The organism is Streptomyces sp. NPDC058157, assembly GCF_042884105.1.
In the GTDB taxonomy this organism is placed as follows: domain Bacteria; phylum Actinomycetota; class Actinomycetes; order Streptomycetales; family Streptomycetaceae; genus Streptomyces.
The window spans coordinates 1-53,813 of the sequence record NZ_JBHVUQ010000022.1; the positions used below are offsets into that span (position 1 = coordinate 1).

Annotated in this window: 54 protein-coding genes, 6 tRNA genes and 1 pseudogene (1 of these 61 running past the window's edge); 23 read left to right on the forward strand and 38 right to left on the reverse strand. The window is 73.3% G+C overall.

Annotated elements, in window-relative coordinates; translation table 11 throughout:
• On the forward strand, positions 1-741 hold a 741-nt coding region (locus tag ACFVXK_RS08135; RefSeq protein WP_389610694.1), incomplete at its 5' end, for an SCO7613 C-terminal domain-containing membrane protein.
• Between the two features lie 61 nt (positions 742-802).
• Here ACFVXK_RS08135 and ACFVXK_RS08140 read toward each other — a convergent pair.
• Both ACFVXK_RS08140 and ACFVXK_RS08145 read right to left on the reverse strand, forming a co-directional pair.
• Positions 803-874 (reverse strand) — tRNA-Val (locus ACFVXK_RS08140).
• A 57-nt stretch (positions 875-931) separates the two neighbouring features.
• The gene (locus ACFVXK_RS08145) at positions 932-1,369 is read right to left on the reverse strand and encodes a TIGR02611 family protein (protein WP_389610695.1); all 438 of its coding nucleotides are present in this window, start codon (positions 1,367-1,369) and stop codon (positions 932-934) included.
• Positions 1,370-1,546: 177 nt separating this feature from the next.
• Between ACFVXK_RS08145 and ACFVXK_RS08150 the strand changes: the two genes are divergently transcribed.
• Together ACFVXK_RS08150 and ACFVXK_RS08155 are read left to right on the forward strand one after the other, a co-directional pair.
• Positions 1,547-1,960 (forward strand): SsgA family sporulation/cell division regulator, encoded by a 414-nt coding sequence (locus ACFVXK_RS08150; protein ID WP_030011909.1) that lies wholly within the window; start codon positions 1,547-1,549, stop codon positions 1,958-1,960.
• Between the two features lie 214 nt (positions 1,961-2,174).
• Positions 2,175-2,789, forward strand: coding sequence for a CGNR zinc finger domain-containing protein (locus tag ACFVXK_RS08155; RefSeq protein WP_389610696.1), 615 nt, complete (start codon positions 2,175-2,177; stop codon positions 2,787-2,789).
• Here the strand turns inward: ACFVXK_RS08155 and ACFVXK_RS08160 are convergent.
• On the reverse strand, positions 2,745-2,945 hold the full coding sequence (locus ACFVXK_RS08160) for a hypothetical protein (protein ID WP_389610697.1): 201 nt from the start codon (positions 2,943-2,945) through the stop codon (positions 2,745-2,747). The two genes, ACFVXK_RS08155 and ACFVXK_RS08160, sit on opposite strands and share 45 nt — an antisense overlap.
• 151 nt (positions 2,946-3,096) lie before the next feature.
• Positions 3,097-3,507, reverse strand: coding sequence for a hypothetical protein (locus tag ACFVXK_RS08165; RefSeq protein WP_389610698.1), 411 nt, complete (start codon positions 3,505-3,507; stop codon positions 3,097-3,099).
• 164 nt (positions 3,508-3,671) lie between these two features.
• Here ACFVXK_RS08165 and ACFVXK_RS08170 point away from each other — a divergent pair, with 164 nt between their 5' ends.
• Positions 3,672-4,169: a DsbA family protein gene (locus ACFVXK_RS08170; RefSeq protein WP_389610699.1), complete on the forward strand. Its 498-nt coding sequence runs from the start codon at positions 3,672-3,674 to the stop codon at positions 4,167-4,169.
• Position 4,170: 1 nt separating this feature from the next.
• On the opposite strand, the gene ACFVXK_RS08175 is transcribed toward ACFVXK_RS08170, so the two are convergent.
• The 3 genes from ACFVXK_RS08175 to ACFVXK_RS08185 are packed head-to-tail and all read right to left on the reverse strand — an operon-like array spanning position 4,171 to position 6,969.
• Entirely contained in the window at positions 4,171-5,004 is an 834-nt protein-coding gene (locus ACFVXK_RS08175) for a GNAT family N-acetyltransferase (RefSeq protein ID WP_389610700.1), read from the reverse strand.
• 49 nt (positions 5,005-5,053) lie between these two features.
• Positions 5,054-5,875, reverse strand: coding sequence for an aminotransferase class IV (locus tag ACFVXK_RS08180; protein WP_389610701.1), 822 nt, complete (start codon positions 5,873-5,875; stop codon positions 5,054-5,056).
• Entirely contained in the window at positions 5,872-6,969 is a 1,098-nt protein-coding gene (locus ACFVXK_RS08185) for a chorismate-binding protein (RefSeq protein WP_389610702.1), read from the reverse strand. Before ACFVXK_RS08185 ends, ACFVXK_RS08180 begins: the two co-directional genes overlap by 4 nt.
• Positions 6,970-7,161: 192 nt before the next feature.
• On the opposite strand from ACFVXK_RS08185, the gene ACFVXK_RS08190 reads away from it, so the two are divergent.
• The 5 genes from ACFVXK_RS08190 (at position 7,162) to ACFVXK_RS08210 (ending at position 7,646) form a co-directional block, all read left to right on the forward strand.
• Positions 7,162-7,234: transfer RNA gene (locus ACFVXK_RS08190), tRNA-Gly, on the forward strand.
• A 38-nt stretch (positions 7,235-7,272) separates the two neighbouring features.
• Positions 7,273-7,346: transfer RNA gene (locus tag ACFVXK_RS08195), tRNA-Cys, on the forward strand.
• 1 nt (position 7,347) lies between these two features.
• Positions 7,348-7,419: transfer RNA gene (locus ACFVXK_RS08200), tRNA-Val, on the forward strand.
• 34 nt (positions 7,420-7,453) lie between these two features.
• Positions 7,454-7,525 (forward strand) — tRNA-Val (locus ACFVXK_RS08205).
• A gap of 49 nt (positions 7,526-7,574) precedes the next feature.
• Positions 7,575-7,646 (forward strand) — tRNA-Val (locus ACFVXK_RS08210).
• Positions 7,647-7,852: 206 nt separating this feature from the next.
• Here the strand turns inward: ACFVXK_RS08210 and ACFVXK_RS08215 are convergent.
• Entirely contained in the window at positions 7,853-8,062 is a 210-nt protein-coding gene (locus tag ACFVXK_RS08215) for a hypothetical protein (protein ID WP_389610745.1), read from the reverse strand.
• A gap of 527 nt (positions 8,063-8,589) precedes the next feature.
• On the opposite strand from ACFVXK_RS08215, the gene ACFVXK_RS08220 reads away from it, so the two are divergent.
• Complete coding sequence (locus tag ACFVXK_RS08220) at positions 8,590-9,822, forward strand: protein kinase (protein WP_389610746.1); 1,233 nt, start codon at positions 8,590-8,592, stop codon at positions 9,820-9,822.
• A gap of 41 nt (positions 9,823-9,863) precedes the next feature.
• Here ACFVXK_RS08220 and ACFVXK_RS08225 read toward each other — a convergent pair whose 3' ends face one another.
• From ACFVXK_RS08225 to ACFVXK_RS08255, 7 genes are all read right to left on the reverse strand, one after another.
• Positions 9,864-10,334 (reverse strand): hypothetical protein, encoded by a 471-nt coding sequence (locus ACFVXK_RS08225; RefSeq protein WP_389610703.1) that lies wholly within the window; start codon positions 10,332-10,334, stop codon positions 9,864-9,866.
• Between the two features lie 190 nt (positions 10,335-10,524).
• Positions 10,525-11,346, reverse strand: a complete 822-nt coding sequence (locus tag ACFVXK_RS08230) for a TrmH family RNA methyltransferase (protein WP_389610704.1) — start codon at positions 11,344-11,346, stop codon at positions 10,525-10,527.
• A gap of 42 nt (positions 11,347-11,388) precedes the next feature.
• The gene (cobA, locus tag ACFVXK_RS08235) at positions 11,389-12,633 is read right to left on the reverse strand and encodes a uroporphyrinogen-III C-methyltransferase (RefSeq protein ID WP_389610705.1); all 1,245 of its coding nucleotides are present in this window, start codon (positions 12,631-12,633) and stop codon (positions 11,389-11,391) included.
• Positions 12,634-13,479: 846 nt separating this feature from the next.
• Complete coding sequence (locus tag ACFVXK_RS08240; RefSeq protein WP_389610747.1) at positions 13,480-13,791, reverse strand: hypothetical protein; 312 nt, start codon at positions 13,789-13,791, stop codon at positions 13,480-13,482.
• Positions 13,788-14,249: a hypothetical protein gene (locus ACFVXK_RS08245; RefSeq protein WP_389610706.1), complete on the reverse strand. Its 462-nt coding sequence runs from the start codon at positions 14,247-14,249 to the stop codon at positions 13,788-13,790. Before ACFVXK_RS08245 ends, ACFVXK_RS08240 begins: the two co-directional genes overlap by 4 nt.
• A gap of 26 nt (positions 14,250-14,275) precedes the next feature.
• Positions 14,276-14,482, reverse strand: coding sequence for a hypothetical protein (locus tag ACFVXK_RS08250; RefSeq protein WP_389610707.1), 207 nt, complete (start codon positions 14,480-14,482; stop codon positions 14,276-14,278).
• On the reverse strand, positions 14,475-14,648 hold the full coding sequence (locus ACFVXK_RS08255; RefSeq protein ID WP_389610708.1) for a hypothetical protein: 174 nt from the start codon (positions 14,646-14,648) through the stop codon (positions 14,475-14,477). The genes ACFVXK_RS08250 and ACFVXK_RS08255 overlap by 8 nt, the downstream gene beginning before the upstream one ends.
• A 399-nt stretch (positions 14,649-15,047) precedes the next feature.
• Between ACFVXK_RS08255 and ACFVXK_RS08260 the strand changes: the two are divergent.
• Together ACFVXK_RS08260 and ACFVXK_RS08265 are read left to right on the forward strand one after the other, a co-directional pair.
• Positions 15,048-15,566 (forward strand): annotated as a pseudogene (locus ACFVXK_RS08260) (DUF6879 family protein).
• Positions 15,567-15,592: 26 nt separating this feature from the next.
• On the forward strand, positions 15,593-16,450 hold the full coding sequence (locus tag ACFVXK_RS08265; RefSeq protein ID WP_389610709.1) for a helix-turn-helix domain-containing protein: 858 nt from the start codon (positions 15,593-15,595) through the stop codon (positions 16,448-16,450).
• Between the two features lie 699 nt (positions 16,451-17,149).
• Here the strand turns inward: ACFVXK_RS08265 and cobT are convergent.
• The 6 genes from cobT to ACFVXK_RS08295 all read right to left on the reverse strand — a co-directional run bounded on the left by cobT (position 17,150) and on the right by ACFVXK_RS08295 (position 25,981).
• A complete protein-coding gene (gene cobT, locus ACFVXK_RS08270) occupies positions 17,150-20,818 on the reverse strand; it encodes a nicotinate-nucleotide--dimethylbenzimidazole phosphoribosyltransferase (RefSeq protein ID WP_389610710.1) in 3,669 nt (1,222 codons plus the stop codon).
• Positions 20,819-21,062: 244 nt separating this feature from the next.
• Positions 21,063-22,277, reverse strand: a complete 1,215-nt coding sequence (gene cbiE / locus ACFVXK_RS08275) for a precorrin-6y C5,15-methyltransferase (decarboxylating) subunit CbiE (RefSeq protein ID WP_389610711.1) — start codon at positions 22,275-22,277, stop codon at positions 21,063-21,065.
• A 60-nt stretch (positions 22,278-22,337) separates the two neighbouring features.
• Positions 22,338-23,078, reverse strand: coding sequence for a GNAT family N-acetyltransferase (locus ACFVXK_RS08280; RefSeq protein ID WP_389610712.1), 741 nt, complete (start codon positions 23,076-23,078; stop codon positions 22,338-22,340).
• Between the two features lie 190 nt (positions 23,079-23,268).
• Positions 23,269-24,132: a MetQ/NlpA family ABC transporter substrate-binding protein gene (locus ACFVXK_RS08285; RefSeq protein ID WP_389610713.1), complete on the reverse strand. Its 864-nt coding sequence runs from the start codon at positions 24,130-24,132 to the stop codon at positions 23,269-23,271.
• Between the two features lie 116 nt (positions 24,133-24,248).
• The gene (locus ACFVXK_RS08290; protein ID WP_079425143.1) at positions 24,249-24,917 is read right to left on the reverse strand and encodes a methionine ABC transporter permease; all 669 of its coding nucleotides are present in this window, start codon (positions 24,915-24,917) and stop codon (positions 24,249-24,251) included.
• Positions 24,914-25,981, reverse strand: coding sequence for a methionine ABC transporter ATP-binding protein (locus ACFVXK_RS08295; protein WP_389610714.1), 1,068 nt, complete (start codon positions 25,979-25,981; stop codon positions 24,914-24,916). Before ACFVXK_RS08295 ends, ACFVXK_RS08290 begins: the two co-directional genes overlap by 4 nt.
• A gap of 573 nt (positions 25,982-26,554) precedes the next feature.
• Here ACFVXK_RS08295 and ACFVXK_RS08300 point away from each other — a divergent pair.
• Both ACFVXK_RS08300 and ACFVXK_RS08305 read left to right on the forward strand, forming a co-directional pair.
• On the forward strand, positions 26,555-26,923 hold the full coding sequence (locus ACFVXK_RS08300) for a hypothetical protein (RefSeq protein ID WP_389610715.1): 369 nt from the start codon (positions 26,555-26,557) through the stop codon (positions 26,921-26,923).
• Positions 26,916-27,332, forward strand: coding sequence for a hypothetical protein (locus ACFVXK_RS08305; RefSeq protein ID WP_389610716.1), 417 nt, complete (start codon positions 26,916-26,918; stop codon positions 27,330-27,332). Before ACFVXK_RS08300 ends, ACFVXK_RS08305 begins: the two co-directional genes overlap by 8 nt.
• A 34-nt stretch (positions 27,333-27,366) precedes the next feature.
• Here the strand turns inward: ACFVXK_RS08305 and ACFVXK_RS08310 are convergent, their stop codons facing one another.
• The 3 genes from ACFVXK_RS08310 to ACFVXK_RS08320 all read right to left on the reverse strand — a co-directional run bounded on the left by ACFVXK_RS08310 (position 27,367) and on the right by ACFVXK_RS08320 (position 29,665).
• Positions 27,367-27,873 carry a GNAT family N-acetyltransferase gene (locus ACFVXK_RS08310; protein WP_079425151.1) on the reverse strand — a complete coding sequence of 169 codons (507 nt, stop codon included), beginning with the start codon at positions 27,871-27,873 and terminating at the stop codon, positions 27,367-27,369.
• A gap of 36 nt (positions 27,874-27,909) precedes the next feature.
• The gene (locus tag ACFVXK_RS08315) at positions 27,910-28,431 is read right to left on the reverse strand and encodes an RNA polymerase sigma factor (RefSeq protein WP_389610717.1); all 522 of its coding nucleotides are present in this window, start codon (positions 28,429-28,431) and stop codon (positions 27,910-27,912) included.
• A 73-nt stretch (positions 28,432-28,504) separates the two neighbouring features.
• Positions 28,505-29,665 carry a glycerophosphodiester phosphodiesterase gene (locus ACFVXK_RS08320; RefSeq protein WP_389610718.1) on the reverse strand — a complete coding sequence of 387 codons (1,161 nt, stop codon included), beginning with the start codon at positions 29,663-29,665 and terminating at the stop codon, positions 28,505-28,507.
• Positions 29,666-29,953: 288 nt separating this feature from the next.
• On the opposite strand from ACFVXK_RS08320, the gene ACFVXK_RS08325 reads away from it, so the two are divergent.
• The gene (locus ACFVXK_RS08325) at positions 29,954-30,583 is read left to right on the forward strand and encodes a lysophospholipid acyltransferase family protein (RefSeq protein ID WP_389610719.1); all 630 of its coding nucleotides are present in this window, start codon (positions 29,954-29,956) and stop codon (positions 30,581-30,583) included.
• A gap of 7 nt (positions 30,584-30,590) precedes the next feature.
• Here the strand turns inward: ACFVXK_RS08325 and ACFVXK_RS08330 are convergent, their stop codons facing one another.
• From ACFVXK_RS08330 to ACFVXK_RS08340, 3 genes are all read right to left on the reverse strand, one after another.
• Positions 30,591-32,087, reverse strand: coding sequence for a membrane-associated oxidoreductase (locus ACFVXK_RS08330; protein ID WP_389610720.1), 1,497 nt, complete (start codon positions 32,085-32,087; stop codon positions 30,591-30,593).
• 69 nt (positions 32,088-32,156) lie between these two features.
• On the reverse strand, positions 32,157-33,701 hold the full coding sequence (locus tag ACFVXK_RS08335) for an MFS transporter (RefSeq protein ID WP_389610721.1): 1,545 nt from the start codon (positions 33,699-33,701) through the stop codon (positions 32,157-32,159).
• Positions 33,701-34,249: a TetR/AcrR family transcriptional regulator gene (locus tag ACFVXK_RS08340; RefSeq protein WP_389610722.1), complete on the reverse strand. Its 549-nt coding sequence runs from the start codon at positions 34,247-34,249 to the stop codon at positions 33,701-33,703. The genes ACFVXK_RS08335 and ACFVXK_RS08340 overlap by 1 nt, the downstream gene beginning before the upstream one ends.
• A gap of 90 nt (positions 34,250-34,339) precedes the next feature.
• On the opposite strand from ACFVXK_RS08340, the gene ACFVXK_RS08345 reads away from it, so the two are divergent.
• Positions 34,340-34,846, forward strand: coding sequence for an HAD domain-containing protein (locus tag ACFVXK_RS08345; protein WP_389610723.1), 507 nt, complete (start codon positions 34,340-34,342; stop codon positions 34,844-34,846).
• 200 nt (positions 34,847-35,046) lie between these two features.
• Positions 35,047-35,466: a hypothetical protein gene (locus tag ACFVXK_RS08350; protein ID WP_389610724.1), complete on the forward strand. Its 420-nt coding sequence runs from the start codon at positions 35,047-35,049 to the stop codon at positions 35,464-35,466.
• Positions 35,467-35,541: 75 nt separating this feature from the next.
• Here ACFVXK_RS08350 and argH read toward each other — a convergent pair whose 3' ends face one another.
• Entirely contained in the window at positions 35,542-36,969 is a 1,428-nt protein-coding gene (gene argH / locus ACFVXK_RS08355) for an argininosuccinate lyase (protein ID WP_389610725.1), read from the reverse strand.
• A 260-nt stretch (positions 36,970-37,229) separates the two neighbouring features.
• Here argH and ACFVXK_RS08360 point away from each other — a divergent pair, with 260 nt between their 5' ends.
• Positions 37,230-38,771 carry a hypothetical protein gene (locus ACFVXK_RS08360; RefSeq protein WP_389610726.1) on the forward strand — a complete coding sequence of 514 codons (1,542 nt, stop codon included), beginning with the start codon at positions 37,230-37,232 and terminating at the stop codon, positions 38,769-38,771.
• 251 nt (positions 38,772-39,022) lie between these two features.
• A complete protein-coding gene (locus tag ACFVXK_RS08365) occupies positions 39,023-39,709 on the forward strand; it encodes a L,D-transpeptidase (RefSeq protein WP_389610748.1) in 687 nt (228 codons plus the stop codon).
• A 9-nt stretch (positions 39,710-39,718) separates the two neighbouring features.
• On the opposite strand, the gene ACFVXK_RS08370 is transcribed toward ACFVXK_RS08365, so the two are convergent.
• The 7 genes from ACFVXK_RS08370 to ACFVXK_RS08400 form a co-directional block, all read right to left on the reverse strand.
• Complete coding sequence (locus tag ACFVXK_RS08370) at positions 39,719-40,258, reverse strand: arginine repressor (RefSeq protein WP_079425174.1); 540 nt, start codon at positions 40,256-40,258, stop codon at positions 39,719-39,721.
• A 7-nt stretch (positions 40,259-40,265) separates the two neighbouring features.
• Complete coding sequence (locus ACFVXK_RS08375) at positions 40,266-41,456, reverse strand: acetylornithine transaminase (protein ID WP_389610727.1); 1,191 nt, start codon at positions 41,454-41,456, stop codon at positions 40,266-40,268.
• The gene (gene argB, locus ACFVXK_RS08380; RefSeq protein WP_389610728.1) at positions 41,453-42,376 is read right to left on the reverse strand and encodes an acetylglutamate kinase; all 924 of its coding nucleotides are present in this window, start codon (positions 42,374-42,376) and stop codon (positions 41,453-41,455) included. The genes ACFVXK_RS08375 and argB overlap by 4 nt, the downstream gene beginning before the upstream one ends.
• Positions 42,373-43,530, reverse strand: a complete 1,158-nt coding sequence (gene argJ / locus ACFVXK_RS08385; protein ID WP_389610729.1) for a bifunctional glutamate N-acetyltransferase/amino-acid acetyltransferase ArgJ — start codon at positions 43,528-43,530, stop codon at positions 42,373-42,375. The genes argB and argJ overlap by 4 nt, the downstream gene beginning before the upstream one ends.
• The gene (gene argC, locus ACFVXK_RS08390; protein ID WP_389610730.1) at positions 43,527-44,555 is read right to left on the reverse strand and encodes an N-acetyl-gamma-glutamyl-phosphate reductase; all 1,029 of its coding nucleotides are present in this window, start codon (positions 44,553-44,555) and stop codon (positions 43,527-43,529) included. The genes argJ and argC overlap by 4 nt, the downstream gene beginning before the upstream one ends.
• A 119-nt stretch (positions 44,556-44,674) precedes the next feature.
• Entirely contained in the window at positions 44,675-45,439 is a 765-nt protein-coding gene (locus ACFVXK_RS08395) for an N-acetyltransferase (protein WP_389610731.1), read from the reverse strand.
• 62 nt (positions 45,440-45,501) lie between these two features.
• Positions 45,502-46,941, reverse strand: coding sequence for a PLP-dependent aminotransferase family protein (locus ACFVXK_RS08400; RefSeq protein WP_389610732.1), 1,440 nt, complete (start codon positions 46,939-46,941; stop codon positions 45,502-45,504).
• Here ACFVXK_RS08400 and ACFVXK_RS08405 point away from each other — a divergent pair.
• Together ACFVXK_RS08405 and ACFVXK_RS08410 are read left to right on the forward strand one after the other, a co-directional pair.
• The gene (locus tag ACFVXK_RS08405) at positions 46,940-47,869 is read left to right on the forward strand and encodes a DMT family transporter (protein WP_389610733.1); all 930 of its coding nucleotides are present in this window, start codon (positions 46,940-46,942) and stop codon (positions 47,867-47,869) included. The genes ACFVXK_RS08400 and ACFVXK_RS08405 overlap by 2 nt on opposite strands.
• 59 nt (positions 47,870-47,928) lie before the next feature.
• Positions 47,929-48,144, forward strand: coding sequence for a DUF1918 domain-containing protein (locus ACFVXK_RS08410; protein WP_389610734.1), 216 nt, complete (start codon positions 47,929-47,931; stop codon positions 48,142-48,144).
• 48 nt (positions 48,145-48,192) lie between these two features.
• Here the strand turns inward: ACFVXK_RS08410 and ACFVXK_RS08415 are convergent, their stop codons facing one another.
• Positions 48,193-49,452, reverse strand: coding sequence for a glycoside hydrolase family 10 protein (locus ACFVXK_RS08415; protein WP_389610735.1), 1,260 nt, complete (start codon positions 49,450-49,452; stop codon positions 48,193-48,195).
• Positions 49,453-49,607: 155 nt separating this feature from the next.
• Between ACFVXK_RS08415 and ACFVXK_RS08420 the strand changes: the two genes are divergently transcribed.
• Together ACFVXK_RS08420 and ACFVXK_RS08425 are read left to right on the forward strand one after the other, a co-directional pair.
• Entirely contained in the window at positions 49,608-50,510 is a 903-nt protein-coding gene (locus tag ACFVXK_RS08420; protein WP_389610736.1) for a 3-hydroxybutyryl-CoA dehydrogenase, read from the forward strand.
• A gap of 74 nt (positions 50,511-50,584) precedes the next feature.
• Positions 50,585-51,907, forward strand: coding sequence for an acyltransferase family protein (locus ACFVXK_RS08425; RefSeq protein ID WP_389610737.1), 1,323 nt, complete (start codon positions 50,585-50,587; stop codon positions 51,905-51,907).
• Here ACFVXK_RS08425 and ACFVXK_RS08430 read toward each other — a convergent pair.
• The gene (locus tag ACFVXK_RS08430) at positions 51,904-52,434 is read right to left on the reverse strand and encodes an NUDIX hydrolase (RefSeq protein ID WP_389610738.1); all 531 of its coding nucleotides are present in this window, start codon (positions 52,432-52,434) and stop codon (positions 51,904-51,906) included. The genes ACFVXK_RS08425 and ACFVXK_RS08430 overlap by 4 nt on opposite strands.
• A 52-nt stretch (positions 52,435-52,486) precedes the next feature.
• Positions 52,487-53,813, reverse strand: the 3' portion of a protein-coding gene (locus ACFVXK_RS08435) for a transcriptional regulator (RefSeq protein ID WP_389610739.1). 11 nt of this gene lie beyond the right edge of the window; 1,327 of the gene's 1,338 nt are visible here — the last part of the coding sequence; its start codon lies off the right edge, out of view; it ends in the stop codon at positions 52,487-52,489.

The following is a 53,813-nucleotide window of genomic DNA, read 5'->3' on the forward strand; positions in this document are numbered from 1 at the left end:
GCGCCGCGCGGCCCGGGGGGTCCTCGGCTGGGGGTCGCGCTGACGGCCGTTCCGGCGGCGGTGGCCGCGCTCGGGCCGGCGCTGGGTCCGGTGCGCGTCCCGGCGGAGGCCGCGGCGGCGGGGGCGGGGGTGCTCGGGGCGGTCCTGGCGGCCGGGGACCCGCCGGTGCTGGCGCTGGTGCTCGCGCTGGGCGGGACGCTCTGCGCGGCGGGGGCCCTGCGGGCCGACCGGCGGTGGCTGGGCCGGGCGGCGGGGGCGCTGGGCGTGGCGGCCGTCTGGGTGCGGCTGGCGGCGTCGGGGGTGGCGGTGCCCGAGGCGTACGCGCTGCCGGCGTCGGCGGCGGCCCTGGCGGTGGGGCTGCTGCGGCGCCGCCGGGACCCGGGGGCCTCGTCCTGGGCGGCGTACGGGCCGGGGCTGGGGGCGGCGCTGCTGCCGAGCCTGGTGTCCCTCTGGGGGGACCCGTACTGGCCGCGCCCGCTGCTGCTGGGGCTGGGGGCGCTCGCGGTGACGCTGGCGGGTGCGCACCGGCGGCTGCAGGCGCCGTTGCTGCTGGGCGGGATCGCCCTGGCGGGGGTGGCGGTGCACGAGCTGGCCCCGTACGTGGTGCAGGTGGCGGGTCTGCTGCCGCGCTGGGTGCCGCCGGCGCTCGCGGGGTTGCTGCTGCTGGCGGTGGGTGCGACGTACGAGCGGCGGCTGCGGGAGGCCCGCAGGCTCCGCGAGGCCTTCGGCCGGCTGCGCTGAGGGGCCGGGAACGGCAGAGGCCCCGGAGATTCTCGCGAATCTCCGGGGCCTCTGCTCCGGGTGGGCGATACTGGGATCGAACCAGTGACCCCTTCGGTGTGAACGAAGTGCTCTCCCGCTGAGCTAATCGCCCGGGCACACCGCAAACATTACCGCATGTCAGCGGTGCTCCATGACCACGTCCGGACGATCACTGGTCCTTGAGGTTCCACGGCAGTGTGAGGCCGTACTTCCACAGGTAGAAGCCGACCAGCGCGCCCGCGATGACCAGCCCCACGCCGGTGAGGATGATGTTGCGGCGCCGGACCTTCGGGTCGAGGGCCTTCTGCGCGGCCTCGGTGACCTTCCGCTTGGTCCAGCGCAGGACGAGGTGGGCCCACGCGAACTCGGTGGCCCAGATCGCCAGGCCGGCGAAGATCGCGACCCAGCCCGGTCCCGGCAGGACGAGCATCGCGATGCCGGCGCCGATGACGACCAGGCCGACGACGAAGACGCCGACCTGCCAGCTCAGGTGCAGGCTGCGGTTCGCCTTGACGAAGGCGGGCGCCTTCGAGACGTGCGGCGCTTCCTCGGCGGCCGTCTCGCCCGTAGCGGATTCGTTGATTCCGCGGTCACTCCCCGTATCCATGGCGCCGAATCTACCGGAGCCGGAAGCACACGTGAATGCCGCTTTGGATCCGCCGTCCGAGGGACCCAGAGGTCCGCAAAACGGTCAGAGGGGTTTACAACGGCACCGTAGGTGGCATGTCGATTTCGCCGACGTGCGAATCCCCGAGCGCACACTGAGCGAAAGGCCCTGGCGCTTATGAACACCACGGTCAGCTGCGAGCTGCACCTGCGCCTCGTTGTGTCGAGCGAGTCCTCACTGCCTGTTCCGGCGGGCCTGCGGTATGACACGGCCGATCCCTACGCCGTGCACGCCACCTTCCACACCGGCGCCGAGGAGACGGTCGAGTGGGTGTTCGCCCGCGACCTCCTCGCCGAGGGCCTCCACCGGCCTACCGGTACCGGCGACGTCCGCGTCTGGCCGTCCCGCAGCCACGGTCAGGGCGTCGTCTGCATCGCCCTGAGCTCACCGGAGGGAGAAGCGCTGCTGGAAGCACCCGCCCGAGCCCTCGAGTCGTTCCTGAAGCGCACGGATGCCGCGGTCCCGCCCGGGACCGAGCACCGGCACTTCGACCTCGACAAAGAGCTCTCCCACATCCTGGCCGAAAGCTGAGCCAGGCCCCCAGCCGCCCGGCACCGTCCGACTCGGGGCGACGGTGCCGCACGGACAACCCCATACGGCAGTGACGGCGCTGCCCCCGCGGGAGCCACCCGCGGGGCGGCGCCGCTGCGCTGTCCGGGCGTCCTGTTGACGCCAACCGCTAGAGTCGGCCCCCAGCGGCGGCAGCGGCCCGTCGCCGCCAGGCCCGCCTCCAGGGAGCGACCCCGTGCAGATCCCCCACGACACCCGTCGCGCGCTCGACGTCGTCGTCGCGCTGGTCAACACAGAGGCCGAGCCCGGCCGGCCCGACGGGCTGGCGGACGTCGCCGCCCTGCGCGGCTTCGTCAAGGAGCACGCGATCAGCGACGTCGGCGAGCTCACCGCCCGCGACCTCGCCGGGGTCCGGACGGTGCGGGGCAAGTTCGCCCAGGTCTTCGCCGCGCCGAACCCCCGCGCGGCGTCCGTGCTGATCAACGAACTCGTGGCCACCGCCGGCACCACCCCCCAGCTGACCGACCACGACGGCTACGACTGGCACGTGCACTACTTCGCGCCGGGCGCCTCGGTGGGCGACCACCTCGCGGCCGACGGCGGCATGGCGCTCGCCTTCATCGTGGTCTCCGGCGAGCAGGAGCGGCTGCGCCGCTGCGAGGCCCCGGACTGCGGGCGCGCCTTCGTCGACCTCTCCCGCAACCGCTCGCGCCGCTATTGCGACAGTCGCACCTGCGGGAACCGGCTGCACGTGGCCGCGTACCGGGCGCGCCGCAAGGGGGCCGACGGCCAGCCGGAGCAGGCGTCAGAGCAGGTAGAGGTCGTGCACGGCGGCGAGCAGCAGAAGTAGCCCGATCACCGCCAGGAAGATCATCAACGGGGGCTGGGAGAGGGCGAAGAGACAGCCGCGCGGTTCGGGGGGACCGACGGGCGCGGGGGACTGGGCGACGGGGGCCTCTGGCACGTGGACGGGAGCCGGCGGCTCACCCTGGGATGTGTCGAGCATGTCGGGGCGATGATCGCTCAGGGCGACCCCCTGACGCCCTCAACACGCCATCCATCACGCGGTAGTTGGCCGTCTCTCCCCACTTCGGGTGGTTTCCCCCGGCTTCTCCCGCGCGAAGCCGGCGGTATGCGCTAGGGGGCCCATCCCCGGCCTAGATGCCGTGCTTCTTGAGGATGGCCTCGATGTCGGAGAAGTCCTCCGCCGGGGCGCCCTGCGGCTTCGGGGACGGGCCGGCGGTGGCGCCTCCGAGGGCGGGGGCGGAGGCGGCCGGGGCGACGGCCTCGCGGGGCTTCGGGGCCCCTCCCGCGCCGCGCCGCTCCAGCGCCCGGGTGGCCAGGAACAGCACCCAGGCCACGGCCAGCAGCCCGAAGCCGATCCACACGGTCGGCCGGAAGACGATCCCGGACAGCCACTGGACCACCCCGGTGAGCACCAGGCCGACCGGCACCAGCGCGTACGCGGTGATCCGCACGGCCCTCAGGAACCGCCTGCGGTACGCGGTCACGGCGGCGATGCCCAGGCCCGCCGCTGACACCGCGGAACAAATGGTCTCGGCGAGCATTGCGGTCCTCCGGCGGGCTGCGGTGGGCGTTCTGTCCCTTCCATCCTGCACCGGGCGCCTGCGCCACGGCCATGCCCGCGGGCCCGCCCGGCCCGATCTCCGGGACATCTCGGGGTCGGATCTCCTCCCCCGGTGCCGCCCGGGTGGTCTGGGAGACTGTCCGCATGACCGATTCCGTGATCCTCGACGTCTGGTGCGAACTCCAGTGCCCGGACTGCCACAGCGCTCTGGACGACGTGCGCGCCCTGCGGGCCCGCTACGGCGACCGGCTGGACATCCGGCTGCGCCACTTCCCGCTGGAGAAGCACAAGCACGCCTTCGCCGCCGCGCAGGCCGCCGAGGAGGCCCTGGAGCAGGGCCAGGGCTGGCCGTACGCGGAGGCGGTCCTCGCCAGGACGGCCGAGCTCGGTGAGCGCGGCGAGGCCGTACTGCTCGACGTGGCCCGCGAACTGGGCCTGGACGCCGAGGAGTTCGACACGGCCCTGATCGACGGCCGGCACATCCTGATCGTCGACGCCGACCAGGCCGAGGGCAAGGCCATCGGCGTGACCGGCACCCCGACCTACGTGATCGACGGCGAGCGCCTCGACGGCGGCAAGAGCCAGGAGGGCCTGCGCGCCCGGATCGAGGAGATCGCCGACCGGCTGCTCGCCGACGGCTGACTCAGAGCAGTTCCTTGGCGTAGTTGACCTGCGTGGTCCGGTAGCCGAGGGACTCGTACAGCCGCAGGGCCGGGGCGTTGTCGGCGAACACGTGCAGCGCCAGCAGGCGGTGGCCCTGCGCGATCGCCGTGCGCTCCGCGAGGAGCATCAGGTCCCGGCCGTGGCCGCGCCCCCGGTACTCCTCGGCGACCGCGACGTCGTACACGTACGCCCCCGCGCCCTCCTCCCCGGACCGCGCGAGCCACACGTACCCGACCGCGGTCCCGGCCGCCTCCAGTACCGCGAAGGTGACGCCGGGGGTGTCCAGGCCCTGCGGGAGCTGCGCGTCGTGGTCCGCCTCCGACTTGGCCCGCGCGGCCTCCGGGTCCATCCCCCGGGCCGTCCAGCTCGCCGCGTACTCCTCGCGGGCCCGGACGTCCCACGCCGCGTACTCGCCCGGGGTCATCGGCCGGCCCCGCACCCCCTCGGAGAGGGCCGGCGGGTCCTGCGGGAGCTCCTTGGCCATGTTCCGGCCCGATTCCGCGTACCCGAGGGCCGCCGCGAGCCGCAGGCCGCCCGGGGAGTCGGCGGGGACGGAGATCCGCACCCGGTGGCAGCCCCAGCCGCGCAGCACCTCCTCTGCGGCCAGCGCGGCGACCGTGGCCCGGCCGCGGCGGCGGTCCGGCTCGTCCACGGCCAGGTCGCGGATCTCGCCCACCGTCGGCCCGAAGGGCGTGTCGGCGGCGATCAGGAGCGCCCCGACGCGCCGGCTGTTGACGCGGACCTCGTACGGGCGCGAGCGCCCGCCGCCCCCGCTCTGCTGAAGCGGCCCGCTCGGCCGCAGGGTGGTGGTCATCCGTCGAGTTCTACCCGCCCTGCGGCGCCGCCACCACGGTGCGGGGGCCTCAGGGGTCGATGCCGGACGCGGCGCGCTCCTCGAAGACCCGCATGGCCTTGGCGGTGACCGGGCCGGGGGCGGCGGCCAGGGTGCGGCCGTCGACGCGGTGGACGGCCTGGACGTCGCGCAGGGTGGAGGTCAGGAAGACCTCCTCGGCCCGCTCCAGGACGTCGAGGGGCAGGTCGCCCTCGCGGGCACCGGTCCATTCGACGGCGAGGGCCCGGGTGATGCCGGCGAGGCAGCCGGAGGCCACCGGCGGGGTGTGCAGTTCGCCGTCGAGGACGACGAAGACGTTGGAGCCGGTGCCCTCGCAGAGCTGCCCGAGGGTGTTGGCGAAGAGGGCCTCGGAAGCCCCGTCCCGGTGGGCGCGGGCGAGGGCGACCACGTTCTCCGCGTACGAGGTGGTCTTCAGGCCGGCCAGCGGGGAGCGCTCGTTGCGCACCCAGGGGACGGTGATCACGGCCGTGGTGTCGGGGCGGCGGGCGGTCGGACCCATGGCGACGACCAGGGTGGGCCCGGTCTCGCCGCGGTCGGAGCCGAGCGGGGAGAGGCCGCCGGTGTAGGTGATCCGCAGCCGGCCGAGCGGCATCGGGTTGGCCTCCAGGACGGCGGCGCAGGCCCGGCGGACCTCGTCGAGGTCGGGGTCGGGCAGGCCCAGGCCGCGGGCGGAGCGGGTGAGCCGCTCCAGGTGCCGGGTGAGGGCGAAGAGGGTGCCGTCCTGCGCCTTGAGGGTCTCGAAGACCCCGTCGCCCACGGTCAGCCCGTGGTCGAGGACGGACACCTTCGCCTCGTCGGCGTCCCGCAGCGTTCCGTCGAGCCAGATCCTCACCGTACGGTTCCTCCACTCAGGTCGTGCGTCGTCTCGTGCGCCGTCCCGTGCGCTCCCGGCGCGGGCCCGTCCGAGGCCAGCGCGAGCAGCCGGGCCGCCTTCAGCTCGGTCTCGGCCCACTCCCGCTCGGGGTCGGAGCCCCAGGTGATCCCGGCGCCGGTGCCGAAGCTCAGGCGGGGGCCGCCGGGGGCCTCGCGGTCGATCCAGAAGGTGCGGATGCCGACGGCGAGGGCGGCGGTGCCCCGGTCGGCGTCGACCCAGCCGATACCCCCACAGTAGGGGCCGCGCGGGGCGGTCTCCAGCTCCTCGATGATCCGCAGGGCGGAGGACTTGGGGGCGCCGGTGACGGAACCCGGCGGGAAGGTGGCGGCCAGCAGCTCGGGCCAGCCCGCGCCCTCGGCCAGCTCGCCGCCGACCGTGGAGACCAGGTGGACCAGGCCGGGGTGCTCCTCCAGGGCGCACAGCTGGGGCACGGTGACCGAGCCGGTGGCGCAGACGCGGCCCAGGTCGTTGCGGACGAGGTCCACGATCATCACGTTCTCGGCGTGGTCCTTGGGGAGCAGGTCGGCGGCGGTGCGGCCGGTGCCCTTGATCGGTCCGGACTCCACGCGGCGGCCGGCCCGGCGCAGGTACAGCTCCGGGGAGGCGGTGGCGATCTCGACGCCGTGGGCGCGGAGCCGAATCGTTCCTGCGTAGGGGGCGGGGTTGCCGCGCGCGAGGAGGGCGGTGAGGGCGTCCACGTCGGCGGCGGCCGGATCGGGCAGCGGCGCGGAGACCACGCGGCAGAGGTTGGCCTGGTAGACCTCCCCCGCCGCGATGTACTCGCGGATCCGGCGGACGCCCGCGACGTACGCGGAGCGGTCGAGGGAGGAGGACCAGCGGTCGGCGGCGCGTCCCCGCAAGGCGCCCTCTACGGGCGCGGTCACGGGGTCGGGGCGTATGTCCCCGAAGCGCGCGCAGACCAGCCGGCCTTCGAAGTCCGCGCTCACCACCCAGAACCCGGTGGAGTCGAGGGCCGAGGGATCGCTGGTGACGTCTCGGAGTTCGGTCGCGAGGAGGCCGCCGAAGCGGGCCAGGGGAGGCAGGTCGTGCACGGCTGCGAGTCTATGACCGGTGGCGCGATGCCGCCGGTGAGGTGACCGGCGGGTGACCTCCGGTGATCGGGTCGGCGGCACGTCGGCAGCACGCTGCGGAAACGCGTTTTTGAGCTGGCCCGGGAATCCGCTAGAGTTCAACACGTCGCCAGGGAGCGCCGGGGAAAAACCCGGAGCGAACACGGTGACACTGCGGACGTAGCTCAGTTGGTAGAGCACCACCTTGCCAAGGTGGATGTCGCGAGTTCGAGTCTCGTCGTCCGCTCTGAGTGGGGGATCTTCCCGAGACCCCGCACACTCCGAGGTGGAGTGGCCGAGAGGCGAGGCAACGGCCTGCAAAGCCGTCTACACGGGTTCAAATCCCGTCTCCACCTCCAAGGACGATTAGCTCAGCGGGAGAGCGCTTCCCTGACACGGAAGAGGTCACTGGTTCAATCCCAGTATCGTCCACTGGTCCGAAAGGGCCTGGTCCGCAAGGATCCCCGCGCGATTAGCTCAGCGGGAGAGCGCTTCCCTGACACGGAAGAGGTCACTGGTTCAATCCCAGTATCGCGCACGCAGTACCAGCAGCACCCTGTTTGACCTGCGGTTCCTTACCGTAGCCCGCGCGATTAGCTCAGCGGGAGAGCGCTTCCCTGACACGGAAGAGGTCACTGGTTCAATCCCAGTATCGCGCACAGCAACCGGAAGCCCCGGCCGTCTCGACGGCCGGGGCTTCCGCGCGTGTGTGCCTGGTGAGCGGGGTGAAAAAGGGTGTTGCCCGTCCGGCTCCCCAGCCGTACGGGCAACACCCTTCAACTGCCGTCCGCCGTTCCCCCGTCCCCACGGGGTTCGACGGGCCGATGTCCCGGCCCGGGCCGCTCTCCCAGGCCCGGGGCGCCGCTCAGCGCCCCAGCATCACGCCCACGGACGACGCCTGTGCCGCCACCTGATCGAATCCTCCGAAGAGGAAGAGCAGGAGGGCGGCCAGGGGGAGGACCATGGCCGCGGCCACCAGCGGGTGGCGCGTACCGGACTCATGGCGGTCGAACGCGAAGATCCTGCGTCCTTGCCGTGCGATGTCCGCCATGGTCCTCTCCCTGTCGTCTGGCAGCGGCGGGCTTGTGACCTCGGGGGACGAGTGCTCCACCCGCCGCTTGTCTTCAACACTAGGTGTCCGGAAGGCTCCTGGCCTCATGCCCTCGTACCCATTGCCGGGCCTCCAGGAGGATGAGGCGGCCACCCCCGGACTACTCCCCTGGGTGGAGATCCCTCCCCCGCGGTGCGGGTCTTCCCGGAGGGGTTGTCCGGAGGGTAGTGACTTCGCTCACTTGCGTCACTCTCCGCGCACGCGTGTCCTCGTTCGGGGTGTTGACGGCCCTCGTCGCGCCCCACCGCCCCGCTCCCCCGGTCCCGGCCTGCCGGAGCGGGTGCGGGAAGGCCAATCCCCTTGATCCGAAGGGCCTTTGGGAGTGCGGGGCACAGTCCCCCGAACGGGGGGCGCCGCGTCCGACACACCCTCAAGTGGCCTGCGCCGCACTGAGGATCGAATGCTCCGCGGAGGGCGCGGCCTCTGAGCGCTGGTGCCGGATGGTCCGTAAGCTGTGCCAGGTCAGCAAGGCGACCGTCAGCGGGGTGGACATGGCGATGATGCGGCTCCGGCGCGAGGACCCGCGTGTCGTCGGCTCCTTCAGACTGCACCGGCGGCTCGGCGCCGGCGGCATGGGCGTCGTCTACCTGGGCTCCGACCGGCGCGGGCAGCGCGTCGCCCTGAAGGTGATCCGGCCCGACCTGGCCGAGGACCAGGAGTTCCGCTCCCGGTTCGCCCGCGAGGTGTCCGCCGCCCGGCGGATCCGCGGCGGGTGCACGGCCCGGCTGGTGGCCGCGGACCTGGAGGCCGAGCGGCCCTGGTTCGCCACCCAGTACGTGCCCGGCCCGTCGCTGCACGACAAGGTGGCCGAGGAGGGCCCCCTGACGGCCGCGCAGATCGCCGCCGTCGGCGCGGCCCTGTCCGAGGGGCTGGTCGCCGTCCACGAGGCCGGGGTCGTCCACCGCGACCTGAAACCGTCGAACATCCTGCTGTCGCCCAAGGGGCCGCGGATCATCGACTTCGGCATCGCCTGGGCCACGGGTGCGAGCACCCTGACCCACGTCGGCACCGCCGTCGGCTCCCCCGGTTTCCTGGCGCCCGAGCAGGTGCGCGGCGCCGCCGTCACCCCGGCCACGGACGTGTTCTCCCTCGGCGCCACCCTCGCCTACGCCGCGATGGGCGACTCCCCCTTCGGGCACGGCAGTTCCGAGGTCATGCTGTACCGGGTCGTGCACGAGGAGCCGCACCTGGTCGGCGTCCCGGACGCGCTGGCCCCGCTGGTGCGGGCCTGCCTGGCCAAGGACCCCGAGGAACGGCCGAGCACCCTGCAGCTGTCGATGCGGCTCAAGGAGATCGCCGCCCGCGAGGCGCAGGGGCTGGGCGACGGCCGCCCGCCGGTCCAGCGGGCCCGCGTCGAGCGTCCCAGCGGTCGGCTGCCCGAGCGGACCGCCGGGTACGCGGGGCAGGACACCGAGCGGCGTACCGGGGGCGGCGGCCGGACCGCCCCCGAGCGTGCGGGCGAGCGTCCCCCGGGCGCCACCCCCGCCCCGCGGCCGCAGGGGCCGCACAGCGGGGCGCGCCCGCGCCCGTCGGGCTCCCGCCCTCCCGGGTCGACCGCGGGGCGCACGGGGGGCCGTACGGGCCCGCGCACGGGGCCCCGCACCACGGGCACCGGGCGGCGGCCTTCGCGGCCGGACCCGAAGCTGATGCGGCAGCGGCTGATCGTGTTCGTGGTCGTCACCCTGCTGGTGGCCCTCGGGATCGCGCTCGCGCAGCGGCTCTGACCGAACGCACAGGGGCGCCCCGCCCGGTGGTCCCCGGGGTTTCAGCTCAGCTGGTCGCGCACGAGATCGAGGAACGCCTTCCGGCTCGGACGGATGTGCGCCCAGACCTTCTCGTCCTGAGGCTCTCCCCGGTCTTCGGGGCCCTTCCTGATCACCTCTTGTACGGCCCACGCGAGGCTGTGTGCCGCTTCGCCGACCTCGGCCGTGCACAGCACGTGGATCGTCTTCTGCACCACCCACATCCTGTCGAGGACCTGCCTCGCCCGGGCCTGCCACTGCTCGTCGGCCAGGTTGTGGTGATGCCGGTCCACCGCGACCCGTTCGGCTTCCTGCACCGCGGACAGGAAATCGACGAGGTGGGTGAGACGCTCGCTGCGGCGCGCCTCGGCGAGTTCACGCACACTGCGGCGCGCCTCGCCGCGTTCCACGGCGCGTCCTGCCGAGCGCTGGGCCAGCATCGACATCAACCCGCCGAGCAGGACGCCGACGAGCGGCGCAAGCGTTGTCCACACAACGTCCGACTATGACACACCGATGGCATGAGCATGGCGCGGGCTTCGGCGATCCCGGGCCGGCCCGGGACACGCAGCCGGTACGGCGGCCGCGCCTTCGAGGACGTCGCCGTCCGCGTCGCCCATGACGCGTCTGGTCGCCCATGACGCATCTGGTCGCCCATGACGCGTCTAGTCGCCCATGACTCCTCTAGGCCCGGCCGCCGCCGCTGCCGGCCACCGCGTAGAAGGCCACCGCCGCGGCCGCGCCCACGTTCAGCGAGTCCACGCCGTGCGCCATGGGGATGCGGACCCACTCGTCGGCGGCGACGAGCGCCTGCGTCGACAGGCCGTCGCCCTCGGCGCCCAGCATCAGCGCCACCCGCTCCAGGGTGTGCGGCGCCGCCACGTCGATCGGCGAGGCCTTCTCGTGCGGGGTGAGGGCGAGGAGCTTGAAGCCCGCCTCGCGGACCGTGTCCAGGCTCTTGGGCCAGGCCTCCAGGCGGGCGTAGGGGACGGAGAACACCGCGCCCATCGACACCTTCACCGAGCGCCGGTACAGCGGGTCCGCGCAGTCCGGGGAGAGCAGGACGGCGTCCATGCCCAGGGCGGCGGCGCTGCGGAAGATGGCCCCGATGTTGGTGTGGTCGTTCACCGCCTCCATGACGGCCACCCGGCGGGCCGAGGCGAGCAGCTCCGGGGCCGTGGGCAGCGGCTTGCGCTGCATCGAGGCCAGGGCGCCGCGGTGCACGTGGTAGCCGGTGACGCGCTCGGCGAGGTCCGGGCTGACGGCGTAGACCGGGGCCGGGATCTCGTCGATGACGTCGCGCATCACGTCCACCCACTTGGCGGAGAGCAGCATCGAGCGCATCTCGTACCCGGCGTCCTTGGCCCGCCGGATGACCTTCTCGCCCTCGGCGATGAACAGGCCCTCGGCGGGCTCTCTGCGCCGGCGCAGCTCGACGTCGGTCAGGCCCGTGTAGTCGCGCAGGCGGGGGTCGTCGGGGTCTTCGATGGTGATGAGATCAGCCACAGGGTGATACTGCCTTGTCCTGGGTGTGGTGCCAACGGGTCGTCAGGCGCCGTTGGCGGGGGGCTCGGGGAGGTCGCCGGGCGGGTTCACGCGGACGACCTCGCCGATGACGATGACCGCCGGCGGGCGGACCTCCTCGGCGCGGACGGTCTCGCCGACCGTGGCCAGGGTGGCGTCCACCCGGCGCTGGGTGGCGGTGGTGCCCTCCTGGACGACCGCGACCGGGGTGTCGGCGGAGCGGCCGTGCTTGACCAGGGCCTCGGCGATCAGCCCGATCTTGTCGACGCCCATCAGGATGACGAGGGTGCCGGTGAGCTTGGCCAGCGCGGCCCAGTCGACGAGGGAGCGCGGGTCGTCGGGGCCGACGTGGCCGCTGACCACGGTGAACTCGTGCGCCACGCCGCGGTGGGTGACGGGGATCCCGGCCGCGCTCGGCACGGAGATGGAGCTGGAGATGCCCGGGACGACCGTGCAGGGGATGCCGTGCTCGGCGAGGGCCTGGAGCTCCTCCATGCCGCGGCCGAAGACGTACGGGTCGCCGCCCTTGAGCCGGACGACGGCCTTGCCGGCCTTGGCGTGCTCGATGAGGGCGTTGTTGATGGCCTCCTGGGCCATGAAGCGGCCGTACGGGATCTTCGCGGCGTCGATGACCTCGACGTGCGGCGGGAGCTCGTCGAGGAGGTCGCGGGGGCCGAGCCGGTCGGCGATGACGACGTCGGCCTCGGCGAGCAGGCGCCGGCCGCGCACGGTGATCAGGTCCGGGTCGCCCGGGCCGCCGCCGACGAGGGCCACGCCGGGGGTGTGCGGGCGGGCGGCGGTGAGGGAGCCGTCGCGCAGCCCCTCGACGACCGCGTCGCGGACGGCGGCGGAGCGGCGCGGGTCGTTCCCGCTGAGCACGGCCACGGTGACGCCCTCGACCCGGCCGGTCGCCGGGGTCCAGGCGGTCGCCGCCTCGGCGTCGTCGGCGCGCACGCACCAGACCCGCCTGGCCTCGGCCTCGGCGGAGGCGGCGTCGTTGGCGGCCCGGTCCCGGGTGGCGATCAGGGCGTACCAGGCACCGTCGAGGTCACCGTCCTGGTAGCGGCGGCGCTCCCAGCGGATCTCCCCGGTCTCGGCCATCGCGTCCACGGAGGGGGTGGCGGAGGGGGACACCAGCAGGACGTCCGCACCGGCGGCGACGAGGGCGGGCAGGCGGCGCTGGGCGACCTGGCCGCCGCCGATGACGACGACGCGGCGCCCGGTCAGGCGCAGTCCTACGGGGTAGGCGGGGTGTGCCGGGTTTCCCATGGCGGTTGCGGCTCCTGATGCGGCGGGTGTGTTCGGCGGGGCCGCTGCTGCGCTGGAGCGGCTGACGGACCGTGCGGGCGCCCGTCCGCCACCACGATACGACCCATAGCCGCTGGTGGTACCTGCGGGGGCGAAGTTCGGCGGGGTGGTGGGGGGTGCGTTTTCACGTCGGCACGGGGGGCGGGTGGGTGCGGCGCGGCGGGGTGCGGGTGTCGTCTCGCGGTGCGGGCCCGCCATCTCCCCCGCGAGGGGTCGGGGGCCGGCCGGTGGCTGCCCACCCGCCGCCCCGGGTGCGGGGCGGGTGGTGGGGACGGAGTCCCGGCGGGCGGGGGCGGGACAGCCGGGCGGGACGAGGAGGGGCGGGGTCCCACTCAGCGGTCTCGGGGAGGGTTGGGGGTTTCCCGCCAGTCTCATCGTCCTTCCGCGTCGGGCCGGCCTGTCAAGAGCGCTCCTTCGTCGCGTCGCTACGCGATGTCGCTGCGCTCCACTCTTGACAGCCCGTCCCGCCACGAAAAGCCGAAGACTGCCGGGAAACCCCCAAAGGAACGGGACGGACCGGAGATGGACATGCAGCGGGATCAGCGACCAGCCGGGCGGTCGGGGGCCGGCAGGCCGGGCATCCGGGCTGCCATCGGCAGCAATCGGAGCTACCGCTCGCAGCAGATCGCTACGCGCTCCTCCCGTCTCAGCGTCCGCCGCCTGTCTGGGGCCGCTACCTGCACGAAATGCCAATCAGGCAGGCATCCGGGGCCGGTGGGCGCGTCAGATCGCTACGCGCTTCCGTCCTCTCAGCGTCCGGCGGCCGTCTTGGGTCGGGTCTTCGAGGACGGAGGCCTCGTCGGGTGACTACACGGGCGGGCGGCCGGGGGTGGGCGTGGGGGGAGGTGAGGGGAGCGGCGGGCCGGGGTTGGGCGGCTGTTCCGGGAAGCCGGGGTTGCGGTGCTTGCCCATGGTGATCGTCCTCCAGGTGAGCTTGTAGATGCCCAAGGGCGGGAAGATGTCGACCCGCACCGGGTGGTTGTGCTGGGCGCACAGGACGCACAGCAGGTCGCGCCGGCTGCCGGCATGGGTGACGCGGGCGGCCTGGACGGGGTTCTGCCAGCAGGCTTCGCAGGTCACGACGTCGGTCGGGGTCGTGGTGAACTCAGTCGTGATCACCACGCCTGCGCCTGCCACAGGTTTCGATCCACCGGGAAACCGGCGAGTTCGATGGACGAGACGGTCCGGTCGATCGAGTTCGAGGAGTTGCCCGGCGGGCCGTGGGGACCGGGGTCGTGGTCGACGAAGCCCCCAAGTCGCGAGCACAGCCGCTGGTACAGGGCGGTGTGCAGGATGAGCGCGTGCCAGCCCTTGTCGACGAGGTGGGACGGCGCGATGCTCTCGGAGCTTTCGGCGGCGGTGGCGACGGACTTGAGGGCTTCCAGGACGACTCGCTCGGCCAGGAAGCAGTCCATGCGCGGGTTGTGGGCGGTGACGGTCGCGGTGACGGCCGAGAAGTCGTCCGGTGCGAGGAGCGCTCGGGCGTCCCTGGTGCCCGGCATGGTGGTGACCGAGGCGGGCGGCGGGGGCTTGCCCGGTTTGGTGCTGCACGGTGGGGGTGGGAACGGCGTGCTCATTCGTCTCCCTGGGGTGCTGTCGACCGTCAGGCCGGCTGGACGTTGACGGCGGGTGTGGTGAATTCCCGGCCCGAGGCGGCCCGGATGTAGGCGAGCTCCATCCAGCGCTCGATGCCGGTGTCCGAGACGTTCTCGTTGATGACGGCCATCAGCTCACCCTCGGTGCCGGAGACGAGGTCGCGGACACGGTGGCGGAGGAGGCGGTGGGGGACGTACTCGTACTGCTCACTCATCGGAGGTCTCCTCGGTGAAACCGAGGAACTGCTCCCAGCCGGCCCGAGCACGATCGAGCAGGTCCTGGCTCGGCTCGGATACGGCCATCACCTGCAAGTACGGGTCGTCGGGGGTGTCGATGCTGAGCACACTGCGGGCGCAGCCGTGCAGGGTACGGCGGGTCATGGGTTCCTCCCAGCCGTTCGTCGGGTGGTGCACGCAAGCCTGCTGAGAGGGGTGGCTCGATGGCCAGCGATGTGCATTTTTGTGCACACACGTCATCAGTCCACCGTCCTTGCTGCGGCAGACGCCTGACGGGCGAGTCGTCTGCCGGGCCAGTGCTGCACAGAACTGCACAGGCTGCTAGCGATAGCTGACGTGGCGTTAGTGTTCGTAGGCGATGGATCTGACACCGGTGACAAGCGCGGCCCGGCGGTTTGGGCTGGCCTGGAGCACCGGCTCGGACTTCCGGGGGTGAAAGTCGGCCCTGCGACCGAGATTCCGGTCACGCCGAGGGAATTCCCGAAGGGGAGGCCGTGATCAGGATCCCTGCCCGCATGCTGCACATGATCAGGGAGGCGGGCGATGTCCTCGACGCCCACGTTTGATGAGCTGATGGCGGACTGCGTCTCCGCAGTGCACCCGGAGATGCGCGACTCGTACGCGGTCGACTACGAGGAAGGCCCGTTCGCCGAATGGCGCGAAGGCTTCCGGCACGACCGGAACGACAGGGGGTCCTGGTAGCGCCCCTGACTGGACCTGGTCGCCGAGAACGTCGGTCGTGGCGCCGTCATCCGACGGGCCCGGATCGTTTCCGAACCCGTCAGCGAGTACACGCGCTTTCTCCACGAGGGCACGTTCACCAACGTCACGGCAGGCGAGCAGGTCCGCTGGCTGCCGCGCCGCCGTGCCTCAGACATCGCCCTGCCGGGCAGCGACTTCTGGTTGTTCGACGGCGAGTGGGTCCACTGGAACCACTTCTCCGGTGACGGCTCCTCCGTGGGCGACGAGATCACAAACGACCCGAGTTCGACGAAGCGGTCTGCCCAGACATTCGAAACGGTCTGGGCACGAGCTGTCCCACACGATGAATACAAATCCTGAAGAAGCAGGAACAGGTCTCACACCCCATGGCTGCCTACCCCTCTTCCTCTGCGCAGGGCGCCCGTGAAGCCGTCGCCTTACGGTTGCGTTACCTACGCAAGTGCGCCGGACTTACCGTTGCCGAGTTGGCCACGGCCTGCGGCTGGCACCACTCCAAGACGTCCCGCATCGAGAACGCCCGCACGGCGCCCTCAAGCCGAGACATACGAAACTGGTGCCGCGCCTGCGAAGCCCCTGACGAGGCACCCGACCTCATCGCCCAGTCGCTGAATGCGGAAACCCTCTACAACGAGTGGCGACACCAGGTCAGAGCCGGTCTCACGAAGCTCCAGGAGTCCTGGACCCAATTCTTCGCCGACACACAGCTGTTTCGGATCTACTCCTCCACCCTCGTCCCGGGCCTCCTCCAGACCGAGGGTTACGCCGGCGCGCTCCTCAGCACCATCGCCTCCTTCCGGGGCTATCCCGACGGCGGCCCTGAAGCCGCACGCGCCCGTGTCGAACGCTCACGCGTCATCCACCGCCCCGGCCGCCGCGCCGTCATCGTCGTAGAGGAGGCCGCCCTGCACTACCGCATGGGCGACCCAGCCTCCACCGCCGCCCAACTCGGGTATCTCCTCACGGCCGGAGCCCTCCCGGCCGTCTCCCTCGGCATCATCCCGACCTCGGTCAACCCCCGGTCGATGTGGCCCGTCGAGACGTTCCACGTCTACGACGACATGCTCGTCTCAGTGGAACTCCTCTCCGCAGAGGTCAACATCACACAGCCATCGGAGATCGCCGTCTACCTGAAGGCCTTCGAGCAACTCCGCGCCATGGCCGTGTACGGAACGCACGCCCGGTCCCTGGTGCTCAAAGCGATCCAGGAACTGGACCAGCAATAACAACCCAAGACGGGCAGCAGACGCCGAGAAGTGAGGAGCGCGTAGCGATCTGACGCGCCTGCCGGCCCGGATGCCTGCCTGATTGGCATTTCGTGCGGGTAGCGGCCACAAACGGCCGTAGGACGCCAATCGATGAGAAGCGCGTAGCGATCTGTTGCGTGGGGCGGCCCCCGGCTCCGATTGCGGCGGTCGGGGGCCGGATGGCCGGCCTGCCGTCCCCCGACCGCCCGGCTCATCGCTGATCCCGCCGTATGTCTGACTTACGTCCGTCCCGTTCCTTTGGGGGGTTCCCGGCAGTCTTCGGCATTTCGTGGCGGGTCGGGCTGTCAAGAGTGGAGCGCAGCGACATCGCGTAGCGACGCGACGAAGGAGCGCTCTTGACAGGGCGGCCCGACGCGGAAGGACGATGAGACTGGCGGGAACCCCCCAACCCTCCCTGAGGGAGCCGAGGAAGACCCGCCCTCCCCCGGCCCCGGCCCGCTGTTCAGTACCGCCCGGCGGGCTCCCCGATCCCCTGGGCACCGGCCCGCAGAAGGGAGGCGGGTGGGCAGACGCCGCCCAGCCCCCGGCCCCTCGCGGGGGAGATGGCGGGCTCGCCTCCCCGACCCACCGCCCCCAGCCCCCAGCCCCCAGCCCCCGGCGCCCAAAGCAGCGGGGCCGGGCACCGTTGTGGTGTCCGGCCCCGCTGCGTCGTGGCGGTTACTTCTCCGTCACGCCCGCCGAGTCGAACGTGGCGACCTCGTGCATCGCGCGGGCCGCGCTCTGGACCAGGGGGAGGGCCAGGAGGGCGCCCGTGCCTTCGCCGAGGCGGAGGTCCAGGTCGACCAGGGGGCGCAGGCCCAGCTTGTTCAGGGCGGCCACGTGGCCCGGTTCCGCGCTGCGGTGGCCCGCGATGCAGGCCGACAGGGCTTCGGGGGCGATGGCGCGGGCCACCAGGGCGGCCGCGCCCGCGCTCACGCCGTCCAGGATGACCGGCGTGCGCAGGGAGGCGCCGCCGAGGATCAGGCCGACGATCGCGGCGTGCTCCAGGCCGCCGATGGCCGCGAGGACGCCGATCGGGTCGTTCACGTCCGGCTGGTGGAGCTCCAGGGCGCGGCGGACGACGTCGACCTTCCGGGCGTGGGTCTCGTCGTTGATGCCGGTGCCCCGGCCCGTGACCTCGGCCGGGTCGACGCCCGTGAAGACGGAGATGAGGGCCGCCGACACCGTGGTGTTGGCGATGCCCATCTCGCCCGTCAGGAGCGCCTTGTTGCCCGCCGCGACGAGGTCGCGCGCGGTCTCGATGCCGACCTCGATGGCGGCGACGGCGTCCTCGCGGCTCATCGCGGGGCCCGCGGACAGGTCGTCCGTGCCCGGGCGGACCTTGCGGGGCAGCAGGCCGGGGGTGGCCGGCAGGTCGCCCTTCACGCCCACGTCCACGACGCAGACCTCGGCGCCGACCTGGTTGGCGAAGGCGTTGCAGACGGCCCCGCCGCCCAGGAAGTTGGCCACCATCTGCGTGGTGACCTCCTGCGGCCACGGCGTGACGCCCTGGGCGTGGACCCCGTGGTCGCCCGCGAAGATCGCGACGGCGGCCGGCTCCGGGATCGGCGGCGGGCAGACCCGCGACAGGCCCGCCAGCTGCGCGGAGATGATCTCCAGCATGCCGAGCGCGCCCGCCGGCTTCGTCATCCGCTTCTGCCGCTCCCAGGCCTCGCCGAGCGCCTTCGCGTCGAGCGGGCGGATGCTGGCGACGGTGTCGGAGAGCAGGTCGTGCGGGGCCTCGCCGGGCAGCGCGCGGCGCCCGTACGTCTCCTCGTGCACGACCCAGGCCAGCGGACGGCGCTGGGCCCAGCCCGCCTGCATCAGCTCCGGCTCCTCGGGGAACTCGTCGACGTACCCGACGCACAGGTAGGCGACGACCTCCAGGTGCTCGGGGAGGCCGAGGGCGCGGACCATCTCGCGCTCGTCGAAGAAGCTGACCCAGCCCACGCCGAGGCCTTCGGCGCGCGCGGCGAGCCAGAGGTTCTCGACGGCGAGGGCGGAGGAGTACGGCGCCATCTGCGGCTGGGTGTGCCGGCCGAGCGTGTGGCGGCCGCCGCGGGTGGGGTCGGCGGTGACGACGATGTTCACCGGGGTGTCGAGGATGGCCTCGATCTTCAGTTCCTTGAACTGCTTGGCCCGGCCCTTGGGCAGCGACTTGGCGTAGGCCTCGCGCTGGCGCTGGGCGAGCTCGTGCATGGTGCGACGGGTCTCGGCCGAGCGGATGACGACGAAGTCCCACGGCTGGGAGTGGCCGACGCTCGGGGCGTGGTGGGCGGCCTCCAGGACGCGCAGCAGCACCTCGTGCGGGATCGGGTCGGTGCGGAAGCCGTTGCGGATGTCGCGACGCTCGCGCATGACCCGCAGGACGGCCTCGCGCTCGGCGTCGGCGTAGCCGGGGGCCGGCTCGCCGGCGGAGGGCTGCGGCTCGGCCGGGACCTCGGCGGCGGCTTCGCCGTCGACCGGGGCGGGGTCGGCGGGGTCGCCGGTGGCGGGCTCGGCGTCGGCGGCGACGGGCTCCGCCGCCTCGGCGGAGTCGGGGGCCGGCTCGGCCGGGACGACGTCGGCCGGCGCGGCGGGGTCGGTCGGCGCGTCCGGGGTCACGGTCACGGCGGGGGCGTCGGCGGCCTGGACCACCGGTTCGGCCGGGGGCACCTCGGCGAGCACCACGACCGGTGCCTCGACGGCCTGCTCGGCCGGGTTCTCCGCACCCTCGGGGGCCTGCGCGGCAGCGGTGACGGGCTCGGGCGTGCCGGGCGTGCCCTCGGCTGCCGGAGCCGCTTCGGCGGCCGGCGCGGGGGCGCCTTCGGGGGCGGTGACGCCCTCGGGCCCGGCGGCGGCCTCACCGGCCACGGTCTCGGGGGCCTCGACGGCCTCCGGCGCCGCCGGTACGGCCTCCGGCGCCGCGGCGGCCTCGGCCACGGCCTGGACCTCGCCCACGGGCGCGCCCTCGGCCGCGGCGGCCGGGACCTCGGCCACCGGCAGGCCCTCGACGACGGCCGGGCCGTCCACCGCGGCCGCCGGCTGACCGTCCGCCACCGGCTGGACCTCTGCGGCGGCCTGGCCCTCGTTCACCGGCAGGCCTTCGGCCGGAGCCACCTGCTCGGCGCCCGCACCCGCGGGCTCCGCCGCCCAGGGCGCGCCGGCCTGCGGCGGGACCTCGCCCAGCTGCGGGGCGACCGGGGCCACCGGGGCCACGACGGCCTCCGCGCCCGGGACGTCCAGGTACTCGGGACCCGCGGCGGGCACCCCGGGAACCACACCGGCACCCGCAACCACAACCGGCTCCGGCGCGCCCGGCACCGCGGCGGCGGCCGACGGCTCGGCCGCGCCCAGGGGCTCGGCGCCCGGCGGGGTCTCCGGGGCGGTCTCCGGGGCGGTCGCACCCCCGGCGGCGGCCGCGTCGGGTCCGGCGGCCTCCGGGGCCGCCTCCGCCACCGGGGCGGGGACGACGGCGACGGCGGGGGCTCCGGTCGGAACGGCGACGGCGGGCGCCCCGGTCGGGACGGCCACGGCGGGGCCGGCCGGCACCGGCGGCGCCATGCCGGGGGCCGGGGCCGCGGCGGGCCCCCGGTCCGCGAGGGAACGTACGACTCCCCCGGTGGCCTCGGGCACGGGCGGGCCCATGTGCAGGGGCCGGCGGGACGGGGCCACGGGCGCGGCGAGCGGCATCTGACCGGCCGCGGCGGCGGCTGCGGGCGGGACCACGAGCCCGCCGAGGTCCAGGGAGCCGGAGTCACGGCCGCCGGTCTCGTGCGCGCCGGCGCTGTACGCGGCGGGGTCGGCGAAGCCCTCGGGGGCAGCGGGGTCGGGGAAGGTGCCGTCGGGGAAGGTGCCGTCGGGGAAGCCGTGCGGCTGGCCCGGGAGCGGCCGGCCGGCGAGGGAAGGGTCCTGCACCGGCCGGCCCGCCGGGGACTGACCCGGCATCGGCTGCCCCGGGACCACCTGCTGACCCGGCACCGGCTCCTGGCCGGGCACGGGCTGCGCGCCGGGCATCGCGAAGCCGGGCTCCGGGAAGCCGAGGTGCCCCTGCTCGGGGTAGCCGACGGCCTGCGGCTGGGGGTATTCGGTGTAACCCTGTTCGGTGGGGAACTCACCGGGGAAGACGGGGGCCTGCGGGACCACCTGGGGGTCGCTCCAGGCACCGCCCTGGCCGTGGCCGCTGGGCATCAGCAGCAGTTCCTCGTCCTCGGCGGGGTCGTCGACGAGGTCCTGGAAGGCGTAGCCGGCCGGGGGCATCGGCGGCAGCGGGGGCATCGGCGGGACCGGAGCGGGAACGCCCTGCTGATCCACCATGCCCGCGTTGTCCGGGTGACCCTCGCCCGGGACCTGGCCGGTGTCAGTCATGCTTACCCCTCGCCCATCGGTGTTGCCTCTTCGCCTCTTCGCTCGCCCGGCGCCCTGGTGGCCCGACGAGCGGGGTCACCGCGCGGCGCCACGTCTCGTGTGCGCCCGCACGACAACTCCTGAGCATTGTCGCGCTCGTCGGCCATCGTGTCGGCCGGAAACCGGCACGGTCCGCTGTGGACTGCGCCACGTCGCGCGCCTGCCTGGCGGTACGACGATCGGCCAGCCTACCCCGGGCTCCGTCTCAGCGGTTCACGGGGCGTTCGGCTGCCAGCAGGAACACCACGGAACGCTCCTGTTCGGCCCAGGTCCTGGTGTCGAGGCCGACGGACTGCAGGAGCGCGCATTCGACGGCGTACCCGTGTTCGGTGAGGGTGCGTCCGATGGCCTCGGCCTCGTCGCGCGTGGAGGCGTGGCTGACGATCCGTTCGGGGCGGCGGTCGGCGACGGCGGCGACGACGGGAGCGCCGCCGCCCCCGACCCGTACGACATCGGGTTCGGGCAGGTTCTCGAGCACGTGTGGAGCGCGGCCCGCGACGACCTGGATCTGCACACCGCGCCTGCGGGCGGCGGCGGTTGCGCGTTCGCAGGCGCGCGGGTCGGCGTCGACGGCGATGACGGCGGCGCCGAAGGCGGCCGCGTCGACGGCGAGGGCGCCGTGGCCGGTGCCGATGTCCCAGACGAGGTCGCCGGGGCGGGGGCCGAGGCGGGCGAGCTGGGCGGCGCGCAGCTGCGGCGACTCCCCCTCGCCCGCGTCCGGGTCGGGGTGGGGGCGGGCCCAGCCGCGTCCGGCAGCGGGGTTCTGGGCGGGGTTCTGGCCGAGGAGCCAGGGGGCGTCGGCGGTGGCGGGGTGTCCGGCGCCGCCGATGACGATGACGACGTTGGGGTCGCGCCAGGTGTGGTCGGCGGCGGCGTCGGAGGTGAGGACGGTGACGCGTTCGCGGTCGGTGCCGAGTTCCTCGCAGATGACGAAGGTCCGGTGGACCCCTTCGAGGAGCAGGGCGAGTTCGGCGGGGCCGGCGCCGGGCGAGGTGAGGACGGCGACCTTGCCGCGGGCCCGGCAGACGTTGACGGCGCGGCGCAGGGTGCGGGGGTGGGCGACGACGACCTGGGCGTCGTCCCAGGGCATCCCGGCGCGGGCGAAGGCGGCGGCGACGGAGGAGACGGCGGGGACGACCTCTACTTCCAGGCCGTGTTCGGGGGCGCGCAGGGTGCGGACGACGCCGAAGAAGCCGGGGTCCCCGTCGGCGAGGACGACGGCGGTGCCGCGGTGGCCGGCGATGCGGCGGGCGGCGAGGCCGAGGCTGCCGAGGCGGATGCGTTCGGCGCCGGGCGGGACTTCGGGGAGCGCGAGGTGGTGGGCGGCGCCGGCCACGAGGGTGGCCGCGGAGAGCGCGGACCGGGCGGCCGCGGTCAGGGGGGAGCCGTCCCAGCCGATCACCGTGACCCGGTCGGCCATCGTCGTCAGTCTCCTGGGGTGGGGGCAGGCGAAGTTTCGTCGGGTTCGCGCACTGCGAGACTACCTGGTCACGGGTCGGTGCCGGTCCGCGGTGACGGCGTGGGCCGGGTACCCGGCGCGGGACCGGCGGGCCTCGTGGCTGTCGTGGCTGTCGTGGCTGTCGTGGCTGTCGTAGGTTTCGTAGGCGCCGTACACCTCGTCGAAGGCGTCGGCGTCCTCGTCGTCTAGGTCCTCGGGGACCAGGCTCCAGACGATGAGGTCGGTGCGGGTGTCGGCCCAGCCGCCGTCGGCGGACTGGGTGCGGACGGTCCAGGCGTTGCGCAGGACGCCTTCGCTGATGCAGCCGATCTTCTGGGCGACCTGCTGGGCGGCGGTGTTGCCGGCGGCGGTGCGCAGCTCGAGTCTCTCGAACTGCTGCTCGCGAAAGAGCCAGCGGGCGACGGCGAGGACGGATTCGGCGGCGTAGCCCTCGCCGCGGGCCCAGGGGGCGGTGACGTAGCGGATCTCGGTGGTGCGGGTGCGCCAGTCGGTGTCGCGGAGGTGGACACTGCCGACGAGGCGGTGGGTGAGGAACTCGGTGACGGCGAGGACGATGCCGCGGCCGGAGGTGCGTTCGGCGTGGGAGCGGTCGGTGGTCCAGGCGCGGGCGTCGGCGCGGGTGTAGGGGTGGGGTGCCGGGGTCCAGGCGGTGACCTGCTCGTCGTTCATCATCTCGGCGAGCGCGGTGACGTCCTCCTCCTCGAAGGGGCGCAGCACCAGCCGGTCCGTGCTGATGGTGACGTCCGGGAAGGTGGTAGTCATGCGCAGCTCCATGCCTGAGACGGACCGTTTCGGCGGGTCGTAGGCCACAGCATGCAGCATCGGCCCGGGGATGTGCAGGGCCGGGCTGCCCGGAAGCGGGCACGGCCGGGGCCGTGTCCGGGCAGCCCGCGGCCCCGCGTGCCCGGGAGGGCGCGCGGGGCCGGAGATCCGGTGCCGGCCCGGCGGTTCTTTAGGCGGCCGGGGTGCCGAAGGCCGGGATGACCGAGCCCTGGTACTTGTCCTGGATGAACTTCTTGACCTCGTCGGAGTTCAGGAGCTTGGCGAGCTTCTGGATGCGCGGGTCGTTCTGGTTGCCGTCCTTGACCGCCAGGAAGTTGGCGTACGGGTTGCCCTCGGCCTTCTCCAGGACCAGGGCGTCCTTGGCGGGCGAGAGGTTGGCCTCGAGGGCGTAGTTGCCGTTGATGACGGCGGCGTCGACGTCGTTCAGGGCGCGCGGGACCGTGGCGGCCTCCAGCTCCTTGAACTCCAGGCCCTTCTTGTCCGTGATGTCGGAGAGCTTGGCGCTGGTGCCGACGCCGTCCTTGAGGGTGATCAGCTTGTTCGCGGCGAGCAGCTGGAGCGCGCGGCCCTCGTTGGTGGTGTCGTTGGGGACGGCGATGGTCTGGCCGGCCTTGATGTCGGTGAGGGCCTTGACCTTCTTGGAGTAGAGGCCGAGGGGCTCCAGGTGCACGTTCACGACGGGCACGATGTGGGTGCCGTTCTTCTTGTTGAAGTCGTCGAGGTACGGCTTGTGCTGGAAGTAGTTGCCGTCGACCTGGCCCTGCTCGGTGGCGGTGTTGGGCAGGACGTAGTCCGTGAACTCCTTCACCTCCAGCTTGAGGCCCTCCTTGGCCGCCAGCTTGTCCTTGACGAAGTTCAGGATGTCGGCGTGGGGGCTCGGGGAGGCCGCGATGACCAGGGGCTTGCTCTCGTCGACCTTGCCGCCGTCGGCCTTGGTGGAGGACGGGTCCGAGGAGCTGCCGCAGGCGGTGAGGCCGAGGGCGAGCGCGGCGGAGGCGGCGGCGATGGCGGTGAGCTTGGTGTTCTTACGCACGAAGAGTGCCTTTCTTGCGGGTGCGGGTCCGGGGTGGGGATCCGCTGGTGGTGGCCCAGGCACGACAAGTGCGGGCTTTCTCGGGTGGGGAAACTCAGGGGCGGCCCGGGGCGGGCTCAGGCTGTCCGGCCGCGGCGGGCGAGGACGCGCACCACGCCGTCGCCGATCAGCTGGATCACCGTGACGAGGGCGATCAGGACCACGACGGTGGCGACCATGAAGCCGGTCTCGAAGCGCTGGAAGCCGTAGGTGATGGCCTTGGAGCCGAGTCCTTCGCCGCCGACGGCGCCGGCCATGGCGGAGTAGCCGACGAGGGTGATGACGGTGGTGGTGACGGCGGCGACCAGGGAGGGCAGGGCCTGCGGGAGGAGGACCTTGCCGACGAGGGTCGGGATGCCGCCGCCCATGGACTCGACGGCTTCGATCAGGCCGTGGTCGACCTCGCGGACGGCGGTCTCGACGAGCCGGGCGAAGAAGGGGATGGCGCCGATGGCCAGCGGGACGATCATGGCGGTGGGGCCGATGAAGGTGCCGACGACGGCCGTGGTGACCGGGATGAGGGCGATCAGCAGGATGATGAACGGCAGCGAGCGGCCTATGTTCACGATCACGCCGAGGGCCTTGTTGAGCGGCTGGTTGCGCAGGAGGCCGCCCTTGTCGGTGAGGACGAGGAGGATGCCGATGGGCAGTCCGCCGAGGACGGTCACCAGGGTGGACCACAGGACCATGTAGAGGGTGTCGTACGTGCCCTGGGTGAGCAGGGGCTGCATCTCGGACCAGGTCACTTGGCACCGTCCTTGACCAGTTCGGCCAGTTCGTCGTCGATTTCGTCCGTGGCGGGGGCGGTCCCGTCGACCACGTCGACCTGGAGGCCCTGCTCGCGCAGGAAGCCGACGGGTACGACGTTGTCCTCGTAGCGGCCGGGCAGCTCGATGCGCATGCGGCCGATCTGGCGGCCGGCGACGGTGTCCATCGCGGCGCCGAGGATCGAGATGTCGATGTTGTAGGTGCGGGACAGCTGGGAGATGACCGGCTGGGTGGCGGCCTCGCCGTGGAAGGTGACGTCGACGACGGTGTGCTCGGGGCCGGTGGCGGCGCCGCTGACGGGGAAGAGTTCGGCGGCGAGCTCGGAGCCGGGGGTGGCGAGGAGCTCGGAGACGGTGCCGGACTCGATGATCCGGCCCCTCTTCATCAGGGCGGCGGAGTCGCAGATGCTCTTGACGACGTCCATCTCGTGCGTGATGAGCAGGACGGTGAGGCCGAGCTGCCGGTTGAGGTCGCGCAGGAGCTGGAGGATGGAGCGGGTGGTCTCGGGGTCGAGGGCGCTGGTGGCCTCGTCGGAGAGGAGCACCTTGGGGTCGCCGGCCAGGGCGCGGGCGATGCCGACGCGCTGCTTCTGGCCGCCGGAGAGCTGGGTGGGGTAGGCCTTGGCCTTGTCGGCGAGGCCGACGAGGTCGAGGAGCTCCAGGGCCTTGCGGGAGCGTTCGCGGCGGTCGGTGCCGAGGATCTCCAGGGGGAGCTCGATGTTGGCCTGGACGGTCCGGGAGGACAGCAGGTTGAAGTGCTGGAAGACCATGCCGATGCGGCTGCGGGCCTCGCGGAGCTCCTTGCCCGCGCGCCGGCCGCGGCCGGCGAGGGCGGTGAGCTCGACGCCGTCGACCGTGACGGTGCCGGTGGTGGGGCGTTCCAGCAGGTTCACGCAGCGGATGAGGGAGGACTTGCCGGCGCCGCTCTGGCCGATGACGCCGTAGACCTCGCCCTCGCGGACGTGGAGGTCGACGCCGTCCAGGGCGGTGACCTCGCGGCCACGGGACTGGTAGACCTTCGTGAGGCCCGATGTGGTGATCACAGGAATTCCGTCGCTGTCGAGTGCACGGCGTGCGGGACCGTGCACGGGGCAAACATCTGGGGACGCGATACGGGTCGAACCGTCACAAAGGATTCGTGTCGACACGTGCGCGGGGCTGAAGCGGGTCCGGGACGCAGATCAGCGGTGACCTGGACGGCGGAGTGGCTCGCCTCGTCTCGCTTCGGGGCGCGAGACCGCGGGGGAAGGGGCCCTCAGAAGGCGCACATTCGACACATACAACGAGCACCGGGCGTCATCGTCGCCTCGGTCGCAAGGGTGCGGCTGCTCGTCGTGGTCATGGGCCCAGTAAAGCAGACATGCCGGTTCACCGATCAATGCTGTCCGGATAGCGGACGGATTCCGATCGCATTCCGGACGAGAGGGGCCCTCTCCGGCACCCCGTCCAGGGCGGCCCGAGAGCCCTCCCGGCCAGTCCCGGCACGGGCGGGCGGGCTCCGGGCGCCCGGCCCGCGCGACACCGGGCGGGGACCCCCGCTGTGGCCAAGGCCACCCTCCGCGCCCCGTCACCGCCCCCCGCACGGGCGCTCCCGGGGGCCGTAATACCCTCGCAGCATGCTCGACGCCCTGACGGCCGCCCTCGGTGCGGCCGCCCTCGCCCTCGCCGCCTGGTGCGGCCACGCCGCATGGCGGGACCAGCCGACCAAGGACTGGCACTTCATCGGCATGGCCGTGGTGACCCTGCTGGCACTGGCCCAGCTGGTGGTCGGCCTGGTCCAGCTGGGCCGGGGCGAGAAGCCCGCACAGGGCACGGTGCTGTTCGTGGCCTACCTGGTGGGCGCCTTCGCGGCGGTCCCGGCGGCCGGGCTGCTCTCGCTGACCGAGCGCACCAAGTGGGGTTCGGTGACGGTGGCCGCGGGCGCGGTCGTCCTCGCCGTGCTGGAAGTGCGCCTCTACGACATCTGGGGATCCGCCGGTGCCTGACACGACGACCGCCTCGCCGGAAACCCGCAAGCGGCTGGTCTCCGGGCCGGGGCTGCTGCTGGTGTGGCTCTACGGGGTCATGGTGGTCGGCGCGGTCTCGCGTTCGGCGTACCAGATCTCCACCGAGTTCGACCGGGCGCCGCTGGCCTACTCCCTGTCGGGGGCGGCGGCGCTGGTCTACGCCTTCATCACGTACTCGCTCGTACGCGGCGGCGACCGGGCCCGGCGGGCGGCACTGGTGTGCTGCGCCGCCGAGCTCGCGGGCGTGCTGGCCGTCGGGACCTGGACGCTGATCCGGCCCGAGGCCTTCCCCGACGCGACCGTGTGGTCGGACTTCGGGATGGGCTACCTGTTCATCCCGGTGGTCCTTCCGGTCACCGGGATGCTCTGGCTGCGCGCCAAGCGCTGACGCGGACGCTGACGCGGACGCGGGTCCGGAGGACTCAGGCGCTGACGGTGTAGTCGGCGGGGACCTCGGCGTCCTTCTCCAGGATCACCAGGTGCACGCCGTCGGAGGCGGTGCGGTTTCCGACCTTCGCGTAGCCGGCCTTGCGGTAGAGCCGCAGGTTGGACTCGCTCTTGTGACCGGTGTGCAGGCGGAAGCGGGTGGTGCCGCCGTGACCGGCGAGGGCCTCCTCGACCGCGCGCAGCAGCCGGGCGCCGAGGCCGTGGCCCTGGAGGCGGGGGTGGACGCACAGCTTGGCGATGCTGGCCGTGCCGTCCTCGCCGACGCTGCCGCGCACCGCGCCGACCACTTCGTCACCGAGCCGGGCCACCAGGACGGTGTCCGTGGCCAGCTCCTCCTTGAGGGAGTCCAGGGACTGGGTGAGCGGCTGGATGAGGTAGTTGCCGTACAGCTCGGCCTCCCGCTGGAACGCCAGGTACTGCAGCTTGAAGATCTGCTCGGCGTCTTCGGCGGCCGCCGCCGAAATGGTCACGCTCATGCCCATGTGCGCATGCCTCCCGCTCACCGGTAGCTCTCTGGTCTACCGCTCCTTTCCCCAAGGGCCAGGAGCCGCAACCTCTCCGGCGAGCATTCTGCGCAGACATCCCAGGCAACGGGAACGTACCGGCCCCAAACTTCCTTGTGAGATACCCAACTCTCCTGCGATTTCACGGTATGTGAGGTCCCTGGGCGACAGAAGTGCGGCTATCAGCTCGGGGCAGCGTCCGGGCAATCGGGCGACCGCCGATCGGAGGGCGCGGTTCGCCTCCCCGTGCAGCAGGGCGTCCTCGGGTTCGGCGGTGGGGGCGGGGGCGGTCCCGTACGGGACTTCCCGCCGGGCCCGGCGCCGGGCGAGCCGGGCCTCGGCGCGCACGGCCCGCCGCAGCCAGCGGGCCCGGCCGGAGGGACCGGGGCCGGGCGGGCCCTGTTCGAGCAGCCGCACCCAGACGGCCTGTTCCAGGTCGGCGGCGTCCACCCCGGCGGCGGGGGCCTCCGCGGCCGCCTCGGCGGAGAGCAGCGGGCGCAGTTCCTCGATCAGTTCCGGTTCGCGTCGCAGGTCCATGCCGGGCGGGACGCGGGGGCCGGGCCGGGCGGTTTCCCCGCCGGACCCGGCCCACCCGTACGTGGCCCGGGGGTCAGTGGTTGACGCCGCGTCCGGGGCGGAAGGCCTCGGCGGCGAGGAGTCCGGTGTCGGGGTTGTCGGTGAAGATGGCGTCGATGCCGAGCTCGAAGTACCGCCGGAAGGCGCCGAAGGCGTCCCCGTAGGCGTTGGGGTCGGTGCCCTTGCGGTACTCGGCGGGCAGGAAGGTGTTCTCGTTGCGCGCCGTGTAGGGGTGCAGGACGAGGCCGCGGGCGTGGGCGTCGGGCACGAGGGTGGTGGGTGCGCCGAGCTTGCCGTCCGGGGTGCGCGGGACGATGAGGTCCAGGGTGGGGCCGATGCCCTGGGCGAAGCCGGCGATCCACTGGAGGCCCTCGGGCTTGACCAGGTCGGCGACGGTGCGGGGGTCCTTGGCCACCTCGAAGTCCCAGGGGCGGGTGTTCGCGGCGGAGAGCAGGACCACGCGCGGGGCGGACACCAGGCGGGAGAGCCGCTGGATGCTGGAGGGCTCGAAGGACTGGAGGAAGACGGCGGCGTCCCGTCCGGCGCGGCCGTAGCGGCGCAGCAGGGCGGCCAGCGGCTCCTCCAGGCCGAGGCCGAGGCCCCGGAAGTAGGTGGGGTGCTTGGTCTCGACGTGGAGCCAGACGCGCTTGCCGCGCCGCTTGCCCTCGCGGTCGGCCCAGCGCAGCACCTCTTCGAAGGTGGGGACGGGCCAGCGGCCGTCGTAGAGGGTGTTGCGCTGGCGGATGGCCGGAATGCGCTCCTTGGCGCGTAGGGTGCGCAGCTCGGCGAGGGTGAAGTCCTCGGTGAACCAGCCGGTGACGGAGACCCCGTCGACGGTCTTGGTGGTGCGGCGGCCGGCGAACTCGGGGTGGTCGGCGACGTCGGTGGTGCCGCCGATCTCGTTCTCGTGGCGGCAGACCAGGTGGCCGTCCTTGGTGGGGACGAGGTCCTGTTCGACGACGTCGGCGCCGAGGTCGAGGGCGAGTTGGTAGGAGCCGAGGGTGTGCTCGGGCCGGTAGCCGCTGGAGCCGCGGTGGCCGATGACCAGGGGGACGGGGAGGTCGCGGTAGCCTCCCTCGCCGTGTCCGGAGCCGCTCGCGGAGGCGGTCCCGGCGGTGAGCGTGGTGATTCCGGTTCCGGCCGCGAGGACCGCTGCTCCCAGGACGGTGCGCCGGGCTGTCTCACCTTGCGTCATCAGTGCCACTCCTTGTTCGGAAATGTTTGTTAAGCGCTCGGCTTCTTTTGGAAAACGGCGAGCCGATGGTAGGCAAGGGGGATGGCTGACGGGTGGGGTCGCGTGGAACATGGCGGAAACACACGTCAACACCGCGTATCCACCTCGTGAACCCGATGTGCGATCAGGGGTGACCCGCGAGTATCGTCCTCACCTGCGCCACCGCCGTGTGGTGCAAAACCGCTTTTGGATGCCGGAGGGCTCACGTTGTTCCGTACAAGGTTCCTCAAAGCCACCGTCGGCTCGGTCATGCGCAGGATCGTCCGCATCCGCGTGGAGGGGATCGAGAGCATTCCGGGCACCGGTCCGGTGATCCTGGCGGGCAATCACCTGACCTTCATCGACTCGGTGATCCTGCCGCTGGTGTGCGACCGCACGGTCCACTTCATCGGCAAGGACGAGTACGTGACGGGCAAGGGCCTCAAGGGCCGGCTGATGGCCTGGTTCTTCACCGGCGCCGGCATGATCCCGGTCGACCGCGACGGTGCGAACGGCGGAGTCGCCGCCCTGATGACCGGCCGCCGGATCCTGGAGGAGGGCAAGATCTTCGGGATCTACCCCGAGGGCACCCGCTCCCCCGACGGCCGGCTCTACCGCGGCCGCACCGGCATCGCCCGCCTCACCCTGATGACGGGCGCCCCCGTGGTCCCGTTCGCGATGATCGGCACCGACAAGCTCCAGCCCGGCGGCAAGGGCATGATCCGCCCGGGCCGGGTCACCATCCGCTTCGGCGAGGCGATGGAGTTCTCCCGCTACGAGGGCATGGACCGCGACCGCTACGTGCTGCGCGCCGTCACCGACTCGGTGATGGCCGAGGTCATGCGCCTGTCGGGCCAGGAGTACGTGGACATGTACGCGACCAAGGCGAAGGCCGCCTGAGCCGCTCCTACTGGCGCTGGAGTGACCGGCTGACGCCCGCCGCCGTGGTGGTGGCGAGGATCCAGCCGGTCACGACCAGCAGGTACGACAGCCACTGGTACCAGCCGGACGGCGCGAAGGCCTCCTCCTGGCCGAAGCCGATGATCGGCAGCAGCAGGTCGATCGTGTAGAAGACCGGGTTGAAGTCGGGGGCCTCCCCCGCCTTCAACGGCCTCGGGTGGTGCAGCCCGTACGCGATCGAGCCGGTCAGGACGAGCAGCAGGAGCCAGCCCGCCGCGCGCAGCGGCCGGAAGCCGTAGCCGACGGTCACGTCCTGCAGGAGGCCCCACAGGCGGGCGTGCCGGGGCCGCGTGTGCCGGTGCCGCCGGAGCTTGGCGAGCTGGACGTCGCGGGCGGCGGTCTCGTCGCCGACGGTCCGGTAGGCGGCCGCGAGCTGCTCGTAGGCGTAGGGCAGGTAGCCGGACTCCTCGCGCTCCAGCAGCGGGAGCCGCTGCGCTGCGGGCAGGAGCGGGTGGAGCACCCGGTAGCTGAGCCCCTCGGTGCGGACCACGGGCGGCCAGGTGTCCGGTTCGGCGTAGAGCATGTCCAGCTGGCTGCGGCGCAGGTTGACGATGCCGTCGACGGGCGGGCACTTGCGCAGCCACAGCTCCCCTATGGCGCAGCTGCTGGCGCGCAGGGCCACTCCGCCGGGGTTGGCGAGGCGGGCGCGGGTGAGCATCAGCTGGCCGGGGACGCGGGCGCCGGTGAGGTTGACCATTCCCTCGGCGTGCAGCCGGTGGCCGCGCAGGTCGGTGCCGACGGAGACGGTCTCGGCGTGCAGGGCGATCCCGCCGGGGGCGAGGAGCCTGGCCCGGTCGAGGCTGACCTGTCCGGCGACGGTGGCGCCGTTGAGGCGGAGCTGGCCGTGGACGGTGAGCCCGTCGGCCACGATGTCGGTGCCTATCTCGGCGTGCTCGAGCTGGAGCGGGGGCTCGTCCGGCTCGTCGGCGTCGGCCCGGGCCTCGGCGGTGGGGGCGGTGGGCCGGATCACCGCGTCCTGGAGGAAGAGGCTGCCGGCGATCCGCGCCCCGGCGAGCCGGACCGGGCCGGTGAAGCGGCAGCCGGTCAGCCTGAGGGCCAGGTCGACGCCGACGGTGGAGGCCGTGAGGCCGGGCAGCGCCGAGCCGGTGAAGGCGACGGCCCGCAGCCGGGCGCCGAACAGCTGGGGTTTGCGTTCGAACCAGCAGCCGCGGAGCCGGATCGCGTGCTCGACGTCGGCGTATTTGAGGTTGAGCTTCCCGGTGATCCGGACGCCCTTGACGTTGAGTTCGGCGACCTGGCCCACGACACCGGGACTGCCGAGCAGGAGGGCGGCGAGCACCTCGGCGCGCACGGTCCGCTCGGGACCCCAGCCGTGCCCCTCGGCGGCGTCCTCGTCGGGGCCCTCGCGGAAGTCGACGCCTTCACCGCGCGGGAAGGCGTCCCGTATACGGCGTTCGGCAGGGGTCAGGTCGGTGATCTCCATCGCGGGGATGGTGTCCCGAGCCCCGACGGGCTGTCAACTCCCGCCGGGGTCCCCGCCCCTGGTGTGACGTCAGTGCTCGACGCCGTCCTGGAGCTCCTGCCCCTTCAGCAGGAACCAGGCCGCCACCGCGGTGGCGAGCAGGACGGCCGCGCCGACGCCGGAGGCGAGCCGCAGCCCGTCCACGAAGGCCTCCTGGGCCGCGCCGACCATGGTGTGGGCGGTCTGCGGGTCCACGGCCCGGGCGGCTTCGACGGCCCCGCCGAGGGACTCGTGGGCCGCGTCGGCCACCGGGCCCGGGACCGAGGCCGGGGCGGTGAAGCCCTGGTAGACGCCGGTGACGATGGAGCCGAGGAGGGCGATGCCGAGGGCGGCGCCGAGCTCGTAGGCGGTCTCGGAGACGGCCGAGGCCGAGCCGGCCTGCTCCTTGGGCACGCTGGAGAGGATCACGTCGGCGGTGACGGTGAAGGAGAAGCCGGCGCCGAGGCCGACGACGAGCAGGGAGGCCCCGAGCAGCGGGTAGCCGCTGTTCTGGTGGATCAGGGTGAGGGCGGCCAGCGCCAGGCCGATGGCGGCCAGACCGCCGGCCACGATGACCCGGACCGAGTAGCGGCGGGCGTACCGGCCGGCGACCAGGCCGGTGACGACCGCGCCGACGGCGGCGGGCAGTTCGGCCAGGCCCGCCTCCAGGGGGTCGCGGCCCTGGACCAGCTGGAGGAACTGGGAGAGGAAGAAGACCAGGCCGGAGAGGCCGAAGACGGTCAGCAGGTCGGCGAGGACCGCGCCGGAGAAGCCCCGGTGCTTGAACAGCCGCATGTCGAGCAGCGGCGAGGGCAGGGTGAACTGGCGGCGCACGAAGGCGTACAGGCAGCCCGCACCGATGACGGCGGCGACCGCGACGCCCCAGGTCACGCCGTGGGTGGCGACTTCCTTGACGGCGTAGACCACGCCGATGACGCCGACCAGGGAGAGCGCGACGCTGAACAGGTCCCAGGGACCGGCGACCGGGTTCTTGGACTCGGGGAGCAGCTTGACGCCGACGACGACCAGGACGGCCATCACGGGCAGGTTGATCAGGAAGACAGAGCCCCACCAGAAGTGCTGGAGCAGGGCTCCGCCGACGACCGGTCCGACGGCCGCGCCGGCGGAGGCGGTGGCGCCCCAGATGCCGATGGCGAGGCTGCGCTCCTTGGGGTCGTGGAAGATGTTGCGGATCAGCGCGAGGGTGGACGGCATCAGGGTGGCGCCGGCGACGCCGAGCAGCGCCCGGGCCACGATCATCATCTCGGGGCTGGTGGCGTAGGCGTTCAGGACGGAGACGGCCCCGAAGGCGGTGGCCCCGATCAGCAGCAGCTTCTTGCGGCCGATGCGGTCGCCGAGGGAGCCCATGGAGACGAGCAGGCCGGCGATGACGAAGGAGTAGATGTCGCCGATCCACAGCAGCTGGGTGCCGGACGGCTTGAGGTCCTCGCTGAGGGAGGGGGTGGCGAGGCCGAGGACGGTGGCGTCGACCGCGACCAGCAGTACGGCCAGGACGAGTACGGACAGGGCCAGCCAGCGTCCGCGGCTCCTCCCCTCCGCCCCCGTCTGCCGGTTCAGCTGTTCGGTTCTGGTCATCACTCCACACTCCGTCGTACGCCACCGAGCAGCAACTCGGTGATCATGAATTGGAAGTCCTTGGCCGCGACCCGGCCGTCCATGACGGCCCAGGCGCAGGATCCGACGAGGCCGTAGAGGGCCTCGGTGAGCCAGGCGGCGCTCAGGTCGATCCGGATGTCGCCCTCCCGCTGGCCGCGCCGGAAGAGGTCGCCGACGCGGGCGTCGAGGCGGGCCCAGCCCTCGTTGACCTGGTCGCCCTCGAACAGCTGGTTCTCGGTGACGAGGAAGGCCAGCAGCCGGGCGTCGGGCTCGGTCTCGGCGACGAGGCGGCGCAGCGCCTCCACGGCGGTGCCCTCGTCCAGGCGGGCCCGGTCGAAGGCGATCTCGAAGCAGCGGATGCCGAGTTCTTCGAGGGCCTTCACGAGGGCGTCGCGCCCGGCGAAGTGCCGGTGGAGGGTCGCCCGGCCGATTCCGGCGGCGCGGGCCACCTCGTCCATCGTCGCGGTCGATTTGCGGGAGAGCAGGGCCGCCGCGTCGCGGAGCACCTGGTCACGATCCATGGCCATGAGACAACCATACCTCAAATGAGACGTCAATGTCTCATTCCAAGGAAAAATCGGCTGCCGGACCGGCGGCCGGGGAGGAAAAGTACGCCCATGAAGCCACTGCTGCTGATCGACGTCGACGGACCGCTGAACCCCTACGCGGCCAAGGCCCAGCGCCGCCCCGAGGGCTACACCACCCACCGCATGCGCCCCACGGGCTTCACCGAGGGCAAGCCGCTGCGGGTCTGGCTCAACCCCGGCCACGGGACCGAACTGCTCGCGCTGGCCGACGCGTACGAGCTGGTCTGGGCCACCACCTGGAAGGACGAGGCCAACGACTGGATAGGCCCGCACCTGGGGCTGCCGCGACTGCCGTTCATCGACTGGCCGGTGATGCACGGCCGGGCGCCGCGCGGCACGTTCTGGAAGACGCAGTACGTCCTGGAGTACGCGGGCGCGCGGCCGTTCGCCTGGATCGACGACGACATCACGGCCATGGACCGCGAATACGTCCAGCAGCTCCACCCGGCGCACGCGCTGCTGATGTACGTGGACGAACGGATCGGCCTGACCCGGCCGGACTTCGACGCGCTGGCGGACTGGGCGGCGGCCCGGTGACCGTACGCCATTCGGTGACTACTCCCCGCATCCGCAGGCGTTGATGCGCAGCTTGATCATTTGGAGTGACCCGCTGCCGCCAGGGCTTTCGCCGCTGCCCCCGGAGCCGGGAGAGTCCTTCCCGGCGAGCCCTTCCCGGGGTGGGCCGCCCGCACAGGTCACCGCATTGCGCTCCATTGATTCCGCAGGGGAGATGTTCCATGAACGGATCGAAGAAGCTGGTCCTCGGGGCCGCCGCCGTGGCGCTCGCCGTCGGCGGCGCGGTCGCCGCGTCCACCGCGTCGGCCGAGCCGAGGCTCCCGTCCCAGTCCCTGGCCACCACCACGGCCTGGGCCAAGGTCACCGCAAACGGCCAGTTCCTCGGCGGCCAGGGCGTCACGGGCATCAACAAGTTCGGCATCGGCCGCTACAACATCAGCACCTCCTCCAGCCTGAACGGCTGCGCGCTGCTCGGCACGATCAACACCAACGGCGGCAACGACCCGGGCCCGGGCAGCTCCTCGATCCTGGTCGGCCAGGTGAACGGCAACACCCTCTTCATCCGCACCGCGACGCCGTCCGCCGGCGGCACCGCGGCAGTCGACAGCGACCGGCCGTTCTCGATCACCGTCGTCTGCTGATCCCCCGCACACGCCGGAGGGGCGGTACGGGCCCGCGTGGGTCCGTACCGCCCCTCCGGGCGTAGCGGCGTTCGACTACTGCTTGTGGACCGCCCAGGCATGCTGGATGACCAGGTCGGCCTTCAGCTCGGTGAGCTGGACCGCCACCGCCGACGGGGCGGTGCCGCCGCGGCCGTTGCGGGAGGCCAGGGCGCCGGGGACGTTGAGGACGGTGCGGACCTCGGGGGTCAGGTGCTCCGAGATCTTCGCGAACTGGGCGTCGGTGAGTTCGTCGAGCTCGATGCCCTCGGCCTCGCAGACCTTGACGCACTCGCCGGCCACCTCGTGCGCCACCCGGAAGGGGACGCCCTGCTTGACCAGCCACTCCGCGATGTCGGTCGCCAGGGAGAAGCCCGCCGGGGCCAGCTCCTCCATCCGCTCGCGGTGGACCGTGAGGGTGGCCATCATCCCGGTGAAGGCCGGGAGCAGGACCTCGAGGGTGTCGCAGGAGTCGAAGACGGGCTCCTTGTCCTCCTGGAGGTCGCGGTTGTAGGCCAGCGGCAGCGCCTTGAGCGTGGCCAGCAGGCCGGTCAGGTTGCCGATGAGGCGGCCCGACTTGCCGCGGGCGAGCTCCGCGATGTCCGGGTTCTTCTTCTGCGGCATGATCGAGGAGCCGGTGGAGAAGGCGTCGTGGAGGGTGACGAAGGAGAACTCCTTCGTGTTCCACAGGATGATCTCCTCGGCGATCCGGGAGAGGTTGATCCCGATCATCGCGGTGACGAAGGCGAACTCGGCGACGAAGTCGCGCGAGGCCGTGCCGTCGATCGAGTTGCCCACCGAGCCGCGCTCGAAGCCCAGGTCGGCGGCGACCGCCTCCGGGTCCAGGCCGAGCGAGGAACCGGCCAGGGCGCCCGAGCCGTACGGGGAGACGGCGGTGCGGGTGTCCCACTGGCGCAGCCGCTCGGCGTCCCGGGAGAGGGACTGCACGTGCGCGAGGACGTGGTGGGCGAAGAGGACGGGCTGGGCGTGCTGGAGGTGGGTCCGGCCCGGCATCGCCACGTCCGGGTGCGCCTCCGCCAGCCCGACGAGGGCGTCCTGGAGGTCGGCGACCAGGCCGCCGATGATCCGCGCGTGGTCGCGCAGGTACATCCGGAAGAGGGTGGCCACCTGGTCGTTGCGCGAGCGCCCGGCCCGCAGCTTGCCGCCGAGGTCGGGGCCGAGCCGCTCCAGCAGGCCCCGCTCCAGGGCGGTGTGCACGTCCTCGTCGGCGACGGTGCCCACGAAGGAGCCGTCGGCCACGTCGGCCTCCAGCCGGTCGAGGCCCGCGATCATGCGGTCGAGCTCCTCGGCCGTGAGCAGGCCCGCCTTGGCGAGCACGCGGGCGTGGGCGCGGGAGCCGGCGATGTCGTAGGGCGCCAGGCGCCAGTCGAAGTGGACCGACGCGGACAGCTTCGCGAGGGCCTCCGAAGGGCCGTCGGCGAACCGGCCGCCCCAGAGCCGGACGTCACCGTTGTTGCTGCTCACAGCTACTGCTCCTCATGAGGTGGAAGTGGCCGGCCTCCCCGCCGCGGAGGTTGCGGGGAGGCCGTCCGGGTACAGCGTCGAACGATTCAGGCGGGGTCGCGACGCGCGGCGGTCCACGGCAAGAACAAGCATAACTATGCATTGCTCCGTATGTTTCGTCAATCAAGCCCTTCCCCCACGGCGCTGACCAGGCCGTATATCGCGGGCGGGACCGTGGGCCACCGCCTACGATCGGGGGCGGATCCAGCAGGGGAGGGCGTATGTGGAGCGCGGCCGAGGACGCGGCCCGGGGGCGGAGCGTGGCCCGGGAGATGGTGTACGGGCACACCGCGCCGGTGGCCGGCCGGCTGCTCGGGAACGGGCCGGAGGCGTGGATCGCCTTCGACCGGGAGGTGCGCCGCCTCCAGCGGTTCCAGGGGGTGTCCGTCGACCGGCTGGAGGCGCGGCTGTGCCACCCCGACGGGCGGATCCGCGCGTCGGCGCTCGCCGCGTGGCGCAACCCGCCCGCGCAGCTCGTCCTGATCCGGTGCGCCGACTGGGCCCCGCCCGTGCGCGAGCGCGCCCGCCGGGTGCTGGGCCGGGTGCTGGCCCACCACCCGGTCCGCACCCGGGACCGGGCCCGCCGGGCGCTGAACCTGCCGGTGGCCGACGACCCCGCCCTCGCACTCGCGGCCCTCACCCCGCTCACGCTGCGGCTGGGCGGGCGCGAGCACGGCGGCTGGGCGGTGGAGCAGCTGGAGGCCGCCCTGGGCGGCCGGTACTCCTCCCTCGCCGCGTGGTGGCGCCCCGGGCTGCCCTCGACGACCTGGAGCTGGAACTCGCTGACGCCCGGGCAGCGCGGGGCGACGCTGGAGCGGCTGGGCCGGAGCACCGACCTGCCGACCCGCCGCTTCGCCGCCCGGGTGGCCCTCGCCGCCGGGCGGTACGGGGCGCGGGAGCTCGCCCGGCGGGCCGCCGCCGAGCCGGATCCGGTGGCCGCCCGGATGTGGACCGACGCCGCCCTGGCGGCGATGGCCGGGGACGGGCCGGACGACGGGACGGTCGACGCCCTGCTGGGCTCGCGCTTCCCGGCCGTCCGGGCCGCCGGGGTCACCGCCCTGCGCCGGGCCGGGCGGGCGGCGGAGGCCGACCGGTACCTCGCCGACCGGGCGGGATCGGTGCGCGCCTGCGCCCGCTGGCTGGTGCGCCAGGACGGCGGGGACCCGCACGCCCGCTACCGGGCGCTCCTCGCCGACCCGGGGCGGGTGAGCGGGTACGCGGTGGCGGGCTACTGCGAGGTGGCGGAGCCGATCGACCGGGCGCTGCTGCACGGCCTGCTGGCCCACCCCGCCGGACCGGTACGGGCAGCCGCCCTGGCCGGGCTCCGGCGGGCGGGCGCGGTCCTGGAGGACGGGCAGCTCCTGCCGCTGCTGGAGGACCCGTCGGCCCCGGTGGCCCGCGAGGCCGCGCTCCACCTGATGCCGGTGGCCCGGAGGCTGGACACGGCCGCGCTGGCCGCCCGTACCGGGCCCGAGTGGCGCCCGCACACCCGCAGGGCCGCCTTCCGGCTGCTGGAGGGCCGGGGCGGAAGTGCCGAACTGCGGGCTTCCGTGGCCCTGTTGGACGACTCCGACCTCGGCACGCGGCGCCGCGCACGGCAGCGGGTGGCCGGCTGGAACTGGCTCGCGACCCTGGACGAGGGCGCGGCGGCCCAGGCCGAGCTGGGCGGGCTGCTGGCGCGGGCGGCGGACCTGCTGGGCGTCCTCGAACTACGGCTGGCCCCCTCCCCCCGGAACCTCCCGCTCCGGGACTCCCGCCCCTGACCCCGCCATCCGGCCCACCCGACCCCACGCGGCGCGGGAGGCCGACGCGCCGGCCCCCGCACGGGCGGGCCCCCCAGTGGCCCCGCGCCGGTACACGCCCCGACGGGTGCGCCGGGCGGGTGGGACGACGCGGCTGCGCCGGGCGGACGCGCGCCGAGGGGTGCGCTCGCGCGGGCGGGCTCGTCCGATCGGGTTCCGTCGGTCTGTCCGCGCCGCCGCGGGCCCCGTCGGCCCCTACCGTCTGACCTGTGCTGCGCAACGCTCTCATCGCCGGGTCGCTGGTCCTCACCGGGCTGTGGCCGCACGGCCCCGGCCCGCTGCCCGAACGGCTCGCCGACACCGGCGGCGGCAGCCAGCTGATCACCGCCGTCGCCCCCGCGCCCGGGTCGACCACGGGCCTGCTGACCTGGTGGGACCGGCGCGCCGGCCACTGGTACGAGGCCGGGCGGGCGCCCGCGCGGTTCGGGGCGAACGGCCTGACCGAGGGGGCCACCCGGACCCAGGGCACGAACACCACCCCGGCCGGCCTGTACGACCTGCCGTACGCCTTCGGCACCGCCCGCGCCCCGGCCGGGACGGCGTACGCCTACCGGCGGGTGACGGACCGTTCGTGGTGGTGCCAGGACAACGCCTCCGCCGCCTACAACCGCTGGACGGAGCCGCTGCCCGCCGACTGCGCGCCGGGCGAGTCCGAGCACCTGGCCGCGTACGGGGAGCAGTACGCGCACGCGCTGGTCGTCGGCTTCAACTACGAGCACCCCGTACGCGGCCGGGGCGCGGGCATCTTCCTGCACGTGAACGGCAGGGGAGCCACCGCAGGCTGCGTCTCGGTGCCGGAGGGCGCGATGCGCGAGCTGCTGCGCTGGGCGAACCCGCGCCGCGCCCCGCACATCGCCATCGGTACCGAGGACGGCCCACTGGCCGTGACCCGGTACTGACGACAGGGCCTAGCCCTCCTTCTGCGCCAGGCGCAGCATGTGGTCGGCCAGGGCCTGGCCGCCGGAGGGGTCGCGGCTGATGAGCATCAGGGTGTCGTCGCCCGCGATGGTGCCGAGGACGGCGTGGAGTTCGGCCTGGTCGATGGCCGAGGCGAGGAACTGCGCCGCTCCCGGCGGCGTGCGCAGGACCACGAGGTTCGCGGAGGCCTCCGCCGAGATCAGCAACTCGCCGGAGAGGCGCCGCATGCGCTCCTCCTTCGCCGATTCGCCGAGCGGGGCCTGCGGGGTGCGGAAGCCACCCTCGCTGGGGACCGCGTAGATCAGCTCGCCGCCGGTGTTGCGGATCTTCACCGCGCCCAGCTCGTCGAGGTCGCGGGAGAGCGTCGCCTGGGTGACGCTCAGCCCGTCGTCGGCGAGCAGCTTGGCCAGCTGGCTCTGGGAGCGGACCGGCTGCCGGTTGAGGATGTCCACGATCCGGCGGTGGCGGGCGGTGCGGGTCTGCGGAACGGAGGGGCCGCCGTTCTGCTCGTGTTCCTGCGCCTGGCTCATCGTCGTCTCATTCTCCGGATCGTCCCGCTTCGTCGAGGATGCCGGGAAGTGCCCGGACGAACGCGTCCACCTCGGCCTCGGTGATGACGAACGGGGGCATCAGCCGTACCACGTCGGGGGCGGGCGCGTTGACCAGGAATCCGGCCTGCTGAGCCGCCAGCTGCACCTTCGGTGCGAGGGGCTCCGTCAAGACGATACCCAGCAGTAGACCCGAGCCGCGGACGTGGGAGACCAGCCCATGACCGGAAGCTTCGATTCCGGAGCGCAGCCGCTCGCCGCGGGCCTTGACCCGGTCGAGGAGTCCGTCGTTGGCGATGGTGTCGATCACCGCGAGGCCGGCGGCGCAGGCGACCGGGTTCCCGCCGAAGGTGGTGCCGTGCTGCCCCGGCCGCAGGAGCCCGGCGGTCGGGCCGAAAGCGGCGACGGCGCCGATGGGCAGGCCGCCGCCGAGGCCCTTGGCGAGGGTGACCAGGTCGGGGTCGACGCCCTCGTGCTGCTGGTACTCGAACCAGGTGCCGCAGCGGCCGATGCCGGTCTGGACCTCGTCGAGGGCGAGCAGGGTACCCGTGGCCCGGGTGATCTCGCGGGCGGCCGTCAGGTAGCCGGCGGGCGGGACGACCACGCCGTTCTCACCCTGGACCGGCTCGATGAGGACGAGGGCGGTCTCCTCGGTGACGGCGGCCCGCAGGGCCTCGACGTCGCCGTAGGGGACGTGGGTGACGTCGCCGGGCAGGGGCAGGAAGGGCTCCTGCTTCTTCGGCTGGCCGGTGAGGGCGAGGGCGCCCATGGTCCGGCCGTGGAAGCCGCCGTCGGTGGCGACCATGTGGGTCCGCCCGGTGAGCCGACCGATCTTGAAGACGGCCTCGACCGCCTCCGTACCGGAGTTGCAGAAGAAGACCCGGCCCTCGCGGCCGAACAGCTGGAGCAGCCGCTCGCCGAGGGCGAGGACCGGCTCAGAGGCGAAGAGGTTGGAGACGTGGCCCAGGGTCTTCACCTGCGTGGTGACGGCCCCGACGATCGCCGGGTGGGCGTGGCCGAGGGCGTTGACCGCGATGCCGCCGACGTAGTCGGTGTACTGCTTGCCGTCGGCGTCCCAGACCTGGGCCCCCTCGCCGCGCACCAGGGCCACCGCCGGGGTGCCGTAGTTGTCGGTGAGCGCGCCCTGCCAGCGGGCGGCGTACTCCTCGTTGTGCGTCACTGTGCTGCTCCCCCTTGCGGTGTTCCGGGCTGCGGGTCGGGCAGGACCATCGTGCCGATGCCCTGGTCGGTGAAGATCTCCAGCAGGATGGAGTGCGGGACGCGTCCGTCGAGGACGCGGGCCGTGGGGACGCCGCCGCGCACGGCGTGCAGGCAGCCCTCCATCTTGGGCACCATGCCGCTGGACAGCTCGGGCAGCAGCTTCTCCAGCTCGCTGACGGTGAGCCGGCTGATCACCTCGTCGCTGTTGGGCCAGTCCGCGTAGAGGCCCTCCACGTCGGTGAGGACCATCAGCGTCTCGGCGCCCAGCGCGGCGGCCAGGGCGGCGGCCGCGGTGTCGGCGTTGATGTTGTAGACGTGGCCGTCGTCGGCGCTGCGGGCGATGGAGGAGATGACCGGGATCCGGCCGTCCGCGAGGAGGGCCTCGATCGCCCCGGTGTCGATGGAGGTGATCTCCCCGACCCGGCCGATGTCGACGAGCTCGCCCTCGATCTCCGGCTTGTGCTGGGTGGCGGTGATGGTGTGGGCGTCCTCGCCGGTCATGCCGACGGCGAGCGGGCCGTGCTGGTTGAGCAGTCCGACCAGCTCGCGCTGGACCTGCCCGGCCAGCACCATCCGGACGATGTCCATCGCCTCGGGCGTGGTGACGCGCAGGCCCGCCTTGAACTCGCTGACCAGGCCCTCCTTGGCGAGCTGGGCCTTGATCTGCGGGCCGCCGCCGTGGACCACGACGGGCTTCAGGCCGGCCTGGCGCAGGAAGACCACGTCCTGGGCGAAGGCCGCCTTCAGGTCCTCGTCGATCATGGCGTTGCCGCCGAACTTGATGACGACGATCTTGCCGTTGTGGCGGGTGAGCCAGGGCAGGGCCTCGATGAGGGTCTGTGCCTTGGGCAGCGCGGTGTGCTTCCTCGCGGCGCTCATGAGGAGTACGCGCTGTTCTCGTGGACGTACTCGGCCGTCAGGTCGTTGGCCCAGACGACCGCCGACTCGGAGCCGGTGGACAGGTCCGCGGTGATGCGCACCTCGCGGTCCTTCATGGAGACCAGGTCGCGGTCCTCGCCGACCGAGCCGTTCCTGCAGACCCAGACGCCGTTGATGGCGACGTTCAGCCGGTCCGGGTCGAAGGCGGCCTTCGTGGTGCCGATGGCGGACAGCACCCGGCCCCAGTTGGGGTCCTCGCCGTGGATGGCGCACTTGAGCAGGTTGTTGCGGGCGATGGACCGGCCGACCTCGACCGCGTCCTCCTCGCTGGCCGCGCCGATCACCTCGATGCGGATGTCCTTGCTGGCGCCCTCGGCGTCGCCGATGAGCTGGCGGGCCAGGTCGTCGCAGACGGTGCGGACGGCGGCGGCGAAGTCCTCGTACGCCGGGGCCTGGCCGGAGGCGCCGGAGGCGAGCAGCAGGACGGTGTCGTTGGTGGACATGCAGCCGTCGGAGTCGACCCGGTCGAAGGTGGTACGGGTGGCGTCGCGCAGCGCCTTGTCGAGGGCGGCGGCGTCCAGGTCGGCGTCGGTGGTGAGGACGACGAGCATGGTGGCCAGGCCCGGGGCGAGCATGCCCGCGCCCTTGGCCATGCCGCCGACGGTCCAGCCGTCCTGGCCGGCCGTGGCCGTCTTGTGCACGGTGTCGGTGGTCTTGATGGCGATGGCCGCGGCCTCGCCGCCGTCGGCGGAGAGGGCGGCGGCGGCCGTCTCGACGCCGGGCAGCAGTTTGTCCATCGGGAGGAGGAGGCCGATCAGGCCGGTGGAGGCGACGGCGATCTCGCCGGCGTTGTGCTCGCCGCCGAGGACGGAGGCGACCTTCTCGGCGGTGGCGTGGGTGTCCTGGAAGCCCTTGGGGCCGGTGCAGGCGTTGGCGCCGCCGGAGTTGAGGACGACGGCGCTGACCGTGCCGCCGCGCAGGACCTGCTCGGACCAGCGGACCGGCGCGGCCTTGACGCGGTTGGAGGTGAACACGCCGGCGGCGGCCAGTCGCGGCCCGTTGTTGACCACGAGGGCCAGGTCGGGGTTGCCGTTCGCCTTGATCCCGGCGGCGATGCCCGCCGCCGTGAATCCCTGTGCTGCCGTGACGCTCACGGTGCCACTCCGATCGTGGAAAGTCCCGTCGCCTCGGGGAAGCCGAGGGCGATGTTCATGCTCTGCACCGCGCCGCCGGCGGTGCCCTTGGTCAGGTTGTCGATGGCGCTGATGGCGATGACCCGCTGCGCGGACTCGTCGTAGGCGACCTGGAGGTGTACGGAGTTGGAGCCGTACACCGCCTTGGTGGTCGGCCAGACGCCCTCGGGGAGCAGCTGGACGAAGGTCTCGTCCGCGTACGCCTTCTCGTAGGCGGCGCGCAGCGATTCGGCGGTGGTGCCGGGGCGGGCCTTGGCCGAGCAGGTGGCGAGGATGCCGCGCGGCATGGGCACGAGGGTGGGGGTGAAGGAGACGGAGACCTTCTCCCCGGCGAGGGGGGAGAGGTTCTGCACCATCTCGGGGGTGTGGCGGTGGACGCCGCCGACGCCGTAGGGGGTCACGGTGCCCATGACCTCGGAGCCGAGCAGGTGCGCCTTGAGGGCCTTGCCCGCGCCGGAGGTGCCGGTGGCGGCGACGACCACGGCGTCGGGCTCGGCGAGGCGCGCCTGGTAGGCGGGGTAGAGCGCGAGCGAGACGGCGGTGGGGAAGCAGCCGGGCACGGCGATGCGCCTGGTGCCGGCCAGGGCGGCCCGGGCGCCGGGGAGCTCGGGGAGGCCGTAGGGCCAGGTCCCGGCGTGCGGGGCGCCGTAGAAGCGGTCCCAGTCGGCGGAGTCCTTCAGCCGGTGGTCGGCGCCCATGTCGACGACGAGGACCTCGTCGCCGAGTTCGGCGGCGACGGCCGCGGACTGCCCGTGCGGCAGCGCGAGGAAGACGACGTCGTGGCCGGCGAGGACCTCGGCCGTGGTCGGCTCCAGGGTCCGGCCGGCGAGGGGGACCAGGTGCGGCTGCAGGCTGCCGAGGAGCTGTCCGGCGTTGGAGTGGCCGGTCAGCGCGCCGATCTCCACCTCGGGGTGGGAGAGCAGCAGGCGCAGGACCTCACCGCCCGCGTATCCGCTCGCCCCGGCCACCGCTACACGTACCACCATCGGACCCTCCTCTTCGATGGCATGACTATACGTAGCTATGCAGGTTTATGCAAAGCCCTACCGGGGTCCGTCCCCTCCACGGTCCCTCTCGTATCCGGCCCGTTCAAGCGGGTGCCCGTTCAGACGCCGGACGCGGGCTCCAGGGGGTGGCGGACCCAGACGTTCGGTTCCACGTAGACCGCGTAGTCGTGTTCCGGCTCGCAGTGGACGAGGCTCAGCGCGCCGGGCACGCGGACCTGCCCGGGCTCGTCGAAGGGCAGGCCGGTCCACGCCCGCCACTGGTCGAGGGAGCCGGTGACGGTCATCGACAGCGGGGCCACCGAGTCGATGACCGCCCCGGCCCGGATGTGGACCCGCAGCCACGGGTCATACGGGAGGCCGTCCTCGCGGGTGCGGTACGCGTACTCGGACATCGGGGTCTCGGGCTCGGCGGGCTTGCCGCTGGGCCGGACCGGGGCCACGACCTCCGCGAACCCGGCGGCCCGGGCGCCCTCGCGCATCGCGGCCAGCATCCGTCCGGAGAGCCCCTGACCCTGGCGGCCGGCGGCGACGGAGATCTCCAGGGCGCTGACGGTGTCGGGGCGCACCCCCCGCCGCAGGTCGGAGAAGGCCCACATCAGGACCCGGTCCCAGCCCTGGGCGGGCAGCGCCCCGCCGCGCCCGTCGCAGTGCAGCGCGAAGGGCACGCTGAAGGCCCGCGCCACGACCTCGTCGCCGTCGGTGGCGATGAACACGTACTCGGGGAACTCCGTGACCAGGCGCGGGTAGAGCAGCCAGGCCACGGAGTCGTGCTGGGTGAACACCGGCCAGGAGTCCCGCATGTCCCAGAGCCGGGCGGCCAGTTCGGGGCGGCGGGCGAGGGAGGTGATCACTGTCTCGGTCATGGGCGGCAGGCTAGGGGCGCGCCGCGGCCGCGTTCAACCGGGTTTGACCGCGCCGCAGCAGGTCAGGGCCAGAGCAGTCCCCCGCGCAGCCGCTGGACGGCCTCCACCAGCTCCCCGGGTCCGGAGACCCCGGCGAAGCTCATCCGGACGTACGCGGCCGGCGGCTCGGCGCAGAAGTACGGCCGGCCGGGCGCGACCGCGACCCCGGCGCGCAGGGCCGCCGCCGCGAACTCCGCGTCGTCGCCGCCGCCCGGGGGCCGGACCCACAGCTGGTAGCTCCCGCGCGGCAGGTGCGGCAGCTCCACCCCGGGCAGCTCGCGCCGCAGGGCCCCGGCGAGGACGTCGCGGCGGTGGCGCAGCTCGGCGGCGACGGCCCTCAGGTGGCGCGGCCAGGCGGGCGCGCCGACCAGTTCGAGGGCGGCCTCCTGGAGCGGGCGGGGTACGAAGAAGCTGTCCACCACCTGGATGGCGCGCAGCCGGTCCAGTACCGGGCCGCGGGCCGCGAGGGCGCCGACGCGCAGGCTGGGCGAGGTGGCCTTGGTCAGGGAGCGCACGTGGACGACGATGCCGTCGGCGTCCTCGGCGGCCAGGGCCGCGGGCAGCGGGCCGGCGTCCTCGTGGGCGAGGTTGCGGGCGTAGTCGTCCTCGATCACGAACGCCCCGGCGGCCCGGGCGATCCGCAGCACCTCGGGCCGCCGCTCGGCGGACAGCACGGCCCCGGTGGGGTTCTGGAACAGCGGCTGGCAGACGAAGACCCGCGCTCCGGTGGCCTCGAACGCGGCGGCCAGCAGCTCCGGCCGGACCCCGTCGGCGTCCGTCGGGACGGGCACCGGCCGGCAGCCGGAGGCGCGGGCGATGGCCAGCAGCCCGGGGTAGGTGGGCGACTCCACCAGGACGGGGGCACCCGGCGGGGCCAGCGCCCGCAGGGCGGTGGTCAGGGCGCTCTGCCCGCCGGCGGTGATCATCACGTCGGCGGCCCCCAGGGCCCCGACGGCGCCCCCGATCTCCCGGGCGAACCAGTCGCGCAGCTCGGGCAGCCCCTCCAGCGGGGGCCGCCCCCAGGCCCCGGGGCGGCGCCCGGCCCGGGCCAGGGCGGCGGCCATGGCGCGCTCGGGCTGGAGCGAGGGGTGGAGGTAGCCGCCGTTGAGCTCGATGACCCCGGGCGGGGTGGCGGCCAGCGAGGACAGCAGCCCGGAGGCGTCCACGGAGCGCGGGACCACCTCCCCGGCGCCCTCGGCGCTGAGGGAGACCTCCTGCCAGGAGGTGTCCCCGTGCGTGAGGCCGGAGGCGCGCGGGTGGGCGCGGTACGCACCGGCGCCCGGCCGGGTGACCACGAGCCCCTCGGCCGCGAGCTGCGCGAGGGCCCGGGAGACGGTGACGGGGCTGACGCGGAAGCGCTCGACCAGGGCCCGGCTCGACGGGAGCTTTCCACCTGCCGGGTAGCGGTCGAGCTCGGATCGGAGGGATTCCGCCAGTTCCGCCACACTGCTACGCTCATACATGACAGCACAGAATAGCGCTACTCGCCCGACCCCGATAGCAGTCCAGGTGGGGGGCCACAGCGCGGCCCGGGGAGAGGACCGCCGCGGCACCGCCCTCGCCCTCCTCGGGGTGGTGGCCTTCTCGCTGACCTTCCCCGCCACCGCCTGGGGCCTGGAGAGCTTCGGCCCCTGGTCGCTCGTGGCCCTGCGCAGCGCCCTGGCCGCGGTCGTCGCGGGCGGCTTCCTGCTCGCCGGGCGGGTCCCGCTGCCGGCCCGTACGCACTGGGCGGGGCTGGCCGTCGTCGCCGGCGGGGTGGTGGTGGGCTTCCCGCTGCTGACCACGCTCGCCCTGCGGACCTCCACCACCTCGCACGCCGCCGTCGTGGTGGGCCTGCTCCCGCTGACGACGGCCGCCCTGTCGGCCCTGCGCACCGGCACCCGGCCCCCGCGGGCCTTCTGGGCGGCGGCCGCCGCCGGGGCCCTGGTGGTCCTGGCCTTCACCCTGGCCCAGAGCGGCGGCGCCCCCTCCGCCGGGGACGCCTACCTGTTCGGGGCACTGCTGGTCTGCGCGGCCGGCTACACGGAGGGCGGCCGCCTGGCCCGGCTGATGCCGGGCTGGCAGGTGATCGGCTGGGCCCTGGTGCTGTGCCTGCCGCTCGCGCTGGCCGGCTCCGTGCTCGGGCTCGCGGCCGAGCCGGTACACCTGACCTGGCACGGAGCCGCCGGCCTGCTGTGGGCGGCGGCCGGCTCGACCTTCCTCGGGCTCTACGTCTGGTACCGCGGCATGGCCGCGATCGGGGCTCCCCGCGCCAGCCAGCTCCAGCTCGCCCAGCCCCTGCTGACCCTGGTCTGGTCGGTGGCGCTGCTGGGCGAGCGGCTGTCCCCGGCGACACCGCTGGCCGCCGGGGCGGTGCTGGTCTGCATCACCGTGACCCAACGGGTCAAATAGCCCTGGATCGGCCTAAACTACTGGCACCGGATCGGACCTGTTCCGAGGGAGGTCAGCAGATGCGAGCGACCGAGGGCGACCAGCTGGTGCAGCACGGCAGGATCGTGGGCCAGCACGACAGGGTGGGCGAGATCGTCGAGGTGCTGGGCGAGAACGGCGCGCCCCCGTACCGGGTGCACTTCCCGGACGGGCACGACGCCGTGATGTCCCCCGGGCCCGACTGCGTGGTACGCCACCCGGACCGGCCCGAGGGCACGTCCCCCACCTGGCGGTGAGCCGGCCGGCACCGGACCACCCCACACACGGGGCTGCCTGACGCCGGGTCAGCGCGGCGCCGCCACCGCCTGGTAGTGGTCGGCGACGACCCGGGCCATGGCACCGTTGGGGTCCGCGGCCACCTGCTTCGCCGAGAAGTAGACGTGGCCGCGGACCTCCGCGTACTTCTTCGCGAGGGTCAGGTGCTTCGACAGCTCCGCGGGATCGCGCCAGGCGGCCGTGGAGCTGTTCGCGTCGCAGCGGTACAGGGCCTCGCCCACGTACAGGTCCACGCCCGTGCCCGCGACGATCTTCGCCCACCAGGGGACGATCGCCGCGTAGTCCGCCTGCGGGTGGCCGATCTGCCAGTACGCCTGCGGCACGATGTAGTCCAGCCACCCCTGGGTGACCCACTTGCGGGTGTCCGCGTACAGGTCGTCGTACGTCTGCACGCCCGCCCGCGTCGGCGAGCCGAGCGGGTCGGTGCCCCGGTTGCGCCACACCGCGAACGGGCTGACGCCGAACCGGGCCGCCGGACGGACCTGCCGCAGCCGCTGCGACATCTCGGACACCAGGGTGTCGGTGTTGTGCCGGCGCCAGGCGGCGCGGGAGCCGAAGGAGGCGCCGTACTCCGCGTAGGCGTCGTCGTCGTCGAAGTACTCCCCCGCCACCGGATAGGGGTAGAAGTAGTCGTCCCAGTGCACCCCGTCCACCGGGTAGCGGGAGACGGCGTCGAGCATGGCCTCCTGCACGAAGGCCCGCACCTGGGGCAGCCCGGGGTTGTAGTAGAGCTTGCCGCCGTAGGGGACGACCCAGTCGGGGTTGCGGCGGGCCGGGTGCCCGGCGGACAGTCGCGAGGGGTCGGTGTGGTTGGCCACCCGGTACGGGTTGAACCAGGCGTGCAGCTCCAGCCCGCGGGCATGCGCCTCGGCGACCGCGGTGCCCAGCGGGTCCCAGCCCGGGTCCTTGCCCTGGGTCCCGGTCAGCCACTGCGACCAGGGCTCGCGCGCGGAGGGCCAGAAGGAGTCCGCGGCCGGCCGGACCTGGAGGACCACGGCGTTCAGCCGGCGCCGGACGGCGGTGTCGAGGAGCGCGGTGAGCTCGGCGCGCTGCGTGCGGGCGGCGAGGCCCGACGCGGAGGGCCAGTCCACGTTCTGTACGGTCGCGATCCACATCCCCCGGAACTCCCGGGCCGCCGCCCGGCCCGCTCCCCCGCGCCCTCCCGCCCGCGCGGGACCCGCGGCGGCCTCCGCCGGGCCCGCGCCCGTCGCCGCGGCCAGCACCCCCGCCGCCCCCGCCAGCAGCCCCCGCCGTCCGATGTACGCCATGTGACGACCCCGTTCCTCTCCGTGACTTCGCTCGACGAACGCCCAGCATGCCCGCCCCGCCCCGCCACGTGCGGGAAGTACGGGAGTAACGTCGGGGGGCGTGGCGGGCGCCGGGGTGCAGTTACCACTGCCGAACTACGGGGGACCCGCGATGGATGAGCAGCGAAAGGCACGATGTGACGGACCTCTCTACCCTCCCGACCGACATCACCAGGGTCGGCGTGGTGGGCTGTGGCCAGATGGGCGCGGGCATCGCGGAGGTGTGCGCCCGCAGCGGTCTTGAGGTGAAGGTCGCCGAGACCACCGGGGAGGCCCTGGAGATCGGGCGCACCCGGCTGCACAACTCGCTGACCAAGGCCGCCGAACGCGGCAAGATCAGCGAGGAGGAGCGGGACGCCACCCTGGCCCGCCTCACCTTCACCACCGACCTCGGCGAGTTCGCCGACCGCGACCTCGTCATCGAGGCCGTCGTCGAGAACGAGCAGGTGAAGACGGAGATCTTCCAGGTCCTCGACCAGGTGATCACCCGCCCCGACGCGATCCTCGCCTCCAACACCTCCTCGATCCCGCTGGTCAAGCTGGCCGTCGCGACCTCGCGGCCCGACCAGGTCATCGGCATCCACTTCTTCAACCCGGCGCCCGTGCAGCGGCTCGTGGAGCTGATCCCGGCGCTGACGACCGGCGAGGAGACCGTCAAGCGGGCCGAGGCCCTGGTGCGGGACGTGCTGGGCAAGCACGCCGTCCGCGCCCAGGACCGGTCGGGCTTCGTCGTCAACGCCCTCCTGGTGCCGTACCTGCTGTCGGCGATCCGGATGTTCGAATCGGGCATCGCCAGCCGCGAGGACATCGACAACGGCATGGAGCTGGGCTGCGCCCACCCCATGGGCCCGCTGAAGCTGTCCGACCTGATCGGTCTGGACACCATCGCCTCGATCGCCGACTCGATGTACGCCGAGTACAAGGAGCCGCTCTACGCCGCTCCCCCGCTGCTCCAGCGCATGGTCGACGCGGGCCGGCTCGGCCGCAAGACGGGCTCGGGGTTCTACCCGTACGGCTGAACCGCCGTGAATATGGTGTGAGAAGTGCCTCGGTCGCCCGCGTGGCGGCCGGGGTACCGGCTAGGGTCCTGCCGGTGAACAGCTTCACGACCGCAACGGAGCGGCCCCCCACCCCAGGCGCCGCGTCCCCGGCCCCCTCCCCGGCCCCGAAGACCTCGGCCGCCGCCCGGCTCGGCTGGCTCGACGCCCTGCGCGGGTTCGCCGCCCTCGTCGTCGCCCTGCACCACTTCGGCATCCTGAACATGCTGCCGGCCGGCAAAGCCGTGGGGCGGAACTTCGACCTCGGCCTGTTCGGGGTCATGCTGTTCTTCATAGTCAGCGGCTACATCATCCCGGCCTCCCTCGAACGCCGGGGCGACGTCCGGGGGTTCTGGATCGGGCGGTTCTTCCGGATCCACCCGGCACTGATCGTCACCATCGTCGTCTCGCTCCTGGTGCTGCCCGCCGGGGACGGCGCGATTCGCGTCCTGCGCACGGGCGACGACCTGAGCTCGCTGATCACCAACGGCCTGCTGCTGCAGGACGTGCTCGGGGTCACCAACGGCATGAACGTCACCTGGACGCTCTGCTACGAGATGGTCTTCTACTTCTTCGTCACCGCCCTGTTCACCCGCGGCCTGCACCGGCACAGTGCCCCCATCGCCGCCGGGTGCGCCGCCCTCGCCCTGGCGGTCGGCACGGCCGTCGGCGAGAAGCTCCTGACGCCCGACCCCGGCTCGGTGCGCGTCGCCCTGCTGGTGGTCGTCCCGGTCGTGCTCGCGGGCTTCGCCGGGGTGCTCAGCGGGCGGCCCGGTCCGACCCGGGCGGGCGCCCTGCTCCTGGGCGGGCTGGGCCTGGTGCTGGTCACGCTGAACAGCCGGGCCCCCTGGTACGAGACGTGGACGATCTTCGCGACCATGTTCGCCGGCACGGCCGTGTACCGGGCGCAGCACTCGGCGCGCGGCCGCGTCCCCTCCCTGCTGGCCTGCGGCTTCGTGATCGTCTCGGGCGTGCTGGTCGGCTGGCTGTACAACCGGGACGGCCTCCAGGACCACACCTGGACCCCGGGCTGGCTGTCCTGGTCCTCCGCCTACCTGGCCGCCTGGGCCGTCTTCGGGATCGGCTTCCTGCTGCGGCTGCGGTCCTTCCCCCGGGTGCTGACCTGGCTCGGCGCGGTCAGCTTCTCCGTGTACCTGGTGCACGTCCCGCTGGCGCACGCGCTCGGGCCGGTGCTGGGGGCGCCGCTGTCGCACTCGGCGTGGGGCCGGGCCGCCTGGGCCGTGCTGTTCCTCGCGGCGGTGCTGCTCGTGAGCCACCTGATGTACCGGCTGGTGGAGATCCCGATGCAGAACCTCGGCAAGCGGGTCCAGAAGGCGGCGGCCCGGCGGTGGCCGGCCGCCGCCCGGGAGGACGGCTAACCGAGCCTCAGGTGGTGCAGCAGGAGCAGCCCGGCCGCCATGTTGGCGGCCGGGATCTCCCCGCGCCCGATCAGGTCCGGGACGAGCTTGAGCGGCACCCACTCGCGGCGCGAGGACTCGAAGCCGTCCTCCGGTTCGCCGATGCGGGTGGCCCCGTCCGCCCAGTAGAGGTGGTGGCGGGCGTCCGTGAGGCCGTTGGAGGGTTCGACGGTCATCAGGTGGTGGAGCGGGCCGGGCCGCCAGCCCGACTCCTCCTCCATCTCCCGGGCGGCCGCGGCCTCCACCGACTCGCCGTCCTCGACCACGCCCGCGGGCAGTTCCCAGCCCCAGCTGTCGGTGATGAACCGGTGCCGCCACAGCAGCAGCACCTCGTCCGCCTCGTTGACGGCCGTGGCCACGGCGACCGGCCGGAGCCGGATGACGAAGTGGTCCAGGTGCCGGCCGTCGGGGAGTTCCACGTCCGCGAGGTTCACGTCGAACCAGCGGTTCTTGTACACGGTCTGCTCGTTCAGGTTCGTCCACTGCACGGTTGTGCCGCCTTCCGCTTCGTAGGTGGCAACATGGCAGCAGCTGGGACGGTCACAGGGGAACGCGCAGCGCCCCGTCGATGAGGGCGGCCGTCTCCTCCGCACCGGCGCAGCCGCTGGTCAGCAGCGCTTCGCGGACCGTCCGCAACCGGTCGCGCAGCCTCAGCGACTCCATCCCCCGGGCCCGTTCGGCCATTTCGGCCGCCGAAGCCACCGCCCGGTCCGCTTCCCCCTGGCGCAGCTGGATCTCGCACAGCATGGCCAGCCGGTGCACCCGTCCCCGGTCGTGCGCCGGGGTGCCCACCGCCTCGGCCGCCTGCTCGTGCGCGCCGTGCAGATCGCCCAGGCTGAGCAGCGCCTCGGCCACCTGGACGTTGACCAGCCCGGGCTGGACGTAGCCCGTCTCGGCCGGCTCGGTGCCGGGCCGGATCCGCTCGGCGGCGGCCTCGGCCCGCCGGATGCAGGCCAGGGCGGCCGCGGTGTCCCCGAGCTGGGCGTAGGCCTTGGCCTGCATCGCGTACAGGTCGGCGGCCAGCGCGGGGGTGGTCTGGCTGCCGGCGGCGCGCAGCGCGGCCTCGGCGAAGGCCACGGCCTGGCGGAAGTCCCGCAGGTGCAGGGACTGGTTGACCAGCAGGGCGATCACGTACGCCCCGAGCCCCCGGTCCCCGCTGGCCTTGGCCAGGCGCAGGGCCTGGTGGAAGTAGCGCTGGGCCAGACCGTGCGCGTCGGAGTCGTACGCGCAGATGCCCGCGACCGCCACCAGGGACCCGGTGGCGCGGTGCAGCTGCCGCCCGACGTCGTCGGGGTAGCCGCCGCGCAGCATGGGGGCGGTCTCGCTGCCGAGGAAGCGGACGATCCGGGCCCGGGTGGCCATCCCGCCGGCCCGGCGGTACATCAGTTCGTAGTGGGCCCGGGCGGCCCGCAGGATCTCGATGTGCTCGGGGCCGATCCGCTGCGTGCCCGAGCGGGACACGTCGACGTCCTCGGGCGGGTTCTCCCACTCCCACACCGGGATCACGGCGGGGGTCCCGGTGAGGGCCTCCGCAGTGAGCTGGGCGGGCCGGCCCAGCTCGTCGGAGCGCCACAGGGCGGTGGCCCGGTCCACGAAGCCGCTGAGCCGGGTGGCGTGCGCGCTCTGCCGGCCGGGGATGCCGAGCCCGATGTCGTCGAGGCCGACGGAGCGGTGCAGGCGTCCGCCGAGCACCTCGCAGATCAGGTCGGGCACCTGGCCGCGGGGGCGCTGCCCCTTCAACCAGCGGGAGACCGCGGTGTGTTCGTAGCGCAGCGCGAGTCCGCGGGACCGGCCCGCCTGGTTGACGTGCGCCGCGAGTCCGGCGTGGGACATGCCCGCCTCGGCGAGGAGGGCGTCGAGCAGGGCG

What these genes read in the sequence shown, in the direction of transcription:
- ACFVXK_RS08145 (WP_389610695.1), bottom strand. Translation starts at nt 1,369, where the DNA reads ATGGATACGGGGAGTGACCGCGGAATCAACGAATCCGCTACGGGCGAG.
- ACFVXK_RS08150 (WP_030011909.1), top strand. Translation starts at nt 1,547, where the DNA reads ATGAACACCACGGTCAGCTGCGAGCTGCACCTGCGCCTCGTTGTGTCG.
- ACFVXK_RS08160 (WP_389610697.1), bottom strand. Translation starts at nt 2,945, where the DNA reads ATGCTCGACACATCCCAGGGTGAGCCGCCGGCTCCCGTCCACGTGCCA.
- ACFVXK_RS08165 (WP_389610698.1), bottom strand. Translation starts at nt 3,507, where the DNA reads ATGCTCGCCGAGACCATTTGTTCCGCGGTGTCAGCGGCGGGCCTGGGC.
- ACFVXK_RS08170 (WP_389610699.1), top strand. Translation starts at nt 3,672, where the DNA reads ATGACCGATTCCGTGATCCTCGACGTCTGGTGCGAACTCCAGTGCCCG.
- ACFVXK_RS08175 (WP_389610700.1), bottom strand. Translation starts at nt 5,004, where the DNA reads ATGACCACCACCCTGCGGCCGAGCGGGCCGCTTCAGCAGAGCGGGGGC.
- ACFVXK_RS08220 (WP_389610746.1), top strand. Translation starts at nt 8,590, where the DNA reads ATGGCGATGATGCGGCTCCGGCGCGAGGACCCGCGTGTCGTCGGCTCC.
- cobA (WP_389610705.1), bottom strand. Translation starts at nt 12,633, where the DNA reads ATGGGAAACCCGGCACACCCCGCCTACCCCGTAGGACTGCGCCTGACC.
- ACFVXK_RS08245 (WP_389610706.1), bottom strand. Translation starts at nt 14,249, where the DNA reads ATGAGCACGCCGTTCCCACCCCCACCGTGCAGCACCAAACCGGGCAAG.
- ACFVXK_RS08250 (WP_389610707.1), bottom strand. Translation starts at nt 14,482, where the DNA reads ATGAGTGAGCAGTACGAGTACGTCCCCCACCGCCTCCTCCGCCACCGT.
- ACFVXK_RS08255 (WP_389610708.1), bottom strand. Translation starts at nt 14,648, where the DNA reads ATGACCCGCCGTACCCTGCACGGCTGCGCCCGCAGTGTGCTCAGCATC.
- ACFVXK_RS08265 (WP_389610709.1), top strand. Translation starts at nt 15,593, where the DNA reads ATGGCTGCCTACCCCTCTTCCTCTGCGCAGGGCGCCCGTGAAGCCGTC.
- cobT (WP_389610710.1), bottom strand. Translation starts at nt 20,818, where the DNA reads ATGACTGACACCGGCCAGGTCCCGGGCGAGGGTCACCCGGACAACGCG.
- cbiE (WP_389610711.1), bottom strand. Translation starts at nt 22,277, where the DNA reads ATGGCCGACCGGGTCACGGTGATCGGCTGGGACGGCTCCCCCCTGACC.
- ACFVXK_RS08280 (WP_389610712.1), bottom strand. Translation starts at nt 23,078, where the DNA reads ATGACTACCACCTTCCCGGACGTCACCATCAGCACGGACCGGCTGGTG.
- ACFVXK_RS08300 (WP_389610715.1), top strand. Translation starts at nt 26,555, where the DNA reads ATGCTCGACGCCCTGACGGCCGCCCTCGGTGCGGCCGCCCTCGCCCTC.
- ACFVXK_RS08310 (WP_079425151.1), bottom strand. Translation starts at nt 27,873, where the DNA reads ATGGGCATGAGCGTGACCATTTCGGCGGCGGCCGCCGAAGACGCCGAG.
- ACFVXK_RS08315 (WP_389610717.1), bottom strand. Translation starts at nt 28,431, where the DNA reads ATGGACCTGCGACGCGAACCGGAACTGATCGAGGAACTGCGCCCGCTG.
- ACFVXK_RS08320 (WP_389610718.1), bottom strand. Translation starts at nt 29,665, where the DNA reads ATGACGCAAGGTGAGACAGCCCGGCGCACCGTCCTGGGAGCAGCGGTC.
- ACFVXK_RS08325 (WP_389610719.1), top strand. Translation starts at nt 29,954, where the DNA reads ATGCGCAGGATCGTCCGCATCCGCGTGGAGGGGATCGAGAGCATTCCG.
- ACFVXK_RS08330 (WP_389610720.1), bottom strand. Translation starts at nt 32,087, where the DNA reads ATGGAGATCACCGACCTGACCCCTGCCGAACGCCGTATACGGGACGCC.
- ACFVXK_RS08335 (WP_389610721.1), bottom strand. Translation starts at nt 33,701, where the DNA reads ATGACCAGAACCGAACAGCTGAACCGGCAGACGGGGGCGGAGGGGAGG.
- ACFVXK_RS08340 (WP_389610722.1), bottom strand. Translation starts at nt 34,249, where the DNA reads ATGGCCATGGATCGTGACCAGGTGCTCCGCGACGCGGCGGCCCTGCTC.
- ACFVXK_RS08345 (WP_389610723.1), top strand. Translation starts at nt 34,340, where the DNA reads ATGAAGCCACTGCTGCTGATCGACGTCGACGGACCGCTGAACCCCTAC.
- ACFVXK_RS08350 (WP_389610724.1), top strand. Translation starts at nt 35,047, where the DNA reads ATGAACGGATCGAAGAAGCTGGTCCTCGGGGCCGCCGCCGTGGCGCTC.
- ACFVXK_RS08360 (WP_389610726.1), top strand. Translation starts at nt 37,230, where the DNA reads ATGTGGAGCGCGGCCGAGGACGCGGCCCGGGGGCGGAGCGTGGCCCGG.
- ACFVXK_RS08370 (WP_079425174.1), bottom strand. Translation starts at nt 40,258, where the DNA reads ATGAGCCAGGCGCAGGAACACGAGCAGAACGGCGGCCCCTCCGTTCCG.
- argB (WP_389610728.1), bottom strand. Translation starts at nt 42,376, where the DNA reads ATGAGCGCCGCGAGGAAGCACACCGCGCTGCCCAAGGCACAGACCCTC.
- argC (WP_389610730.1), bottom strand. Translation starts at nt 44,555, where the DNA reads ATGGTGGTACGTGTAGCGGTGGCCGGGGCGAGCGGATACGCGGGCGGT.
- ACFVXK_RS08395 (WP_389610731.1), bottom strand. Translation starts at nt 45,439, where the DNA reads ATGACCGAGACAGTGATCACCTCCCTCGCCCGCCGCCCCGAACTGGCC.
- ACFVXK_RS08405 (WP_389610733.1), top strand. Translation starts at nt 46,940, where the DNA reads ATGACAGCACAGAATAGCGCTACTCGCCCGACCCCGATAGCAGTCCAG.
- ACFVXK_RS08400 (WP_389610732.1), bottom strand. Translation starts at nt 46,941, where the DNA reads ATGTATGAGCGTAGCAGTGTGGCGGAACTGGCGGAATCCCTCCGATCC.
- ACFVXK_RS08410 (WP_389610734.1), top strand. Translation starts at nt 47,929, where the DNA reads ATGCGAGCGACCGAGGGCGACCAGCTGGTGCAGCACGGCAGGATCGTG.
- ACFVXK_RS08415 (WP_389610735.1), bottom strand. Translation starts at nt 49,452, where the DNA reads ATGGCGTACATCGGACGGCGGGGGCTGCTGGCGGGGGCGGCGGGGGTG.
- ACFVXK_RS08420 (WP_389610736.1), top strand. Translation starts at nt 49,608, where the DNA reads ATGAGCAGCGAAAGGCACGATGTGACGGACCTCTCTACCCTCCCGACC.